The following is a 55,490-nucleotide window of genomic DNA, read 5'->3' on the forward strand; positions in this document are numbered from 1 at the left end:
GCCGTCATCAACAAGCGATTCGTGTGTCATCGCAGTGTAGAATCACACCCGATTCCGCAAGGCAATACCTATCTTAGCGCCTATGCCCGGTCGGTGGGGCTCACATGCCCTGATAGACCGGGCCTTCGCCGCCTTGTGGCGGCACCCAGTTGATGTTCTGGTTGGGATCCTTGATGTCGCAGGTCTTGCAGTGCACGCAGTTCTGCGCGTTGATGACGAAGCGCACATCCTTGGCAGACGGATCGGCGGCGGCGTTGCCGTCCTTGTCGACCCATTCGTAAACACCGGCCGGGCAATAGCGGGTCGAAGGCCCGGCAAAGACATCATGCTCGGAACGCTTCTGCAACTCCATGTCGCCGACGATGAGATGCACCGGCTCGTTTTCCTCGTGATTGGTGTTGGACAGGAACACCGAGGACAGGCGGTCGAAGGTCAGCACGCCGTCCGCTTTGGGATAGGCGATCTTCTTGTGCTTGGCCGCGGGCTCAAGCGTGGCATAATCGGCCTTGCCATGTTTCAGCGTGCCGAAGGGCGAGAAGCCGAACAGCGTGTTCAGCCACATGTCGAGACCACCGAGGCCGACGCCGATAATGGTGCCGAAGCGCGACCAGAGCGGCTTGACGTTGCGGACCTTCTTCAAATCCTTGCCGATATCGGTCGCGCGCCAGGCGTCCTCATAAGACGACAGTTCGTCATTGGCGCGGCCGGAGCCGATCGCTTGCGCGACATGCTCGGCCGCCAGCATGCCGGACAGCACCGCATTGTGCGAACCCTTGATGCGCGGCACGTTGACGAAGCCCGCCGCACACCCCATCAGCGCGCCGCCGGGGAAGGAGAGTTTCGGCACCGACTGCCAGCCGCCTTCGGTAATGGCGCGCGCGCCATAGCCGATGCGCTTGGCGCCCTCGAAGGTGCGCGATATCGCCGGATGCGTCTTGAACCGTTGGAATTCCTCGAAGGGCGACAGCCAGGGGTTCTTGTAGTTGAGATGCAGGACGAAGCCGACCGCGACCTGGTTATCCTCGAGGTGGTAGAGGAAGGAGCCGCCCCCTGTCTTCAGGTCGAGCGGCCAGCCGAAGGAGTGCTGCACCAGGCCCGGCCGGTGGTTCTCGGGCTTGACCTGCCACAGCTCCTTGAGGCCGATGCCGTACTTGCCGGGCTCACGGCCGTCGGACAGTTTGTATTTTGCGATCAGCTGCTTGGACAGCGAACCGCGCGCGCCCTCGCCGATCAGCACGTATTTGCCCATCAGCGCCATGCCCGGCGCAAAGCCCGGGCCATGTGTGCCGTCTTTTTCGACGCCCATGTCGCCGGTGACGACGCCCGTGACCGCGCCGGCATCGTTGTAGACGAGGCTGGCGGCAGCAAAGCCCGGATAGATTTCGACGCCTAGCGCTTCAGCCTTGGTTGCCAGCCAGCGGCAGACATTGCCGAGCGAGACGATGTAGTTGCCGTGATTGTTCATCAGCGGCGGCATCAGGATATTGGGCAGACGGAACGAGCCGGCGGGGCCGAGCACCAGGAAATCGTCGGCCGTAACCGGCGTCTTGAAGGGGTGGCCATCTTCCTCGCGCCAGCCCGGCAACAGGCGGTCGATGCCTATGGGATCGACGACGGCGCCTGACAGAATGTGGGCACCAACCTCGCCGCCCTTTTCCAACACCACGACGGAAAGCTCGGGATTGACCTGCTTGAGACGGATCGCTGCGGCAAGGCCCGCCGGGCCGGCCCCGACGATGACCACGTCGAATTCCATGCTCTCGCGTTCGATCTCGCTCATCAACCCCTCCGCTCTGGCCAACCGTTTCCGGCATTTTGCTGGCTCCTGCGCTGCATAGCGCATCAATCCGCGACAGGAAACCGGCGCTGACGTGACAATGCCGATTTCGACAAAAAGTCGCGGATGACAACTCTGCCGCAAGCGTTTTGCGCGCGGCCGCGCTCAGCGTCCCATATTTTAATTGTTCGACGGCTCTCTTATCGGTCATACTTATTTCCATGCGCACGCCGTCCGGCTATTCATTGACGCGCTTCCCCCTTCCGCCCGGCCGGACCTGCCGAGCGATCCTTCTCGCCCTTTCAATGCTTACGCCGGTTCGCGCTCAGGCCGAGCCGGTGAAGGTGTGGGCGACCGGCGCCTATTCCTTTTCCGACGAGCTTGGCGGTTTCCACATCACCGGCGCCTCGGGCACCGGCACCAAGGAAGATCCGTTGGTCATCTCCGAGGAGCTGAATTCGTCGACGCCGGTGACGCTCACCATCCGCACCACCAAACCGATCCAGCCGTTCAGCACCAACGGCGAATTCGCCAACGGCATCCTGTACATGCGTATCGAGGTGCTCAACAACAGCGGCCAGGCCTGGGTCGAATTCCAGTTCGAGCTGCAGGAGATACTCAACCAGCCGAGCGTGTTCGGCGACGGCCTGTCCTTCGACCAGCGCAACAAGACGCCCGACAACATCCTGTCGAGCGCGTACGCCGATTTCGACCGCGATTTCGAACCCTATGACCGGCTCTTGTTCAAGAGTGGACAGATCGACCCGCTGAAGAGGGGACGCTTCGAGTTTCTGATAACCGACTACACGCCGCGCTGGACGTTCTATCTGGTGCAGGATCCGCGGATACCGACGGGGTAAGCGGCAGACGCCGTGAAAATCGCCACGAAATGCCCTTCGTGATTGGCGAAAGCCGACGAGCGCGTAATCTCCCTCCTTGAGGGGGAGATTACTAACCGCCCAACCTTGCAAATCGTCTCTCGGCGGACGAATGTGCCCGGCATGACTGCCGCCTCCCCCAACAACCGATCCGACCTGGCCGAGTTGCTCGCCTTCTACGCCTCTGCCGGTGTCGACGAAGCGTTGGAGGACGCGCCGGTGAACCGGTTTGCCGGGGCAGCACCGAAGCGCCCCGAGCGCACAACGGCGCCTGCCGCGCCGCCTCGCGAAAACAAGTTTCCGGAACAAGCCGCCGCCAGCCCCGGGCTGGACGCAAGCCGGGTGCCGGACGCGCCGGCGCGTTCCGTTCCGGCCATGGCGACGGTGCCCGACGAGGCACAGGCGGCCCTGGCCCGGCAAATGGCGGCAAGTGCCTCGACGCTCGACGAACTGCGCCAGCACATGGCGTCGTTCGATGGCTGCAACCTCAAATTCACCGCCAAGAACCTGGTCTTTGCCGACGGCAATCCGGAAGGTTCGGTGATGTTGGTCGGCGAGGCGCCCGGCCGCGACGAGGATATTGAGGGCCTGCCCTTCGTCGGCCGCTCGGGCCGGCTGCTCGACCGCATGCTGGCGGCGATCGGGCTTGACCGGACTTCGGTCTATATCGCCAACGTCATTCCCTGGCGGCCACCCGGCAACCGAACGCCGACGCCGCACGAGACCGAGATCTGCCGTCCGTTCGTCGAGCGGCAGATCGAGCTGGTCAATCCGAAGGTGCTGGTCAATCTCGGTGGCCCATCAGCCAAAACCTTGCTCAACACGACCGAGGGCATCCTGCGCCTGCGCGGCAATTGGCGCGTCCACACCACGGCTTCCGGTGTCGCCATTCCGGCGATGCCGACGCTGCATCCGGCCTATCTCTTGCGGACCCCTGCGCACAAGAAGCTGGCCTGGCGGGATTTTCTCGAGGTGAAGGCGAAGTTGCGGGAGGTGGGGTGAAGCGCGCCTCTTCCTTCCACCCTTGTGGGGGAAGGTGGATCGGCGCGCAGCGCCGAGACGGATGAGGGGTGTTCCAGCGGAGTGAGACGTTGGCGTTCCCTGGAACACCCCTCATCCGACCGAGCTTCGCTCGGCCACCTTCTCCCACAGGGGGAGAAGGGAGAACCGCGCAAATGACCTCCCAGGTAATTGAAATACGCCTCTCCCCGGCCTACTCATCCCCCATGACAACAGCCCAAACCTCCGCCGGCAGCCTGATCCGCGAATGGCGCACGCGCCGGCGCATGAGCCAGCTTGATCTCGCAATGGAGGCTGAGATTTCCCAGCGTCATCTCTCCTTCGTCGAAAGCGGCCGCGCCGCGCCCTCGCGCGAGATGGTGCTGCATCTGGCCGAGCAGCTTGAGATTCCGCTGCGGCAGCGTAATCAGCTGTTGCTGGCTGCCGGCTTTGCCCCGAGCTTCAGCGAGCGGCCACTCACAGATACGACGCTGGCGCCGGCGCTTGCCGCGGTCGAGAGCGTGCTCAAAGGGCATGAGCCGTTCCCCGCCCTCGCCGTCGACCGGCACTGGAACCTGATTTCCGCCAATGCCGCCATCGGCCCGTTTCTGGCCGATGTTGCCGAGCCGTCGCTGCTCCAGCCGCCGGTCAATGTGCTGCGCCTCAGCCTGCACCCGAACGGCATCGCACCGCGCATCGTCAATCTCGCGGAATGGCGGGCGCATCTGCTGGAGCGGCTGAAACACCAGAACGATGCCGCCGGCGATCCCGTCCTGGTCGAGCTGGAGCGCGAATTGCGAACCTATCCGTCCGGGCTCAAGGGTGCGCGGCCGGTGCCGGTCGAGCCCAACGGCATCGTCCATCCGCTGCGGCTGGCGCATGGCGACCAAGTGCTGTCCTTCATCAGCACCATCACCGTCTTCGGCACGCCGCTTGACGTGACGCTGTCGGAACTGGCGATCGAGTCTTTCTTCCCGGCCGACGAGCAGACGCGAGCGGTGCTGGTGCGGCTGGCGAAGGAACGTGCGGAAGCTAACTGAGCCAACCCCGCGGACCTCCTCACCCCTGTGGTGGCGCTGCCTTGCGCGTTCGGGTGCGTTCCAGGCCGAGTTGGCGCTCGCGCCAGATGATGAAGATGCCGGCGGCAACGACGATCACACCGCCGGCGAGCGTGTTGATGGTGGCGATATCGCCAAAGGCGAAATAGCCGACGACGACGCCGAGGATCATCGAGGTGTATTCGAACGGCGCCACCACCGAAGCTTCGGCATGGCGGTACGCCGCCGTCATCAAAATCTGCGCCAGCCCGCCACAGAAGCCCGCTGCGACCAGCAGACCGGCCTGCGGCGGTGTCAGCGCCTGCCAGCCGAAGGGCAGTGTAAGCAGCGCCATGACACTCGCCGTCGCCGAGAACCACAACACGATGGTCGCTGTTCGTTCAGTCTGGACAAGATTGCGCACGAGCAGGATGGCATTGGCGGAGATTGCGGCAGAAACAAGAGCAGCGATGACGCCCAGCACCTCCTGGTCGCCGAGCGCGACGCCCGACGTGAGCAGCGTCAGCTCCGGCCAGGAGATGATCAGCACGCCGACCAGACCGACCGCAACCGCGCTCCAGCGATAGACGCGAATGGCTTCGCCGAGGAATAGCGAGGAGAACACCACCACCAGCAAAGGCTGGGCATAGTTCAGCGTGATCGCCTCAGGCAGCGGCAGCCGGGTCAGCGCAAAGAAGCCGAGCCCCATGGCGCAAACGCCGACGACACCGCGCGCAATGTGGTTCAGCGGGCGTTTGGTGGCGAACGCCGTACCGAGTTTTCTCTTGAAGGCCAGGAAGGCGATGATCGGGAAGATGGCGAAGAAGGAGCGGAAGAAGACGATCTGGCCGGCCGGCAAAGTGCCGGCGGCCTTGATGCAGGTTTGCATGCCGACAAAGACCGCCACCGACATGACCTTGAGCATGATCCCAGTGAGAACATTAGAGCGCCGCGCGTCGTCTTCGACGCGCAAAGGACGCTCTGACACTTTAAATCTGCGCATCGTGCTTTCCAAAAATCGACATCGATTTTTGGGCCGATGCGCGCCGGGATGATCGGACAGTTTCCCGCCCGCTTCGTCTCCAGGCCCGGCTTTCACTGTTCTGTTGCTTCCCGGATCTCCGCTGAGATGCGCGTCGAACGACGCGGTACACAGGCGCCCATGCCGAACTTCGATGTGACGACGGTCATCAAGGCCTCACGATGATGGCGGAAGGGGAACGCCCCGAAATAGGCATTGGCGCAGTTTTGTCGAGTGGCCGTTTCGTGTAAAGAGCGCGCAACTTTAGATTAATGGGCCAGGACACGTCAGCGGCTCCGATAGCGACAGGGAAACCCAAGGGAATGCGAACCGATACCGGCCAGGTCTTCAAGCTCGAAGACTACCGCCCCAACGACTTTTCCATCCCGCAAACCGGCCTCACCTTCCGCCTTTCGCCAGACGCAACGCGTGTCACCGGAGTGCTGACGATCGAACGCCGCGATGGCGCCGCCGCCTCGACGTCGCTGGTGCTGGACGGCGACGGGCTGGTGCTCAAGCGCATTGCCATCGACGGTCGCGAGCTTGCCCCGGCCGAGTATCTCGCCACGCCGGACCAGCTGACCATTTTGAGGCCGCCGGCCCGTTTCCAGCTGCTGCTCGAGACCGAGATCGCGCCGGCCAGCAATGAGGCGCTGATGGGCCTCTACCGCTCCAGCAATGTCTATTGCACGCAATGCGAGGCCGAGGGCTTTCGCCGCATCACCTATTTCCTCGACCGCCCCGACATCCTGTCGGTCTATACCGTGCGTATCGAGGCGAGGCTGGACGAAGCGCCGCTGTTGCTTTCCAACGGCAATCCGGTCGAAAGCGGCGCGCTTGCCGACGGCTGGCACTTTGCAGTCTGGGACGACCCCTTCCCCAAGCCGTCCTATCTGTTTGCGCTCGTGGCCGGCAATCTCGGCAAGGTTGCGGACAGTTTCGTCACCATGTCCGGGCGCGAGGTCGAACTCGGCATCTATGTCGAGGCAGGCAAGGAGGGGCTTGCCGGCTACGCCATGGATGCGCTGAAGCGCTCGATGCAATGGGACGAGCAGGCCTTCGGCCGCGAATACGACCTCGACGTCTTCAACATCGTCGCCGTTTCCGACTTCAACATGGGGGCCATGGAGAACAAGGGCCTCAATATCTTCAACGACAAATATGTGCTGGCCGACCGGGAAACCGCCACCGATGCCGATTTCGCCAATATCGAGGCGATCATCGCGCATGAGTATTTCCACAACTGGACCGGCAACAGGATCACCTGCCGCGATTGGTTCCAGCTCTGCCTGAAAGAAGGGCTGACGGTTTTTCGCGACCACGAATTCTCCGCCGACCAGCGCTCGCGCGCGGTCAAGCGCATCGCCGAAGTGCGCACGCTCAGGGCACACCAGTTCCCCGAGGACCAGGGACCGCTGGCGCATCCGGTGCGGCCGCGCCGCTACCGCGAGATCAACAATTTCTACACGGCGACCGTCTACGAAAAAGGCTCGGAAGTCGTGCGCATGATCCGCACCATTCTCGGACCTGACACGTTCCGCGCCGGAATGGATCTCTATTTCGAGCGCCATGACGGCGAAGCAGCGACGATCGAGGATTTCCTCAAAGTGTTCGAGGACGCCTCCGGGCGCGATCTGTCGCAATTCGCGCTCTGGTACCACCAGGCGGGCACGCCGAACCTGACCGTCAGTTCGACGCACAATCCGGCCACGCGCGAGTTCACGCTCGAGATCGAGCAGTCGGTGCCGCCGACGCCGTCGGAAAGCCGCAAGCGGCTGATGCACATCCCGCTCGCCTTCGGGCTGGTCGGCGCCGGCGGCGAACCGGTTGCCTATGGCGGCGTCGAGGGCGCCGCCGTCGAGGACGGTGTCATCCATATTCGCAAGCGCCGTCACATGGTGCGCTTCTCAGGCGTTGCCGAGCGGCCGGCGGTGTCGCTCAACCGCGGCTTTTCGGCACCGATCACGCTTTCGGTCGAGCAGAAGGCCGACGACCAGTTCTTTCTCGCCGGCCATGACAGCGATGCCTTTGCGCGCTGGCAGGCGTTCAACACGCTTTTGACCGATGCGCTGATAGCGGCCTTCCGCCAGATCCTCGGCGGCGCAAAGCCGGCCTTCACCGCCAGGCTGACCGGACTTGCCGGCAAGATCGCCGGCGACGAGACGCTGGAACCCGCTTACCGGGCACTGGCGCTTTCGCTTCCGGGCGAGGCCGACATTGCTCGCGACATCGGCAGGAATATCGACCCCGACGCCATCTTCGCCGCCCGCGAGGCGCTGGCGCTGGCAATCGCGCGCGCCAATCAGCAAACGTTCACCGACCTATACGGCCGCCTCGCCGACGACGGGCCGTTCAGCCCCGACGCGGCAAGTGCGGGACGCCGCGCGCTGCGCAACATCCTGCTCGACTACCTCTCGCTGCTGCCGAAAGGGGCTGCGCTCGCCGCCCGGCATTTCGAGGTCGCGACGAACATGACCGACCGCGCCGCAGCGCTGACCGTCCTTGCGCACCGCCATGACGGTTCGCCGGAGGCGATCAAGGCGCTGGCCGATTTCGAGGCCCGTTATGGCGCCGATCCGCTGGTCATGGACAAATGGTTCCAGATCCAGGCCAGCGTGCCGGGACCCCGGACAGTCGACACGGTACGCGAGCTGACTGGTCACGCAGCTTTCTCGATGGCCAATCCGAACCGGGTGCGCTCGCTGGTCGGCACATTCGCCAGCGCCAACCAGACCGGCTTCCACCGCGCCGATGGCGAAGGCTACCGGTTTTTTACCCAGACCGTACTCGAGGTTGAAAAACGCAATCCGCAAGTGGCGGCCAGGCTGGCGACAGCGCTGCGCTCGTGGCGCTCGCTGGAGCCGGGCAGGCAAGCCAAGGCCAGGGAAGCGCTGCTGGCCATCGCCGGTGCCGAGAACCTGTCGGCGGATTTGCGGGACATTGTGGAGCGAACGCTGGCCTGATCCCTCCCCCTTGAGGGGACGGTGGACAGCCGCCGAAGGCGGATGGACGGGTGGGGTCGTTGCGGCAGTGCGCGACCTCGACCAACTTCGACCGTGATTGAGAGAGTCGAGCGCTTCGCCGAGGACCCCACCCGGCCCTTCGGGCCACCCTCCCCTCAAGGGGAGGGATTTCAGCGTTATTTCAATCAATTTTTAATGTTTTTCGGCCGCGCCTCTGGACAAGGCGAATCACCTTTGATTCTTTACAGACGATTCGGATGTGCGGTGTTGCCGGATCGTCAAGCGTACGGAAATTCGGGGAGTGCCATTTATGGCCAAGGCGGACGCGTGGGGCGCGCCCGAAGGGACGGCTTTTGAGCGGCGCAAGGCGCGAGGCGACGGCCTCGCCGGCAATACGCGGCTCATCGCTGAACCAGCCTACCGGCGGCTCCTGGCTGCCGAACCCCTTCTGCGCCGTTCGATACCGGCTCTCATCATCATCTTCCTGATCGTCATCGCCGCACTGCGCGTGCTGTCGCTGATGAACGAGCGCGACGAGGCCGAGCGCGACGGCAAGGCGGTGCTAGGTCTCGCCGCCGGCCAGATGGCGAACGCAATCTCGGCCGACCCGACCGCGGCATCCAGCGGTGCAATTGATCTTCTGGAAAGCACGAGCCGCCAGGGCGCCATGGGCAGAAGCCATGTGCTTGTGATCACCGACAGCGCCTTCAAGATCATTGCCGTGTCGCCGCTGTCGACCAGCTGGCAAGGGCGATCGCTGGACAGCCTGGTGCTGGACGGCCAGCCGCTGTTCATGTTCGGCGACCGCGCCGGGGTCATGGATGTCAGCATCGGCGGCCAGGACTGGTACGCGGCGGTGAGCCTGACCCGGGACCGCAAGAACGCCGCCGCCGTGCTGGTGCCGCAGGAAGCGGTGTTCGACAACTGGCGCAAGACCGTCTCGCTCAACGTCACGCTGTTTGTGCTGACAGCCGGCGTGCTGATCATCATCCTCTACGCCTATTTCGGCCAGGCATCGCGCGCCCAGACAGCCGACCGCATCTATCTCGAAGCCCATCAGCGCATCGACATGGCGCTGGTTCGCGGTCGCTGCGGCCTGTGGGACTGGGACATGGTGCGCGGCAAGATGTACTGGTCGCGCTCGATGTACGACATGCTGGGCTACGAGCCCTGCAACTCGATGCTGTCGTTCGGCGAGGTCGACGACATCATCCACCCCGAGGACGGCGACCTGTTCGAGCTGGCCAACAAAATCGTCGAGCGCGAGATCGACCATATCGACCAGGTGTTCCGGATGCGTCACGCCGACGGCCAGTGGGTGTGGATGCGCGCCAGGGCCCAGGTGATCGACCCGGAAGCGCCTGAGATCCAGCTGATCGGCATTGCCGTCGACGTCACCGAGCAGCGGCATCTGGCGCTGCGCTCGGAGGCGGCCGACCTGCGCCTGCGGACCGCGATCGAAAACATCAACGAATCCTTCGTGCTGTGGGATGCCGCCCAGCGCCTGATCATGTGCAATTCCAAATACCAGAAGGACAACGGCCTGTCGGACCGCGACGTCATGCCGGGCGCTGCGCGCGCCGTGCTTGAAGAGCGCATGCTGGCCTTCGCCTCTGAACGGCGGCTGGCCAACACCAACGGGCCGCAAGGGGGCGCAACCTTCGAGCGGCAGCTCTCCGACGGCCGCTGGCTGCAGGTCAACGAACTGAGGACCCGGGACGGCGGCACGGTCTCCGTCGGCTCCGACATCACCCAGATCAAGCTGCACCAGGAAAAGCTGGTCGACAGCGAGCGCCGGCTGATGGCGACCATCCACGACCTCAGCCTCGCCCGCCGGGCCGAGGAAGAGCGCGCCAAGGAACTGGTCGAGCTCAACCGCGAATATATGAAGGAAACCGAGCGCGCCGAGGCCGCCAATCGGGCCAAATCCGAATTCCTAGCCAACATGTCGCACGAGCTGCGCACGCCGCTCAACGCCATCATCGGGTTCTCCGAACTGATGGAACAAGGCCTGTTCGGGCCGCTCGGTTCGCCGCGCTACGAGGAATATGCCAACGACATCAACGGCAGCGGCAAATATCTGCTCGGCGTCATCAACGACATACTCGATATGTCGAAGATCGAAGCCGGCCAATTCTCGGTGGACCGCGAGGAAATCGATCTCTGCCCGCTGATCCGCGAGACGGTGCGGGTGATCTCGCTGCAGGCGGCGGAGAAATCGATCACGGTCGAAACCCGCATCGCCGATACGATGACGCTGTTCGCCGACCGCCGGGCGATCAAGCAGATCGCCATCAATCTGCTGTCGAATGCGGTGAAGTTCACCGGTCAGGGCGGCCATATCTCGGTGCGCGCCCGCAACACGTCAGGCGCGCTGGTGCTGACCATCGAGGACAATGGCTGCGGCATTCCGAAGGAGGCACTGAGCAAGCTTGGCCGCCCCTTCGAACAGGTGCAGAACCAGTTTTCGAAGAACCACGCCGGCTCCGGCCTCGGCCTTGCCATCTCGCGCTCGCTGGCCGAGCTGCAGGGCGGCGCGCTGAAAATCCGCTCGACCGAAGGCGTCGGCACGATCGTGTCGGTGCGCATTCCGGTGAAGAAGCCGGCGCTGGCGGTGAAGGCGGCGGCCTGACGGCCCGCCAATGCGAGCGGTGCTCTGCGCCGCGTTCAAGGACTGAGTAGCCCCGGTCATGTAAGGGCTCCGGCGGCTTTCGCCGCCGGAGACATATCGCCATTTCACTCCATGCTGTCGTCGCCGCCGTCCCATTGGTGGTGGCGGCCCATGCGGCCTTTCTTTGGCAGTTCGTTGCGCTCGATCTTGCCGTCATTGTTGCGGTCGAGCATGGCGAACACCTTCTTCTCGCGCCCGGTGATGTCGTCCGTGGTCAGCGTGCCGTCGCCCTTGCTGTCGTCGCGGGCAACTATGCGCTTGGCCATTTCCTCGAACCGCGCCTTCTCCAGCGCGTCAGCGAGCTGGGCGACTGTCAGCTTGCCGCCATTATCGGCGACCAGCTTCTTCAGCCGCGCGTTCATGGCGTCGGAAAACTGGTCGAAGCTGATGGTGCCGTTGGAATCCTTCATCGCCTTGTCGAGGCGCATCATCGCGCCCTCGCGCATTCTGGCGCTGGCATTGTTCTCGGCATAGGCGGTGGTGCCAACGGCGCCGGCAAGCGCGACAAAGGCAAGGGCAAGTCCGGTTGTCTTTCTCATGGGTATCTCCTGTTGCATCGTCACCCCCGATGCGATCCGAAACAGCCGCCAACGCTTCACGCCCTCACGACCGTTTCGTACGAAGCAAAAGGTTGAAATCCTTTCTGACCTTTTGCGACGTTTCCTTGAGATGTGCTTCCAGCACACCGAAATCCGGCAGGTCAGTCACCGCCAGAAGCAGATCCGACAATCCCGGCGGAACGTCATCGCGTTCGAATGCACCGGTGAGGCAAAGCCGCGTCATCTGGGTCAGCGCCAGATAGAGTTGGTAGGCTTCGCAAAGCTGCTGCCTGACGTCAGCCTCGGCGAAATCCGGCGACAGATGCGCCAGGATTTCGCCGGTCGCGGTCACCCTGCGGCCGGCTTCGACCTGCCCGGTTATAACCGCCACCTGCGCGATGAATTCGAGGTCGATGAGGCCGCCGGAGATGAGCTTGATGTCCCAGAGATCGCGCGGCGATTTTTCCTTCTCGATCAGCGCGCGCATCTCGGATGCCTCCGCCCTCACCTTGGCGGCGTCGCGCGGCAAGGCCAGAAGTGCCGCCACCTCGGCCTCGACCTCGGCGCAAAGGGCCGCGTCGCCGCCGATGGCGCGCGCCCTTGCCAAAGCCATGTGCTCCCAGGTCCAGGCCTCCTGGCGCTGGTATTTCTTGAAGGCATCGATGTGGGTGGCCACCGGCCCCTTGTTGCCGGATGGCCGCAAGCGCAGGTCGAGCTCGTAGAGAACGCCTTCGGCGGTCGGCGCCGAGACAGCCGCGATCAGCCGCTGCGTCATCCTGGTATAGTAGTGCGATGGTGCGAGCGGCTTGTCGCCGTCGGACTCGTCGGCATCCGCGTCGTGGTCGTAGAGCAGAATGAGGTCGACGTCCGAACCAGCCGTCAATTCGCGGCTGCCGAGCTTACCCATGCCGAGCAGCGACACGGTGCCGCCGGCGATGCGGCCATGACGCAGCGCGAATTCGGTGGTCACCGCCTGCAATGCGGCGTCGATGGTGAGGTCGGCGAGATCGGAAAAGGCGCGGCCGGCGCGCGCCGGGTCGATCGAGCCGGCGAGCAGCCTGACACCGATCAGGAATTTCTGCTCGGAGGCAAAGATGCGCAGCCGGTCAAGCACATCCTCGTAGGGCCTGTCGCCATCGATGAAAGCGGCCAACCGCGCTGAGAGATAGGCGCGGTTGGGCAGTTCGGTGAGCAGCGCCGGGTCGAGCAGACCGTCGAAGACATGCGGGCGCCTTGTGATGATTGCCGCCAGCCGAGGCGCGGCGCCCATGATCGTCGCCATAAGCTTCAGCAGAGCGGGATTCGACTGCAGCAGCGAAAACAGCTGGATGCCGGCGGGCAGGCCGGCGAGGAATTCATCGAAGCGAACCAGCGCCTCGTCGGCCCGGCGCGTCTGGCCGAAGGCTTTGAGCAGCGCCGGCGTCAGTTCGGTCAGCCGCTCGCGCGCTTCCGCCGACTGGGTGGCGCGATAGCGGCCGAAATGCCAGCCCCGAATGACGCGGCAGATGTCGCTTGGCCGCTGGAAGCCAAGGCCATGCAAGGTCTGCAGCGTGTCGGGATCGTCGACATCGCCGGTGAAGACCAGATTGCCGACGCCGGCCGACAATTCAGGCGCAGTCTCGAACAGCGCGGCGTAATGGCGCTCGACCTCATGCAAAGCCGCGCGAAAGGTTTCGGCAAATCTGGCGGCATCGGCAAAGCCCAGCATATGGGCGATGCGTTCCAGCCCTTCATCATCGTCGGGCAGAATATGCGTCTGCTCGTCGGCGACCATCTGGATGGCGTGTTCCACGCCGCGCAGAAACCAATATTGCTGCGTGAGCGCGTCGCGTGCATCGGCGGTGATCCAGTTGCGCGCCGCCAGCGCACCCAGCATCGGCACCGTCTCGCGGCCGCGCAGCTCCGGAAAACGGCCGCCGGCGATCAGTTGCTGGGTCTGGACGAAGAACTCGATTTCGCGAATGCCGCCGCGGCCGAGCTTGACGTTGTGTCCTTTGACCGCGATCTCGCCATGACCCTTGTGGGCATGGATCTGGCGCTTGATCGAATGAACGTCGGCGATCGCCGCATAGTCCATGTATTTGCGCCAGACATAGGGCTGCAATTCCCGCAGGAACGCGTCCCCGGCATCGAGATCGCCGGCCACGGGACGCGCCTTGATCATGGCGGCGCGCTCCCAGTTCTGGCCGCGCGCCTCATAGTAGCGAAGTGCTGCCTCGACCGGGATGGCCAGCGGCGTCGAGCCTGGATCGGGACGAAGCCTCAAATCGGTGCGGAAGACATAGCCGTGCCCGGTGCGGTCCTGCAGGATGCGGACCAGCCTGCGGGTCAGGCGCGCAAACAGCTCTGTGGCGTCGAGCGGATCGACGATTGCCGGCGCATCCGGATCGAAGAAGACGACCAGGTCGATGTCGGAGGAGAAATTCAGTTCATGCGCGCCAAGCTTGCCCATGCCGAGCACGATCCAGCCGGATTGCCGTGACGGATTTTCGGGATCGGGCAATTTGAGCTTGCCTTGGCTGTGCGCCTCGCGCAGCAGGAAGTCGACCGCCGCGCAGGTGCAGGCATCGGCGAGATTGCTGAGGCGCCTTACCGTCAGCGCTGCATCGGCCTCGCCGGAGAGGTCTGCAAGTGCGATCAGGAAGTGAGCTTCACCCTTCCACTGCCTGAGTTCCATCATCAGGCTGGATTCGGAAACGGTCTCGGAAAAGGCGGCCTTGCCGATCGCTTCGGCGATGGCGAGCAGCCGAGCCTCGACACTGCCATCGAACAGCGCGTCGAGGATTTGCGGCCGGCGGCGAGCAACATCGCGGAGGAAGGGCGAGAGATCGAAGACGGCAGCAAGAAACTCCTGTGCGGCGCCCTTGCCTTCTAGGAATTTCGCCAGCCGCGGCAGGTTCTCGTCCTTGGCATCGCCAGCGATCTCCGACAGTTCACGCCGGGCGCGGGTCTCATCCAGCGGCGCGAGCTGCGCCGCCAGTTGCAGGCGCCATTCGGTCTCGATCCGTTTCGCAGCCATCCTCACCGCCATCAATGGTCCTCCCGCGCCGGGAAGCTCATGATAACGGACAATCCGGGATTGGCAGGCAGAAGTTCAAGCCGGCCATTGTGAAAAGTCATGATCGCCTTGGCGAGGCTGAGGCCAAGACCGGATCCCGGCTGCGAGCGGCTCTTTTCCAGCCGCACGAAGCGCTCGGTCGCCCTGGCGCGGTCGGCGTCATCAGGGATGCCATGGCCGTTGTCGGCAACAGAAAGGCGGATTTCGTGACCGACGCGCTGCAGGGCTACGCGCACAGCAGGCTTTTCCGTCGCATCGGTCGAGTATTTGATGGCGTTGTCGACGATGTTCGACAGCGCCTGGCCGATCAGCTCGCGGTTGCCATTGACGGAAAAATTCCCGTCCGCGGCAGTTTCGAGCACCACGCCAGCCTCCTCCGCCACCGGCTCATAAAGCTCGACAACGTCATGCACCGCGGCGGCGAGATCGACCTTGCTGGTCCTCTCCGAGGAATAGCCGGCCTCCAGCCTGGAGATCATCAGGATGGCGTTGAAGGTTTTTATCAGCTGGTCGGATTCGGCCATGGTGCCTTCCAGCGCCTGCCGGTAGTCGGTGGTCTTGTGCTTGCCCGAAAGTGTCGCCTCAGCGCGGTTGCGCAGTCTGGTCAGCGGCGTCTTCAAATCATGGGCGATGTTGTCGGAGACCTGCTTCAGCCCTTCGTTGAGCGTCGCTATCCTGGCCAGCATGGTGTTGAGGTTTTCCGACAGGCGGTCGAACTCATCGCCGGCGCCGGTCACCGGCAGCCGTCCCGTGAGATCGCCGCCCATGATGCGGCGGCTTGCTTCCGAGACGCTATCGATGCGCTTCAGCGCGGCGCGGCCGACAAAGAACCAGATCAGCAGCCCGCCCACTCCCATCATACCCAGCGCCAGCATCAGGGCGCGGCGAACGACGGCGCGGAAGCGCTCGGGTTCGCCGAGATCGCGGCCGACAAGCATGATCATCTGGTTGGGCAGCCGCAGCACCAGCGCGATGGCGTTGTGGCCCTTCTCGCCCTCGGACTGAATTTCGGTCTCGCCGGGCTGCGCGCCATTCGGGTCAGAAGCCTGGTTGCGCTGCCGTTCGAGCTCACCTTCGCCGAAACGGCGATAGGAGAAGGGTTCGGTCGTCCAGCCATCGGTCTCGAGCACCCCCGGTGCCAGGCTCTGCACGTTGCCGGTGAGGATCTGGCCGTTGACGTCGGCAATGAGATAGAGGTTGGCGCCGGGCTGGCGCGAGCGCTGCTCGACGACGCGCACCAGCCGCGGCAGGCCGCCGCTCTGATAGGCACGGGCGAGGCCGAGCACCTCGTCATTGATGGTCTGCTGGGTCTGGCCGGTCAGCATGCGGGCCGACAACGACGTCATGTAGAAGACCAGCAACACGGCACATAGCGCGAAAAGCAGGAAATAAAGCGCTGAAAGCCGCGCCGCCGTCGTCCTCATGATGGCCGGCAGGGAAAGGGCCATCGAGTTCTAGCTCATGATGAGATTTGGCTGAAATCTCATCATGACCTACCCCTTTGTTGGAGCATGATCTTCTCCAAAAACCGGTACCCACTTTTTGGGATCATGCTCTAGCCGCTCTTCAGCATATAGCCGGCGCCGCGAACCGTATGCAGGATCGGCTTGTCGAAACCCTTCTCGATCTTGCCACGCAGGCGCGAGACGTGAACGTCGATGACGTTGGTCTGCGGATCGAAATGATAGTCCCAGACATTTTCGAGCAGCATGGTGCGCGTCACCACCTGGCCGGCATGGCGCATCAGATATTCGAGCAGGCGGAATTCGCGCGGCTGCAGCGTGATCTCGCGCGCCGCGCGCTTGACCGAATGGGACAGCCGGTCAAGCTCGAGATCGCCGACCCTGTAGACGGTTTCGGCCTCCCTGGCGCTGGCGCGGCGGTTCAGCACCTCGACGCGGGCGAGCAATTCGGAAAAGGCATAGGGCTTGGTCAGATAGTCGTCCCCGCCGGCGCGCAGACCGGTGACGCGGTCATCGACTTCGCCCAGCGCCGACAGGATCAGCACCGGCGTGGTGTTGCCGCGCGAGCGCAGGCCGGCAATGACGGAGAGCCCGTCGCGGCGTGGCATCATGCGGTCGACGACCATCACGTCATAGTCGCCGGCATCGGCCAGCGCAAAGCCGGTTTCGCCGTCGCCGGCGACATGGGCGGTGTGCCCAGCCTCGGCAAAGGCCTTCTGCATATAGTCGGCCGCCTCGCGATCGTCTTCTATGACGAGAATCTTCATAGAGCCGTTATACGCGATTTCGCCGGAAGATTGAGGGGCCGCCATGAGCGCAAAAGCTTTCGTTCAAGCATGTCGTTTTGCCAAACCGCAGTGCACTTTTGGGCGACATGCTTCGCTGTTAGAGCGGCAGCGGGCGATGGGGGCCCGCTGCCGCCGGGAGCAGAACACGATGACTGACTAACGCGTTCGGCCCCTTGCTTCCCGTGCGGCGGCTCGGGGGTGTTGAAACCGCCGCACTGGAAACTGTGTGATGTCAGCCTTTGGCGACTGGCAGCGCGACGAAGCGGTTTGAATCGTCGCGGGTGATCTGCATCAGCACCGCCTTGCGGCCGGACTTGACCGCATCGGCCATCGCCTTGGCGACGTCGTCGGTGCCGTTCACCTCCGTCGAGTTGACCGAGGTGATGACATCGCCGGGCTGGATGCCGCGGTCGGCGGCATCGCTGTCGGGATCGACATCGGTCACCACCAGGCCCTTGCCGTTTTCCGACTTGGTGACGGTGAGGCCGAGATCGGCCAGCGCGGCGGGCTTTGCCGGTGCCGCGGGCTGCTGCGGGTCGGTCGAGGCCTGCTTGTCAGTGGATGGCAACGTGCCGAGATCGACCTTGATGGTCTGGCTCTTGCCGTCGCGCCACACCGTGACGTCGACCGACTTGCCGGGTGGGTAGGCGCCGATCAGACGAGCCAGTTCCTTCGGCGATGCGACGTCCTTGCCTTCGACCTGGGTGATCACGTCACCGGCGGTGATGCCGGCCTTCTTGCCGGGGCCACCGTCCTGGGCGCCCGAAACCAGAGCCCCGTTCTGCGACTTCAGGCCCAGCGATTCGGCGATGTCCGATGTAACCGGCTGGATTTCGACGCCGAGCCAGCCACGCTGCACCGAGCCGCTCTTCATCAGATCCTGCACCACCTGCTTGGCGGTCGAGGCCGGAATGTCGAAGGCGATGCCGACGCTTCCGCCCGACGGCGAGAAGATCGCGGTGTTGATGCCGACGACCTGGCCGTTAAGGTTGAAGGTCGGGCCGCCCGAATTGCCGCGGTTGACCGAAGCGTCTATCTGGATGAAGTCATCATAGGGACCGGCGCCGATATCACGGCCACGGGCCGAGACGATGCCGGCGGTGACGGTGCCGCCGAGGCCGAACGGATTGCCGACGGCCACCACCCAGTCGCCGACGCGAACCTTGGAATCGTCGGCGAAATCGACATAGGTGAACTTGCCGACGCCATCGACCTTGAGCACCGCCAGATCGGTGCGCGGATCGGTGCCGATCAGCTTGGCGTCAAGCTCCTTGCCGTCATTCATCACCACTGTGAAGGCGGAGCCTTCCTCGACGACATGGTTGTTGGTGACGAGATAGCCGTCATCGGAGATGAAGAAGCCAGAACCCTGCGCCACCGGACGCGGCTGGTCGTTGTTATGGTCGCGGTGGCTGAAGCGACGATTGCCGCCGTCATGGCCGTTCTGATCACCAAAGCCGCGGAATTGCTTGAAGAACTGGCGCAGCTGCGGATTGTCGGGCAGGTTGTTCATGCCGTCCGGATCGTCGGACTGGTCGGAGCCGTCATCGGCGGCAGGCTCGATCTTGGCCTTGACCTTGACGCTGACCACGGCCGGCGAAACGCGCTCGACGACATCGGCAAAGCCCGGCACCTGGGGCGCTTCGACCCGCACGGCGTCGGCCAGAACGGGAGCTGTACCAGTGGCAACGGCGCCGAAACCGATGCCGCCGGCAATGGCCAGCGAAGCGGCGGCGGCCAACAGGCGTTTGCGGGTGCGGGAATATGGGTTGGGGGCGATAGTCATGGGTCTCGTATCCTCTTTTCACTGGATGCGGCTCAGGCAGAGCATCCTCGGACAAGAGAAATAGAGAGGCGCACATTACGGCGCCATTTCCGGTGCATGAAAGTTTTGTAATGTTGGGCGGTCGCACAAATCGCTTGGTTGCGCTCGCCTGCTGCCCTATGGTGTACACAACTCAGCACAAGGCTTTCACAATGACAGCAAGCACCACCATGACCATTCGAGTCTCGTCCGAGACCAAGCTGAAGCTGGAGCAGATCGCTACCGATACCAGGCGTAGTAAATCGTTCCTCGCCGCCGAGGCGGTCTCAGCCTATGTCGATCGCGAGCTGGATATCATCGAAGGCATAAAACGTGGCATGGCCGACGCAGAGGCTGGCCGTGTCGTGCCCCACGACGACGCCATGGCGGAGCTCGACGCGGTGATCGAAGCAGCGAAAGCCAGGCGCGCAGGCAAGGCGTGAAGCGGTTCGTCACCTGGTCGCGAGAAGCGCTGGACGATCTCACGCAGCAAGTTGCCTTTATCGCTCAGGACAATCCTGCCGCCGCCCGACGCCTCGCGGACCGTATCCGTGAAATGGGCCGGGGCCTTGGTGATATGGCGAAGATCGGAAGAGCACACGTCTGNTTGTTATCCTGCGCGCCATCCACACGTCGCGGGACTGGCCTTTGGAGGAATGGCCGAGCTAGTCGCTCAGCATCTTGTCCAGCGCCGCCTGTTCCTCGGCGCTCAGCGCCTTGGTTGCCAACGAGCGGCGGGAGCGTGTGGTCAGCACAATGAAAATGCCGCCGACTAGAAGCAGAAGCACCGGCGTGCCCCAAAGCAAGGCGTTGCGCGGGCTGAAGCGCGGCTTCAACAGCACGAACTCGCCGTAGCGCGACACGATATAGTCCATCACCTGCTGGTCGGTATCGCCGGCAACCAGGCGCTGGCGCACCAGGATGCGCAGGTCGCGGGCGAGGTCTGCATCGGATTCGTCGATGGACTGGTTCTGGCAGACCATGCAGCGCAGGCCTTCCGACAGGAGCCGCGCCCTCGCCTCGAGCGCCGGATCGGTGAGAACCTCGTCCGGTTTCACCGCTTGCGCGGCGCCGGCAAACAGCAGCGCCAGAAGCAGGGTGAGCGAGGCCAACGAGAACCTGGTGCTCACGGCGCGCCTGCCGACGGCATGGAGGCTGCCTGCTTGCGGCGGCGCGAGGGTGCGCCAACCCGCAGGCGACGGTCGAGCAGCGACATTGCGGCTCCCGCCATCATCACCAGAGCTCCGCCCCAGATCAGCGTCACCAGCGGCTTCCACCACAGGCGCACCACGACGGATCCATCGGTGCCTTCATCGCCCAGCGACAGATAGAGCTGGTTGAAGCCGATCGTCTCGATGCCGGATTCGGTCGTCGTCGTCTGCCGCACCGGAAAGAAGCGCTTGGCCGAGGTGATTTCGGCTGAAACGCCGCCATCGGCGCCGATCAGGGAAAAGCGGCCGCGCTGCTCGCTGTAGTTCGGACCCTGCGCCGGGAAGAGGCCGTCGAAACGCAGCGTGTGGCCGGAGAGTTCGACGCTCTCGCCGGCATGCATCGACAGTATCCTTTCGGTGCCGAAGCACAGCGTGCCGACAATGCCGAGCGTCGTCAGCCCGAGGCCGAGATGGGCAAGTGCAGTGCCGAACACCGAACGCGGCAGGCCGGCGAAACGGCGCAGCATGATGGCGTGCGACACATTGCCAAAGCCGGACTTGACGGCGAGGTCGGTGAGCGCGCCGCAGACCAGCCAGCAGGCGAGGCCGACACCAAGGGCGGCGAACACCGACGCGCCGTCGATGAACAGCCCGGTGACCAGCATCGCCAGGAGAGCGGCGCCGAAAGCCGCCATCAAGCGCTGGGCGACGGCATAGAGGTCACCGCGCTTCCAGGCGAGCAATGGTCCGAAAGGAACCACGACCAGCAGCGGCACCATCAGCGGGCCGAATGTCAGGTTGAAGAAGGGGGCGCCGACTGAGATCTTGCCGGCCGAAAGCGCTTCGACCGCCAGCGGATAGAGCGTGCCGACCAGCACGGTGGCCGTGGCCGTGGTCAGGAACAGATTGTTGAGGACGAGTGCGCCTTCGCGCGAGATCGGGTGGAACAGGCCGCCGGCCGTCAGCCGCGAGGCGCGCAGCGCAAACAGGGCCAGCGAGCCGCCGATGAACAGCGTCAAAATGCACAGGATGAAGATGCCGCGGGTCGGATCGGTGGCGAAAGCATGCACCGAGGTCAGCACGCCGGAGCGCACCAGGAAGGTGCCGAGCAGCGACAGCGAGAAGGTGAGGATGGCAAGCAGCAGCGTCCAGATCTTGAGCGCCGAACGCTTCTCCATGACGATCGCCGAATGCAGAAGAGCCGTGCCGGCCAGCCACGGCATAAAGGAGGCGTTTTCGACCGGATCCCAGAACCAGAAGCCGCCCCAGCCGAGCTCGTAGTAGGCCCAGTAGGAGCCCATCGCGATGCCGCCGGTGAGGAACATCCAGGCGACCAGCGTCCACGGCCGCACCCAGCGCGCCCAGGAGGCATCGATGCGGCCTTCGATGAGGGCGGCGACCGAGAAGGAAAAGCAGATAGAGAACCCGACATAGCCGAGATAGAGCAGCGGCGGATGGATGGCGAGGCCAAGATCCTGCAGGACCGGGTTGAGATCGCGGCCCTCGATCGGCGCCGGATTGAGCCGGGTGAACGGATTGGATGTCGCCAGGATGAACAGGAAGAAGGTGGCGCCGATCGCCCCCTGCACGGCCAGCACATTGGCGCGCAGCGTCGCCGGAAGGTTGGAGCCGAAGACAGCGACCAGCGCACCGAAGAAGGTCAGGATCAGCACCCAGAGCAGCATCGAGCCTTCGTGATTGCCCCAGGTTCCGGTGATCTTGTAGATCAGCGGCTGCAGCGAATGCGAGTTTTCCCACACGCTCGCCACCGAGAAATCGGAACTTGCATAGGCGCCGGCGAGTGCTGCGAACGATAGCGCCGTGAGAGCGAAGCCTGTGACCGTGACGGGACCGCCGACAGCCATCAGCCTCTGGTTGCCGGTACGGGCGCCGATCAGCGGCACCAGCGTCTGCACCAGCGACAGCACAAAGGCGAGGACGAGCGCGAAGTGTCCGGTCTCAACCATTACTGGCTCTTGCTCTCTTGCCACACGCCCTTGGCCTTCAGCCCGTCAGCGACTTCCTTGGGCATGTAGCGCTCGTCATGCTTGGCCAGCACGCTGTCGGCGACGAAAACGCCGTCGGCGCCAAAGCTGCCTTCGGTGATGACGCCCTGCTCCTCGCGGAACAGATCGGGCAGGATGCCGGTATAGCTGACCTTGACCGATTTGTGCGTGTCGGTGACCGAGAACGCAACCGTCGCGCCCTGCCCGCGCACGACCGTGCCCTTTTCGACGAGGCCGCCGAGCCTGATGCGCTGTCCCGGCTGCAAGCTGGCGGTGGTCAGATCGGCGGGCATATAGAAATAGGAGGCCTTCTGGCCCAACGCATAGAAGGTCAGCCCGGTGGCGGCGCCGAGGAAGGCAAGACCTCCGACAATCACCGACAATCGCTTCTGCTTGCGCGTCATGTCCTACTCCGTCGCCGTCAGGCCGAGCGAGGCGGCAAAGGCGGTGAATTTCTTCGCTTCCTCACTGTCGGCGCCAAACACGGCAATACCGCGATGCAGCGCGTCCCGCGCCTGGTCGGCCTTGCCCAGCACAACATAGGAACGAATGAGCCGCATCCATCCTTCCGTGTCGCGCGGATTTTGCCGCAATTTTTCGTCGAGGCCGGCGACCATGGTTTCGATCATGGCCTGCCTGTCCCGCGGCGCCATCGACGAGGCGGCATCGACGGCTGCGGCGTCGGGGCCTTTGGCGGGCTCTCCTGACGCGACGCTGCGGTTGGCGGCCTCGGCCAGTGCCTGTTGGACAGCTCCGCGCCATGGCGAATCCTGCGGCAGGGAATCGAGCATTTTCTGCCAAGCCGTGGTTGCCTCGGGTATGCGGCCTTCCTGGGCCAGCGCCATCGCCAAATAGAACGAGGCTTTCGCGTTTGCCGGGTCGAGTTTTAGCGCCTGTTCGAAAGCGGATTGCGCATCGGCCGAAACGATGCCGCCGGCCGCATTGGCAATCGCTTCGCCGAGACCGGCCTCGCGGGCAGCCGTGTCGCCATCGAGGCGGATGGCATTGCGATAGGCGGTCACGGCATCGGGAAAGCGCTGCAGGCGCAGATAGATCGGGGCGAGCACGTCCCAGCCGCGTCCATCGCCAGGGTTGGCGGCAAGATGGGCCTCGGCGCGCGCCACCAACTCATCGACCGAACTATCGGCCGGATTCTTGGCCAGCCGTTCGGCAAGCGGCTGCGACGGCAGATCGGGCGAGCCGAGCTGGCTGTACATGCCCCAGCTGAGCAGCGGGACCATCAGCACCGCTGATGTCGCCACCAGCCTGGCCGCCTTTGACGGCTGCTGAAGCGTCGCGGCATCGGCCTGGCCGGCATTTCCCAGCCGAAGGATGCGGCGGGCGATTTCGGCGCGCGCCTCCTCGGCTTCCGCCGGCTGGATCAGGCCGCGCGCGGCGTCACGCTCGAGCTCGGCCAATTGATCGCGATAGACTTCGAGGTCATGGTCGCTGCTGGTCGGAGCGTCCGTGCCGCCGGTCAGCGGCAGCAGCACCGCCAGGCTTGCGCCCAGCGTGAGGAGTGCGGCTATGACCCAGAACAGCATGGTTCTTCCAATAGAGCGAGAGCCCTGCTCTCACAACATGAGGTCGCTGCGACGCTTTGACGGGATTCCGACCCCGGCCCAATGTTCAGGTCAGCGGCGTCCAGCTGCCGTCGGCGTTGCGGCATGCGGTGCCCCGCGCGGTCTGGCCGCCCGTGCCGGTAAACACCGTATGGGTGTACTGGCGGCAATCCTGCGAGCCGACGCGGTAGGGCTGGGCCGCGACGACTTCGCCGGAATGGGCCGAACTGTCGCCCTTCCAGGTCACCTTCTGGCCGCTCGCGGTATATTCGAGCGCCTTGTACTCCGCCTCGAGCGCCTTGCGCTTCTCGGTGCTGGTCAGGCCGCTGCCGATCGACCCGCCGACGAGCCCGCCAGCCATGGCCGAGATGATCGTCGTCGCGACCTTGGCACCCGAGGGAGGTGACGCGGGCGGATTGGTGATGGAGATATCCGGGCCACTGCCCTTGCCCAGCGTTCCGCAGCCGGAAAGAGCGAGCAGTGCGGAAACGAGCGCAACGCGAATCTTCATGCCAACAACCGGTTTTCTTGAACGGGATGCGCTGGGGGCCGCGTCATCGGGGGCGTCAGGACGTCATACTATTGACATTTGTCGGAAATTTGGCCGTTTTTAACGGCTTTTGTGCAATCGAGGGGCCGCCATAACACAGGCATTCGGCCGTGTCGATTGGCCCTGGGCAGTACATCATTGCAAGCTCCGCAAGCGCACAACCGCCTTCAGCCCGCCCATCGTGGAGCGTTCCAGCGCCAGCGCCCCGCCATACTCGTTGACGAGGTCGGCAACGATGGCAAGTCCGAGCCCGGTTCCCGGCTTTGTCTCGTCGAGGCGCCGGCCGCGTTTCAAGACATCGCGGGCCTTGTCCTCGGGGATGCCGGGACCGTCATCCTCGATCGATAGCTCGAACAGGCCGGCTGCGGCCGGCGTGACGGATACGGCAACAGTGCTCTTCGCCCATTTCATCGCATTGTCGAGAAGGTTGCCGAGCAGTTCCTCCAAATCCTCGCGCTCGCCAGCAAAGACGATGTCGGCCGCCAGCAGCGTAAGCGACAGGCTGACATCAGGCTTGAGTTTTTGCAGCACGCGCACCATGCGCTGCACCAGCGGCGTCACCGGCGTGCGGTAGACGACGCTGTCGCGCTGCGCCGCGACCCGTGCCCGCTGCAGGTAGTGGTCGACCTGTTTCTGCATCGACGCCGCCTGGTCGGCGATGAGCTGGCCCTTGGCGCCGCCTAGAGCCCGGCCCTCATTGATCAGCACGGCGAGCGGCGTCTTCAGCGAATGGGCAAGGTTGCCGACCTGCGTACGCGAGCGCTCGACGATGCGCTTGTTGTTTTCGATCAGCGCATTGGTTTCGTTGGCGAGCGGCTCGATCTCGGCGGGAAACCGGCCATCGAGCCGCTGCGCCGTGCCTTCGCGCACCTGGGCAAGCGCGTTGCGAACCCGGCGCAAGGGCTGGAGGCCGAGCAGGATAGCGATCGCATTGATGGCGATCATGCCGACGCCGAACAGGCTGAGATAGGTCAACAGGCGGCCCTGGAAGGTGGCGATCTCGTGCTCGAGCTCGGTCTTGTTGCCCATCACGCGGAAGCGCGCGGCGCGGTTCTTGGCATCGAGGACGAATTCGCTTTCGAACACTTGCAGTTCCTCGTCACCGATGCCGTCGGTGGAATAGCTGCGCTGGAAACTGGAATTGAAAGGCACCTCGGCAACGGTCGGCGACGGGATCGTCGTGGTCATCGAGGACGAATGAAGGTTGCCGTGCACGCCTTCGGAAGCCGGCTCCACCGACCAGTACCAGCCCGAATTCGGCTCCGAGAAGCGCAGGTCGCCAAGGTCGGGAGCGCCGGTGAGCTGGCCGGTTTCGGAAACGCCGACGGAGCCGATCAAATTGAACAGATGCGCCGACAGCAGGCTGTCGAAGCCGCGCTCGCTGGCCTGGCGGTAGAGCGTGGTGATCAGAGTGAAGATGACGATCAGGGTGAGGATCGCCCAGATCGTGGAAAAGCCGATGACGCGGAAGGCCAGCGAGCGAGGCCAGAGCCGCGCCGAAAAAGGCTTCCTTGCTGGTATGGGGAGCGGTTCCGCCTTACGCCTCCGGCTCACGCATGCGATAGCCCATGCCGCGCACGGTTTCGATCATGTCGATGCCCATCTTCTTGCGCAGCCGGCCGACAAAGACCTCGATGGTGTTGGAATCGCGGTCGAAATCCTGGTCGTAGAGATGCTCGACCAGCTCGGTGCGCGACACCACCTCGCCCATATGGTGCATCAGATACGCCAGCAGGCGGAACTCATGCGAGGTCAGCTTCAGCGGCACGCCGTTGACATCGGCCTTGGAGGCCTTGGTGTCGAGGCGCAGCGGCCCGCAAGTGAGCTCGGACGAGGCATGGCCGGCGGCGCGGCGGATCAGCGCCCTCACCCTGGCCAGCACCTCCTCGATGTGGAACGGCTTGGTGACATAGTCGTCGGCGCCGGCATCGATGCCCGACACCTTGTCGCTCCAGCGGTCGCGCGCTGTCAGGATCAGCACCGGCATCTTGCGGCCGTTGCGGCGCCAGCGCTCGACGACGCTGATGCCGTCCATCTGCGGCAGGCCTATGTCGAGCACGACGGCATCGTAGGGCTCGGTGTCGCCGAGGAAATGCCCCTCCTCGCCGTCATAGGAGCGGTCGACCACATAGCCGGCATCGACCAGCGCGTCGGCCAGCTGCCGGTTGAGATCCTTGTCATCTTCGACGACGAGTACGCGCATGATCGGTCAGGCCTGTTGATGTGTCAGCTATAGGCCGATTCCGGTGGTCTGGGAAACGAGCCCTGCAAGGGGGAAGATTGGATCAGTTCGCCGGGACGACGATCTCGGAGCGGCGCGGACGCTGGCCGTCCTTGCCCGGCACAAGCACGACGATGACGCAGACCTCCTGGCCGCCACGCGTCGTCTGCGAAGCCTTGGCCAGCGTGCCGCCATTCTGCTCGGCAACCTGCTGGCCGATCGCGTAGCAATCCGCCGCGGCTGCCGGCGTCGCTTGCGACGCCAACAGGCCGGCCGCTGTGAGCGCCAGTATCGCGGTTCTGACATGAGAGCGAAGCGTTTTCATGGTCGGCGTTGTAACGCAACTGTGCTGAACGTGAAATGAACGGTGAACGGGTGAAAATCCATCCCCGCAATACCCCCTGCGCGCGCAACGAATGAATGCGATCCTACCGCCCAGTCCCTCAGACCGGGCAATGGATTCATAACCGGAAAACCGGCTGCGCGGCTATGGTGTTTGCGCGCAGGTTCTCAATTCGCAGCCAGATTGGGAACAGGTCAAGGCGAGACCATTCTGAAGGGCCGCCCTAAATAGCGCGGGAAACGCCAAATCATCGGAGTGCGCCATGACGGATAAAGACCTTGCCGACCTTTACCGGGGCTATATCGCTTGCCTGAATGCCCAGGACTGGGCGAAACTTGGAGACTTTGTCGGCGACGAGGTGCAGCACAATGGCGAAATGCTCGGCCTGTCGGGTTATCGCCGTATGCTCGAAGGCGATTTCGAGGCGATTCCCGACCTCCGCTTCAACATCGAACTGCTGGTCTGCCAGCCGCCGCGCGTGGCGGCGCGCCTGCATTTCGACTGTCATCCCAAGGGCGTGCTGTTCGGCCTGCCGGTGAACGGCAAGCGCGTGTCGTTCGCTGAGAATGTTTTCTACGAATTCGGAGAGGGTCGCATCCGCGAGGTGTGGTCAGTCATCGACAAGGCCGAGATCCAGGCGCAAATCTAGGTTGCTTCAATCACTTTGCTCGGTGAGGGCGCGTATCCGCAGCACCCCGTGGTAGAGCGCCAGGTCCTCGTCGTAGCGGGCCTCGGCGAACTCCAAGGACAGGCGGGTCTGGTCGCGCGAGCCGGTGGCGAAAGCGGCGCCGTCAAGGCGCGCCCGGATGCTGTCCATGATCAGACGCGTCTCGGCCTCGCCTTGCGCCTTCGACCAGACATGCAGCGTGATGAGCTGGTCGTCATCATTGTCGGCGCCGGTGTCCAGATCGAATGCGCTGGTCCTGCCATAGGTCACATAAGGGAAGGCGGCACTGTCGGCCGCCTGCTCGCGCAACCCGGCGCCGCCGAGCAGCGCCGTCAGCGAGGCATCGCTCTTCAATCTCATGAACAAGGCTTGCAGCAAATCGCCGGGCGCCGTCATCGTCGTCTCCGTTCGCCTGTCACGCTTTGAACAACCTCAGTTTCGCGCGCAACCTAACCGCGTTGCACGGATTTCGCCAGATGACGATCCGCCTGATGGAAGGCGGCGAATCGGGCGGCATGGCCCTTTCACGGACCGGGTTCTATTTGGCATGCGGGGAGTTTCAAGAAGGGTGTTATGAGGAGCCCTGTTTTCTCCGGCAATTCGAGGTCATTTCATGCGAACGCCACCGCTGCTGCCGGCTTTTGGAAAGCTCGGCGTCAAGCCCCCGGTCGCGATTGCGGCAGCACCCGCCCTGTCGAAGAGGACCGTGGCCCTGCGCATGCGCGAGATACTTTCAATGCATGGCGGCCTGGCCTTGAAGCTGTCGGTGGTGGCCTGGACAATCCTGATCCTGGCGGCGGCATTTTTCATGTCAAAGGCCTGATGCCGATATGACAAACCGCTACGCGTTGCGCATGGACGAGCCCGAGAGCTGGACTATCTTCGACATCTTCACCGGCCAGCCTGTCGAGCTTAAGCAACAGGTGATGGTGGCCATGAATTTGCGCGATGCGGAAGCGATGGCCGACCGCCTGAACAGCCGGGACGTCAAGCGGCGGGCAAAAGCCGACCGCAAGTCCTGACGCACGCTGATCTCAGCCGCTCTGATTGCAAGACGAACGCGCGCTAACCGAAATCCGCGGCTGTGAGCACATATATGCTCTTGCGGGTGCGGGCGTAGGCCTTGCTGGCAACGTCATGGATGGAGCTGGACGCGGTGTCGAAAGCCGCCAGATAGGTGGCTTCCGCGGTCGCCGTCCCTGATGGCGCCTTCGAGAGGGCATCGGCTGCGACAGAGAAGGAAATCTGGAACATGCCGTCGTGGCCGACAAAGCGGATGCGCTTGCCGGCCTCGTCATAGAAGCGACTTGGATTGGGGAATGTCAGGCTCATGACGTGCCCCCCTTCGGCGCGGCGGCGGCTTTCTTGACTGTCGCCCGCTTCTTCTTCGGTGTCGGGTTCAAGGCTTCCGCGACGCGGTCGGCCTCTTCCTTGGCCAGGCGCAATTCCCTGAGCCTTGCTGTCTTGATCTCCCTGGCCCTCGCTTCGGACATGTAGTCGGAGGTTGCCTTGTTGCGCTCGGCCGTCTTCTTCTGCTTGTCCATGAAGCGGGCTTCAGCTTTTTCCATGATGCTCTGATTGCCTTCGGCCATCGCCTAAATCTCCTTCGTGCCTGAAATTGTGAAATCGAACTTACGATATAAATAGCCACTTTTGCCTCGAAATTCAATTTTTTGAAATATCTAGGCGCCTCGCGACGTTTCGAACCCTGCAGACATCATAATACTTTTTAATATTTAATTTTGGCCACGAATAATTTTTGGCACTCCTATCTATCGAGTGCCAACACACCTATAAGAACGGCGCGGTCGCCTATGCCGGCCCCAGAAAGAAGTTCTCATGAAGTTTCGGCCACTCCACGACCGCGTCGTCATCCGGCGCGCCGAAGGCGATGTCAAATCCAAGGGCGGCATCATCATTCCCGACAATGCCAAGGAAAAGCCGCAGGAAGGCGAAGTCATCGCCGTTGGGCCGGGCGCACGCGACGAAAACGGCGCGCTTGTTCCGCTCGACGTCAAGGCCGGCGACTTCATCCTGTTCGGCAAATGGTCGGGCACCGAGGTCAAGATCGACGGCGAGGACCTGCTGATCATGAAGGAAGCCGACATTATGGGCGTCATCGGCAAGAGCGAGACGGCCGCTATCGGCAAGAGCGGGACGGTCGTCACCGAGAAGAGCGTCAAAGCCAAGAAGGCTGCCTGACCGGCCTGGCTTTGCCAGGCTCCGGCGAGCCGCTTGCTTCACCACACCAACGGGATTGAAAAAAATGTCTGCCAAGGAAATCAAATTCGCCACCGACGCGCGCGACCGCATGCTGCGCGGCGTCGAGATCCTCACCAATGCGGTGAAGGTCACGCTCGGCCCCAAGGGCCGCAACGTCATCATCGACAAGGCCTATGGCGCGCCGCGCATCACCAAGGACGGTGTGACGGTGGCCAAGGAAATCGAGCTTGCTGACAAGTTCGAGAACATGGGCGCGCAGATGGTGCGCGAAGTGGCTTCGAAGACCAACGACCTCGCCGGTGACGGCACCACCACCGCCACGGTGCTGGCCGCATCGATCCTGCGCGAAGGCGCCAAGCTGGTTGCCGCGGGCATGAACCCGATGGACCTCAAGCGTGGCATCGACCAGGCTGTCGCCGCCGTGGTCAAGGACATCAAGGCGAAGGCCAAGAAGGTCAAGTCGTCGGCCGAGATCGCGCAGGTCGGCACCATCGCCGCCAATGGCGATGCCAGCGTCGGCGCCATGATCGCCAAGGCGATGGACAAGGTCGGCAATGACGGCGTCATCACCGTCGAGGAGGCCAAGACCGCCGACACCGAACTCGACGTCGTCGAAGGCATGCAGTTCGACCGCGGCTATCTCTCACCCTATTTCGTCACCAATGCCGACAAGATGCGCGTCGAACTGGAAGAGCCTTACGTGCTCATCCACGAGAAGAAGCTCGGCAATCTGCAGGCGATGCTGCCGATCCTCGAAGCAGTGGTGCAGAGCGGCAGGCCGTTGCTGATCATCTCGGAAGACGTCGAAGGCGAAGCACTGGCGACGCTGGTCGTCAACAAGCTGCGCGGCGGCCTCAAGGTCGCGGCCGTCAAGGCGCCGGGCTTCGGCGATCGCCGCAAGGCGATGCTGGAAGACATCGCCGTGCTGACATCGGGCCAGATGATTTCCGAGGATCTCGGCATCAAGCTCGAAAACGTCACCATCGAGATGCTTGGCCGCGCCAAGCGCGTACTGATCGAGAAGGACACCACCACGATCATCGACGGCGCCGGCACCAAGGCGACCATCCAGGCGCGCATCGCGCAGATCAAGGGCCAGATCGAGGAGACCACGTCCGACTACGACAAGGAGAAGCTGCAGGAGCGGCTGGCCAAGCTCGCCGGCGGCGTCGCCGTGATCCGCGTCGGCGGCGTCACCGAGTCTGAAGTGAAGGAAAAGAAGGACCGCATCGACGACGCGCTGAATGCGACGCGCGCGGCGGTGGAAGAAGGCATCGTGCCCGGCGGTGGCGTGGCGCTTCTGCGCGCAAGATCGGCTCTGGCCGGCCTGACCGGCGCCAATGACGATGTGACCGCCGGCATTTCGATCGTGCTCAGGGCGCTGGAAGCGCCGATCCGCCAGATCGCCGAGAATTCCGGCGTCGAAGGCTCGATCGTCGTCGGCAAGCTGTCCGACAGCAAGGACCAGAATCAGGGCTTTGACGCCCAGAACGAGGTCTATGTCGACATGATCAAGGCCGGCATCGTCGACCCGGCGAAAGTGGTGCGCACCGCGTTGCAGGACGCCGGCTCGATCGCCGCCCTTCTGATCACCGCCGAAGCGATGATCACCGACGTTCCGGCCAAGGATGCGGCGCCTGCGGGCGGCGGTGGCGGCATGGGCGGCTACTGACCATCGCCCGAAAATTGCCCGCTGGGAATCTGGGCGGGCATAAATCAAAACAGGCTGCCGGGGACATTTCCCCGGCGAGCCAGGAATTTCCGTCAGTCAGTCAAGACCAGTCATCAACGACAGGGAGATCGACAGATGATCACATTCGCCCCGAAGCCAAACGCTGTATCCGCGACCAAGCCGGCGGAGGAGAGCCGCTTCGATCGCATCCGCCGGATTGCCGCCGACAAGCACAGGCAGGCCGATGCCGGGCCGATTCGCCGCGAGCCGTCGAAGACCGGCGACAAGCGGCCGACGTGACGGCTGCCAACCTCACGACACCGGCAACGCTCCGCCCTCTTCGGTGCGGCGGGCAATGTACTCGTCGAGCACATCGGATGTGGCAACGGCCGACGCCGGCGGCTGGAAGTCGGCCAGCGTCCGCTTCCAGATGCCGGTGGCGCGCTCGGTGGCCGACTTCGAACCGGACTGCGTCCAGCTGCCGAAATTCGACCAATCGGCGACCAGCGGCTCGTAGAAGGCGGTGCGGTAGCGCGTCATGGTGTGGCCGGCGGAGAAGAAATGCCCGCCCGGCTGGACTTCAGCGATCGCCTCGAAGCCGATCGAATCCTCGTCGCCGGGGGTCGTAGCGCAGAGTTCGGCAACCGTCTGCAATGCCTCGATATCGGTGATCAGCTTCTCGTAGGAGACGCTGAGGCCACCCTCCAGCCAGCCCGCGGCATGGATGCAGACGGTGGCGCCGGCAAGCACCGAGCCCCACAGCGCGAACTGCGTCTCGTGCGCCGCCTGCACATCGGAAATGTTGGCCGCACTGCCGCCGCCGGACCGCCAAGGCAGGCCGGTGAAGCGCGCCAGCTGGCCGGCGCCCAGCGTCGCCTTGACGTGCTCGGGCGTGCCGAAGGCCGGTGCGCCGGACTTCATGTCGACATTGGAGGAGAAGGATCCGTAGACCACCGGTGCGCCCGGCCGCACCATCTGCGCCAGCGCGAGACCAGCCAGCGCCTCGGCATGCTGCAGCGTCAATGCGCCGGCGACGGTGATCGGCGCCATGGCGCCGGCCAGGCAGAAGGGCGTGATGACAGAGACCTGGCCGGCCCTGGCGAAGTCGATGATGCCTTGCGCCATCGGGATATCGAGCTGGCGCGGCGAATTGGTGTTGATCACGGTGTAGCAATGGACGCCGGCCAGGAACTCGTCCTGCGAGAGCCCGCGCGCCAGCCTGATCATCTCGAACCCATCCTCGACCTGCGGCGTGCCGCGGGCGAAGACGAAGGGGAACTTGTCCGACAGGGTCAGCTGCGCACGGTTGACGGCATAGTGGCGCAAATGGTTGTCGACATCCTGCGGCTCGATCCAGGGGCCGAGCATATGCAGCACGTCGAAATTCTGAACAAGCTTGGTCAGTTCTTCGAAAGCGGCGAGCGTGCCCGGACGCCGTCCGCGTTCGAGATCGGTGACGTTGGGCGCCCCGGCTCCGGCCAGGAACGTCATCGAGCCGAGCTCCAGCATGAGATCGCGGCTACGGTTGCCCGCCAGCGCCCGGATGGATTTCGGCGCCGAGGCCAGTGCCGCAGTGACAATATCGCGGCCGATGCGCACCATCTGGCTGTCCTCGTCGACCAGCGCACCGGCTTTGGCGTAGATCGCCCGTGCCTCCGGCAGCAGCACCTTGATGCCGAGCTCTTCCAGCACGCGCAACGCCGTGTCGTGGATGGCCGCGACCTGGTCGTCCGAAAACACCGGCTGCGGCAGGAACGGGTTCTTGAGCGAGCGATAGTTCGGGTGGCGGCTTGACCCGCTGCCGGCCTCACCGGTGTGCCCGCGCCGGCGCTCGCGCCTGGTCTCCCTTATAATGTCATCGACCATGGCCAAAACTCCTCATTGCCGCATCGCCTGCCCTCGGGGTCGTATGGCGAGGCCGGAATAATTCGCGCCGGCCGCTCGACGCCGACAATGTGCACCCAAAGCGCGGTCCCCTCCCCGGCGAATTCGTCGCCCAGCAACGTCAGCGCGACGCTTTTGCCTATTGTGTAGCCATAGCCGGCTGAGGCGACGAAGCCGACGCGCCGGCCCTTGTGCCAGACTGGCTCGAAGCCACTGGCGTCGGCATCGACGGCGTCGACCTCCAGCGTCACGATCCGGGCGGCGCTCAACAAACCGTGCGGTGTGGCCTGGCTGCCCTTGTGAGCCGGGCTGAAATGGAAGAATAGTCTTCGCCGGGTATGCCCGCCCTGAAATTGCCCGCTTGCGGTTCTCAGGTGGGTGGGGTGAGTTTCGGGAATGGCCAGTCCTTTAGAACGACGTCCAAGACGAAGAGGTCCGATCGCCGCCGCACTGCTGGCGGTGGACGCGTGGATCGATTCCTCGCTCTACGAAATCGGCTTCAAGGCCGGCCAGTTCTGGGAATCGGCGACCATTTTTTCGCGGCGCTTCCGAGTCACCGGCTGGCGACGCGGCATCATCGAGGTGCTGAGCGAAGGTTTTACGATGGGCGCCGGCGGCGTCGTCGTGCTGCTCGCACTCGCGATGCCGGCCTTCCAGATCACCACCGGCGACTGGCGCAGTCAGGGCGATTTCGCCGTCACCTTCCTCGACCGCTACGGCAACGAGATTGGCCAGCGCGGCATCATCCAGCGCGATTCCGTGCCTGTCGACGAGATGCCGGACCATGTCATCAAAGCAGTGCTGGCGACCGAGGACCGGCGCTTCTTCGAGCACTACGGCATCGACGTGCTCGGCCTGTCGCGCGCCATCTTCGAGAATGTGCGGGCCAATTCCGTCGTCCAGGGCGGCTCCAGCATCACCCAGCAGCTGGCCAAGAACCTGTTCCTGTCGAATGAGCGGACCTTCCAACGCAAGATCAAGGAAGCCTTCCTGTCGCTGTGGCTGGAGGCCAATCTGTCGAAGAAGGAGATCCTGCAGCTTTATCTCGACCGCGCCTATATGGGCGGCGGCACGTTCGGCATCGAGGCGGCGGCGGATTTCTATTTCGGCAAGAGCGTCAAGGATCTGAACCTCGCCGAGGCGGCGATGCTGGCCGGCCTGTTCAAGGCGCCGACCAAATACGCCCCGCACATCAACCTGCCCGCTGCCCGCGCTCGCGCCAATGTGGTGCTGTCGAACCTCGTCGATTCCGGTTTCATGACCGAAGGCCAGGTGCTGCAGGCAAGGCTGCATCCAGCCGAGATCGTCGACCGCGGCGAGCAGAAGAGCCCGGATTATTACCTCGACTGGGCCTTCGATGAGGTCAAGAAAATCGCCAAGCCCGGCCAGCATTCGCTGGTCGCCCACACCACTTTCGACGCCAACATCCAGAAAGCGGCGGAGGAATCCGTCGAATTCCATCTCCGCCAGTTCGGCAAGGAATACAACGTCACCGAGGGCGCCGTTGTAGTGATCGAGACCAATGGCGCGGTACGCGCCATTGTCGGCGGCCGCGACTATGGCGCAAGCCAGTTCAACCGCGCCACCAAGGCGCTGCGCCAGACCGGCTCCTCGTTCAAACCTTACGTCTACGCCACCGCCATGGAGCACGGGTTCACCCCGGACTCCGTCGTCTCAGGCGGGCCGATCAGCTGGGGCGGCTGGTCACCGCACAATTACAATGGCGGCTCGGCCGGCAATGTGACGCTGATCACGGCGATCGCCAAATCGATCAACACCGTGCCGGTACGGCTGGCCAAGGACTATCTCGGCATCGGCCCGATCAAGGCGATGGCCGAATCATTCGGCGTGGAATCGCCGCTGGAGTCGCACAAGACCATGGTGCTCGGCACATCGGGCATGACGGTCATGGACCAGGCGACGGGCTACAGCGTGTTCGCGCAGAACGGCTTCGCCGGCTCGCGGCACGGCATCACCCAGCTCGTCACCCGCACCGGCGATGTCGTCTACGACTTTGCCAAGGATGCGCCGGCGCCGCATCGGGTTCTGTCGGAACAGGCTTTGAAATACATGAACACCATGCTGGCTGCGGTGCCGGCGATCGGCACCGCGCGGCGCGCGCAGCTGCCCAACATCGTCGTCGCTGGCAAGACGGGGACGACGCAATCCTACCGCGACGCCTGGTTCGTCGGCTTCACCGGCAATTACACGGCTGCCGTCTGGCTCGGCAATGACGACTTCACCCCGACCCGCAACATGACCGGCGGCACGCTGCCGGCGATGGTGTGGCAGCGGCTGATGGTCTACGCGCACCAGAATATCGACCTGAAGCCGATCCCCGGCCTAGACAAGCCCTTCGTCGACGAAGAGATCGCGGCCAAAGCCGAGGAAGCGGAGAAGAAAAACGCCGATCAGGCAGCCGCCGATGCCGCGGCCGAGCGCCCGGCGGTGTTGTCCAGCCGCACGACACAGACGCTGCGCGAGATGACCAAGGTGTTCCAGACAGCGCCCGTGCTCGGCTCGCCGCAGACACCGGAGACCCTGTCGGCGCTTTGATTCCACAGCGCTGCTTGCTCTGTGGCCTGCCCCGCTATATCCCCGAACGATAATTCTCTCGTCCCGGTTCTTCATGCTCAAGACCGCCTTTTTCACGCTGCTTTCGCTTGCCATAGCCATCGGCCTCGGCGGCGGCAGCGTCTGGTATGCGCTGCAGGCGCAGAGCGGCGTCGGCGCGATCAGCATCGGCCAATGGACCGCCTTCCCCGAGATCGGCACGCAAGATGCCGACCCCTATTCGAAGGCGCGCGTGGCGCGCGAGGGCGTGCTGGCGCTCGGCAAGGCGGAAGGCTTGTCCTTCATCGCCGAACGCGATGCGGCCGGCGATGAGCTTCAGCGGCAATGCGACTACAGGATCGAAGGCAGTTTCCCGACCGCCCGGTTCTGGACGCTCTATGCCGCGGATCAATCGCTCGGCGTGGTCGACACCGGCAAGCCGAGGCTGGCGGCGCTGCAATCCTACCAGGTGCTGCGTCAACCCGACAATTCGGTGATCATCGCCGTCGGCAACCGTCCGGCCCCCGGCAACTGGCTTCTGACCGAAGGTTTTGGCCGGATGTATTTCGTGCTCACCTTCTACGACACGCCGATTGCCTCAAGCACCGGCCTTTCCGACGTGTCGCTGCCCCGGATCGTCAAGGCTGGCTGCAATGCGTAGGTTGCTGCACGCCATCCTGCTCGGCCTGCTCGGCGCCGGCATCGTCCACATCGTGGTGCTTTTGCTGGTGCCGGAATTTACCGAGCGCGATGCCTGGTCACGGCTGGCGATGGCGTCCGACCTCTACAAGATGACCAGGCTGGATGCCGAGGCGGGCGGCGCGCCGGTGGTGAAGTCGGTGGATCCGCTGTTTTACGCCGCCGCCTGCCGCTTCGACCTTGCCGAAGGCGTGGTGCGGATCAAGGCGCCGGGCAGCGTGCCGTTCTGGTCGGTGTCGGTCTATGACCGCAACGGCCACAATTTCTATTCATTCAACGACCGCACGGCGACCGGCAACAAGCTGGACACCGTGGTGCTGACGCCGGCACAGATGATCGACGTGCGCAGGGAGCTTCCCGAAGACCTGCAAGGGGCGATCTTCGTCGAGGCGCCGATCGAGGAAGGCATCTTCGTCATCCGCGCCTTCGTGCCTGACGACAGCTGGAAGCCGGTTGTGTCGCAGTTCCTGGACCAGAGCTCCTGCGAACTGCAGGACTACTGACCTCACCCCGACGACCAGCAAATTCAGTGGTGCGGAACAGGCGTCCGTGGTGTGCCCGGCTGGTCCGCCGGTCGCGCCTGGCCCGCCAATGGCGGATGCTCGTAGCGGACGCCGGGAAAAATGATCACCGCCGCCGGCGTACCGGTGTCCTGAACTGCTCGATTGACTGGTGCCGATCGCGGCACGAAAGACAGTACCATGCCCATGGTTCGCGTATTCCTCTCGGTTGCCCCGGAGCACAACGCAACGCCTCCAAATGTGATTAAGGCCGGCAGAGGGTTAACGGAGCGCTAACGGATCGCGGCTAATTTGATGTTTGTTCCAGGCCTTGCGCGAAACCGACACAGTTGCGGTTGAGCATGGTCCGGGTTGTGTCGAGTGTCGGGCGTATCTTCCGTGTCAGCTTCGGATTTCAGGCAAATCGCCATACGGACGGAATCGGGAAAAGCCGAAAGGCTGTTTCGCGCCGCCGTGTCGGCGTTCTGCTCGCTGACCCGCCCGTCGCGCCGCGAGATCGCCCAGCTCGAGGATCTGACGCTGCCGCTGTTCGACAGCGTGCCGGTCGAATCGCGCCGCTATGTCGCCGCCGCCCTGTCCGAATGCGAATATGCGCCGGCCGCCCTGGTGCGGCGGCTTTGCGAGGAGCCGGTCGATGTCTGCGCGCCCTTGCTCGTCCGTTCGCGGGCGCTGGGCGACATCGACCTGATCGCGTTGATCGGCCGCCACGGCCTGCCGCATGCGCGCGCCATTGCCCGCCGCAAGGATTTGAACCCGACCATCGCGCAGTTGATCAAGGCGCTGGAAAAGCCGACCCTGGTGCGCGTGCGGCAGCCCGAGCCGATCGCCGACGTGGCGGGCGCCGACGCCGAAGCCGCTGCCGCCGCTCCCAGCGCACCAAAACTGCCCGGCAGCGCCGCCGAAACCGCCAGGCGCCGCCTGCGCTCGATGATGCTCGCCGAGGGCGAGGCGACATCGGTCAATCCCTTCGTCGGCTCAGCAACTTACAGCAAGCTGCGCGAGACGGCGCTGACCGGCAACGCCGCCTTCTTCCAGACCGCGCTTGCCGACGCGCTCGATATCGACTTCTCGACGGCGCGGTCGCTGACCGAGCATTCGAGCTATGTCTCGCTGCTCGCCGCGCTGCGGGCGCTCGACCTCAGTGAGGACAGGGCATTCCTGATCGTGGTCGCGGTTTACCCCCGGGAGTTTCCGCACCCGCAGGCGATCCGCATCTTCCTCGACCGCTACCGGCTGCTGCACCACGAGGCGGCGCTCGACAAGGTGCGCGGCTGGAAGGCCGAAACATTGTCGCGAGCGGTGCGCGGCAACACCCCTGTCGCCGCGAATGGCGACCAAGCGCCGGACGTCGACAAAGCCAGCCTAGGGGCCAGCCTCAAGGCGTCTTGACGGAGAGAAGCTCCTCGACGGAAACCGTTCCGGCCTCGATCTCGACCACCCAGATGTCGGGATCGAATTTTTTCTCCCGCTCAAGCCTGGCGTCAAGCGCGGCGGCATCGTCGCCGGCGCCGAGCAGCGTGAAAAAGCGATCATCCGGTTTGTCCGAATCGTAGCTCGTCTGCGGCGCCGGGCCGAACAGGGAGACGTCGCCCAGCCTGCCGCGGGAGAGCACGAAGACAGCGCCGGCCTCGGTCGCGCCGCGCTTGACGACGGCCGCAAAGCCGCCGGCGCCGAAAACACGGCGCAGCAGGGCCGACACCCAAAACTCGGTGGTTACGCGCATGACGAGGCTCCGGAGGACATGCGCGGCGTCTTAGCCGGATTTTCGGCTATCCGCGAGCGGTCGTCTTGACCACTCAATTGGTCAGGCCGATCTCGCGCATCTTGACGTAGACGACCTCGTCGGGCTCGCCCGTTTCCGGCAGGCCGAACAGCGACTGGAATTCCTTGATCGCCGCCTTGGTGCGGGCGCCGACGACGCCGTCGAGTTGCATGTCGTCATTGCCGAATGCCTTCAGGCCGGCCTGGATCTTGACGATGCGGGCATCGGGCGCCTGGGCGGATACCGGCGCGGAAACCGGGATGGGCGCAGGCGCGGCCTCGGGCGCGGCAACTCGAGCGGCGGCCATATCCACGGGCCGCGGCAGCGGATGCGGGATGCCAGCCGTGGTCTGCTTGGCGCCGAGCTGGTCGAGCAGCACGGCGTCGATCTCACCGGAGGCCGGCAGGCCAACTTTCTGCTGGTAGGCCTGGATCGCCTTTTGGGTATTCGGCCCGGAAATGCCGTCGACCGTTCCCGTGTAGAAATCGAGATCCTTCAGGATGCCCTGGACCTGCTCGACGGTCGGGTCGCTTTTGACCGGTGCCGGGCCGGGCCGCAGGATGTTGATGGTGGTTTCGGGTTCGTCCGCGCCGGGGTGCGGAAAACCCTCGATGCTGCGGGTGGCGAAGAAGGCGCCGGCATGCGGAAACGGCTGGTACCACAGCGCGTTGGCGGAAACGTAGAACAGCGTCACCAGGAAGGCGGTCGACCCGCCGACCAGGACCGGATTGCGCGAGATCGCGCCGCCGAGCGCAATCGCGCCGGCCTCGAACGCGCCGCTGCGGCGCTTGACCGCCTTAGGCTGTTTTGCGGAGCGAGCCATTCCTGTCCCCTTTCGCGTCGCCTTTCGTCCTGGTCGCAGGCATCGGCAGCACGCCGTTCCTGTCGGTCGCGCTCCTCTTCGGCCCGTTCACCGGCAGGCTGATCGTGACCGTCGTCCCCTCGCCCGGCATGCTTTCGATCGACATCGTGCCGTCGTGCAGCGCCACCAGGCCCTTGACCAGCGACAGGCCGAGCCCGGTGCCCTCGAAGCGGCGCGTATAGTCGTTCTGGATCTGCATGAACGGCTTGCCGAGATTGACAAAATCTTCCTCGGCGATGCCGATGCCGGTGTCCCTGACCCAGAAATGCAGCCGCGAGCCGATCCGCTTGGCGCCGACGACGACATTGCCGCCATCGGGCGTGAACTTGACCGCATTGGAGACGAGGTTGATCAGGATCTGCTGCACGGCACGACGGTCGGCATTGATCTCCCCGGCGTCCGGCGCAATCTGCGCCTGGAGACCGATGTTCTTGGCATTCGCCTGCAGCTGCATCATCGACTGGCACATCTCGACCGCTTCGATGAATCGGAACGGTTCGGGCTCGGTCGCGTAGGCGCCGGCCTCGATCCTCGAGACATCAAGGATGGAGGTGACGACGGCAAGCAGATGCTGGCCCGACTCCTTCACCAGGCTGACATACTCCTTCTGGCGCGGGTCCTTGAAGCCGCCGAACATCTCATGCAGCAGCATGTCGGAAAAACCGATGATGGCGTTGAGCGGCGTCCGAAGCTCATGGCTGACGACCGCCAGGAAGCGGCCCTTTGCCACCTCGGCCGACGCTGCGGCCTCATTGGCGGCAGCAAGCTCGTCGCGCAATTCGGCAGTCTCGTCGTTCTCGCGCAGCAGCAGAGTGAAGGTCTCCTGCTGCTCTTCGGCGCGCATCAGTTCGAGCTGAAATGGCCGGTAATTGTCGGCCGTCGAGGCGCTGCCGTCCTGCGGCAGCCTAACCCGAAGATCGAGCCGGCGCGCCAGGGCGCCATCGCGCATGTCGGCAAGCGCGCTGAGATAAGCAACGCGATCGGACAGGTGGATGCGGTCGAACATGCCGGCGCCGAAAAGCAGTTCCGGCGGCAGCTTCAGGATGGTGCGCGCCTTGGCCGAGGCATCCAGGACCTCGCCATGCCGGGCGACATGCAGGACAACGGCGTCGATCATATCTTCAAGGCGGTCGTTTGGAAGGAGCGCGGGCTGCGCGCGTGCGGCATCGCCGAGGGCTGCGAGCCGGGGAACCAGCGTCAGGCCCCAGGCGAGCGGCAGCAGCCAGTGCCACGCCGCGACTTGCGCCCCTCCGAGCGGGACGACAGAGCCGACAAAGGGCTGCAGCAGCATTGCGGCCAAGGTTGAGAGGCCGCCCCAAAGTGCCGCGCGCTTTGAACCGCCGATCCACCAGGCCTCGAATGGCAGTGCCAGGGCCAGCAGCGCAACCGGCGACGCCAGGCCGCCTGCTGCCGCGACGGCGCCGGCAAGGGCAAGACCGCCGGCGGCAAGGGCAACCTGGGCTGCCAGCGTCATCTTGCCCGACGCCGCCACCAGCAAGGCGGCGAACCAGCAAAGACCGAAGGCGGCGAAAATGGTTGCGATGGTGACGGCGGCGCCCATGCCCGAGGTGACCAGTGTCACCGCCGCACCGGCGGCGAAGAACGGAGCGGCAAGCATGATGCCGATGAACCGGCGCTGGCGCAGGCGATCGCCCTGGCCGATGATGGCCGGATGGACCATGCGTTCGCAACCGGCCGCCAGCGCGCCAGGCAGTTCAATATATCTGGCAGTTGTCAAACTCAACGCACTCGCACCCGGTCGTGACTGCCCCTGCTTTGCAGGTCGCTTTTGCTTGTTTGAAACTCGCATCCAGCGTTTAAGGAATGAATAAGGCTGACCGGAACAACGAGCGCGCTGCGGCAAAAATTGGAGCGCCGGCACCGGAATGCACCGCCATTTGTAGCCATAGTAAACGGAGCGTTATGTGCAAAGGGCGTGCCCGTGGCTGCGAAACCCTGAGCCGGCATGCCTGCTCTTCTGAAGATATCCATGCGCAACAATCGCTTAGATGGTTACTGCAAGGTTAAGAAAATTGCCGGCATTTGAGGCTAATGCACTGCAAAACGCCTCGCTTCGAATTTGCCTGAAATTTGAGGAAAATTTTCGCTGAGCAAGAAAGCCGTCCTTTGCGCCTCATGTGCCATTGTCGCTGATATAAAGAGGTCATTGCGCATGGACGCATGATCCGGTCATTGGACGAGAGGGCAGATCGATGGGCTTTTTGATAAGAATGGCGTTCTGGTTTTCGCTGGTGTTGCTGGCGCTGCCGCTGACCGTCGGCCCCGACGAGGATGGCCGCGAAAGCGTCGGGCCGTTCCAGGCGCTTTTTGCGGCGCGCGAAGCGGTCGGCGACATCGCCGGCATTTGCGAGCGTAAGCCGGACGTCTGCGAAACCGGCAAGTCGGCGATGCATACGATCAGCGCCCGGGCCAAGGAAACCGCCAAGATCGCCGCCGCCATGCTGGACGACAAGAGCGCCGAGACCTCGCCCGATACATCGCTGGCCACCGGCAGCGTCGCCAAGGACATCGTGCTGCCGGCGACAGTCAACATACCTGCCAAGCTGGTGGCGAAGAACTAAACACCGTTTCAGCTGTATCTACAGCGACACCGCAGGCCGGTCGGACCTCTCGATGCCTGCGGTGCTTTTCTTCTTTTTCCGTGACGCCGCAGCCGCGGATGACTATATCCTGAGCAATGGCCACGACGATCCAGACGATCCGCGACGACTTCTCCCTGCTCGACGAGTGGGAAGACCGCTATCGCTATGTGATCGAGCTCGGCGAAGCGCTGCCGCCATTTCCCGACGCCGAACGCAACGCCGCCAACAAGGTGCCGGGCTGCGTCAGCCAGGTCTGGCTGACCACGAGCCGAGCGCCGGGCGCCGATCCGGTCATCACCTTCACAGGCGATTCAGACGCTCATATCGTGCGCGGTCTGGTCGCCATCATGCTGGCGCTGTTTTCGGGACGGACTGCCAGCCAGATCCTTGAAACGGACGCAGAGGCGACGCTGAGGTCGCTTGGCCTCGACGAACATCTGTCGCCGCAGCGGGCCAATGGCCTGCGCTCGATGGTCAAGCGCGTCAAGCGGGACGCCGAGATGGCTCTCAAGCAGACTGCTTGATTGCTCTATCTTCTCTTCTTTCGACGCAATTCCAAGGGAAAGCGCTCGGCAGTTTTCCTGGAATTGTTCTAGGAACAAAAACGGCGCCGTAAGGGGCGCCGTTGATCTTGTCCATTGGAGCCGGTGTTACCGCCCCTTGCGCTTGCGGCCGAGGCCCATCTTCTTGGCCAGCTGCGAACGGGCAGCGGCATAGTTGGGGGCAACCATCGGATAGCTGGCGTCGAGATTCCACTTCTCGCGGTATTCATCGGGCGTCAGACCGTAATGGGTCATCAGGTGGCGCTTCAGCGACTTGAACTTCTTGCCATCTTCAAGGCAGACGATGTAATCGTCATGAACAGAGCGCTTCGGGTTTACCGCAGGCTTCTGCTTGTCGGCCAGAGGCTGTTCGCTTGCTCCGCCCACGCGCCCGAGAGCGGCATGGACATCAGCGATAAGGTTCGGCAATTCGCCGACCGGCACGGGATTGTTGCTGACATAGGCTGCCACCACATCGGCGGTCAGCTCGATCAGCGCATCGCTATTTCTGGAAGGTGTTTCGACGATATCCATGGTTTAGGCCCCAACGAAGGATGTTTCTGTTTGCGCCCTTTTTGGAAGATCGGGCATGGCGCGAATTTCACGCGGAAAGAGCTTCATGGATTCGCGTCCGGGCATCTTAATGAGCCCACAGACAAAGTAAGTCAATTCGCATCTTGCGCTATATTCAACGATATTCATCGAATAGTCGCTCTTCAGCTTCAATCTTTCGTGCACTCTGTAACTTCGCGATATTTTCTGGTCGGACCAGGACTAGCATGACGTAAGGTCACACCACCGCTAAATCAGCAAGGACTCATAAAGTGGGCAGCGATGCTTGGTCTATGCTTCGAGGTTTGGGCGGCTGATTGTCGGATTCGTACCAAACCGCAAGTTGCAAAGCGTTGGCGAAACACGCCGAAGAAGATCTTCGGTCTGACCGGATTCAATACGGCGTGAGGTATTTTCCATAGACCCAGCCACTAACAAAACCACCATTTTGCGCCGGGTCGTGCCAAACTTGACACCATTGATAGCGAATTGCCTGTTTCTGTTTCCAGTGCGGCTGGCCGGCGATCTCCAGAAGATTCAAGCCGCCGGTGCACTTGCCGGTCATCTGCAGGATCGTCCCGTTGGGATAGGCGGCCTGCTTCTGCGAGGTGCCGGACGGATATTTGCGAACGTTGAGCGTGTCGCCGAACGGCACGCCAGCCACTTGCCAAGCGGCGAACGCGGTTGCATGAGACTGGCCGGTGAAAGCCAGAACGGTCGAAGCGACGACGGCGAGAGCCGCAGCGGTGTTGATATGGAAATTCATCATCCTCTCCTTTTGGCTCATCTCCCGAGCCCGCCGCAACCAATACATCCCGGCCCTTGAACCCGCGCTGATCGGCGTGTTCATTTGCCATTCAAGTAATTTCTTCAGTGAGACGCAATGACCAAGACCTCAGCTTTTCCGACCGCCAGCCCGCCGAGCCCCGAGAAACACCCCGTCTTCGACACGCACCACGGCATTACCCGCACAGATGACTATGCCTGGCTGAGGGCCGAGAACTGGCAGGCGATGTTCAGGGACCCTTCCCTGCTTGAGGGCCGCATCCGCGCCCATCTCGAAGCCGAAAACGCCTATCAAGCAGTGCTTATGGCCGATACGCTAGAGCTTCGGAAGCAGCTGTTCGGCGAGATGAAGGGGCGCATCAAGGAAGATGATTCGACGGTGCCGATGAAGGATGGCCCCTATGCTTACGGCTCATCCTTCAAGCTTGGCGGCGAACAGCCCCGCTATTTCCGCATGCCGCGCGATGGCGGCGATGAGCAGATCCTGCTCGATGGCGACGCGGAAGCCGAGGGCAAGCCCTATTTCCGCCTCGGCGGCGTCGACCATTCGGCCGATCACCGCAAGCTGTTGTGGGCGTTCGACGACAAGGGCTCTGAATTCTTCACACTTCGCGTGCGCGATCTCACCAGCGGCAAGGAACTGAGCGACCAGATCGAGGCCACCAGTGGTGGCGGCGTCTGGAATGCCGCCGATGACGGCTTCTTCTACACAAGGCTCGACGACAATCATCGCCCGTCCAAGGTGCTGTTCCACGCGCTCGGCGGCAGCCCCCTTAATGACCGGCTGATTTATGAGGAAACCGATCCCGGCTTCTTCATGGATGTCGGCGGCACGCGCTCCAACGAATGGATCATGATCGGGATCAACGATCACGAAACCTCGGAATATCACCTGATGCGCGCCGATGAGCCTTTCGCCGAGCCAAAGCTGGTGGCAAAGCGCGAGACTGGCCTGCAATATGATCTGGAAGAAGGCGGCGACATCTTCTTCGTCCTCACCAATGCCGACGGCGCCAAGGACTTCAAGATCATGACGGCGCCGGCTAATGACCCGGTTCGCGCCAATTGGGAAGAGCTGGTGGCGCACGAGCCAGGCCGGCTGATCCTGTCGGTGGTCGGCTTCAGGGATCATATGGTCAGGCTCGAGCGCAAGGAAGGGCTGCCGCGCATCGTCGTTCGCGATCGCCGCAGCGGCGAGGAGCATCTGATCTCGTTCGACGAAGAGGCGTTCTCGCTCGGCCTGTCGGGGTCCTATGAATACGACACCGAGATCATGCGCTTCACCTATTCGTCGATGACGACCCCGGCGCAGGTCTTCGACTACAATATGCGCAGCCGCGAGCGTGTGCTGCTGAAGACCCAGGAAGTGCCGTCCGGTCACAATCCGGATCATTATGTCACGCGCCGGCTGATGGCGCCGGCCGCCGATGGCGAACTGGTGCCGGTCTCGCTGCTGCACCACCGCGACACGCCGCTCGATGGCTCCGCACCGTGCCTGCTTTACGGCTACGGCTCTTACGGCATTGCCATTCCGGCGGCGTTCAACACCAACTGGTTCTCGCTGGTCGACCGTGGCTTTGTCTTTGCCATCGCCCATGTCCGCGGCGGCAAGGACAAGGGCTATGGCTGGTATGACGACGGCAAGCGGGCGCACAAGATGAACACGTTCACCGATTTCATCGCCGTCGCGCAGCATCTCGTCGCCGAGCGTTACACCCAACACGACCGCATCGTCGCGCAAGGCGGCTCGGCCGGCGGCATGTTGATGGGTGCGATCGCCAACATGGCGCCGCATAGTTTCGGCGCCATCGTTGCCGAGGTTCCCTTTGTCGACGTGCTGACCACGATGCTCGACGCAAGCTTGCCGCTGACGCCGCCGGAGTGGCCGGAATGGGGCAACCCGATCGCGTCGGCGGAAGATTACCAAACGATCGCCGCCTACTCACCCTATGACAATGTCGCCGATCACGACTACCCGCCGATACTGGCGCTGGCCGGCCTCACCGATCCGCGCGTCACCTATTGGGAGCCGGCCAAATGGGTGGCGCGGCTGCGCGAGCGCAAGAGCGGCGACAATCCGGTGCTGTTCAAGATCAACATGGATTCCGGCCATGCCGGCGCCTCCGGCCGCTTTTCAAGGCTGGAGGAGATCGCCTATACCTACTCCTTCGCGCTCAAGGTTACGGCCAAGCCCGAACCCGAGGTTACGGGCAAGGCTGAGAATGCAACGGAGGCGTCGCAATGATCGATCTATCCACCTTGACGGCTTACATAGCGGTTGTGCTTGGCTTTGTGTTTATTCCAGGCCCAGCCACGCTTTTGACGGTCGCGCGAGCGACGAGTTCCGGAACCAGGGTTGGCGTCGCGACGGGCGCGGGCGTCGCGGCTGGCGATGTGTTCCATACCATCATGGCGATGGTCGGCATTTCGGCGATCATCGCCACTTCGGCAACGCTGTTCAGCGTCGTAAAATACATCGGCGCGGCGTATCTCGTTTACCTCGGCATTCGCGCAATCATCGAGAAAATACCGGCCGATCCTACTGCCGGTGCACTCGCGATCTCCGCCAGCAAGGCGTTTCGTCAAGCTGTCCTGACCGAAGTGCTTAATCCAAAGACGGCGCTTTTCTTCCTTGCCTTCCTGCCCCAGTTCGTGCGGCCTGAAAACGGATCGGTGATGCTCCAGCTGATGACGCTGGGCATAATCTTTGTTCTGCTCGGCCTTTTCAGCACAGTCGTCTTTGCCGTGAGTGCGGGCCGGCTCGGCACGTTCCTGCGCCGCAATCCGTCGGTGGTGAAATGGCAAGGCAAGGTGGTTGGCGGCATCTACTGCGCGTTAGGCGTTCGTCTGGCCTTGCAGCAGCGCTGATGTCGAAGCGAAAAGCGCGCCCGTCGAGGCGCGCCGGTCGTCACTTTTTGAATTCCGGGCTGCTCATTTTCACTCGCATTTGCAATGGCTGCGCGCTACCCATGCGCGCCACCTTCCAGACCATGACATACGCAAAGGGGCCACTATGTTGCTCGTCGACACCTATCTCGAGAAATCACCGATCCAGGGCATCGGGGTTTTCGCCAGGAACCACATTGCCAAGGGCACGCTGGTCTGGAAGCTCGACCCCAGATTCGACCGGATCATCGACGTCGAGACCTATGAAGGCGAGAGCGGCCCGGTGAAGAACTATCTCGACCGTTATTCCTATCCAGACCGCCGGGATCCGAACTACATCGTCTTCGAAGCCGACGACGCCCGCTACATGAACCATGACGACGAACCGAATTGCGATGTCTCCTCGCCCGAGGAAACCTATGCCTTGCGCGACATCGCACCCGGCGAGGAACTGACCTGCAATTACAGCCATTTCTTCGAGACGGGCTTCGACTTCCTCGGCGATCGCCACCTGTAGATGGCCACCTGTAGCCGGGATCACTTGGCCGGCTTGCTGCGCACCGGGTAGCCGTTGGGATGCGGCGGCACCGCCTTGAGATAGGCGGCTATTGCCGCGCGATCTCCCGGCGGCAGTTCGGCCATGTTGCGCTGCACGTCGACCATGGCGCCGCCTACCGAGTCGAAATCGGGGGTAAAACCGGTTTCGAGATAGTTGGCGATGTCGGCTTCCGACCAGTCACCGAGCCCGCCCTCGCCCGATGTGATGTTCGGCACGACGCCGCTGCCTTCGGCTGCCGACGCGCCAGCCAGCCACTGGCTCTTCCTGGTGGCGCCGGTGAAGTCGCGCGGCGTGTGGCATTCGCCGCAATGGCCAGGCCCCTCGACCAGATAGCGGCCGGCGAGTACCGGATCAGGCGTGCCATCGGCAAAGGCAATCACCGGCTCTTTGCTGAGATAGAGCCGCTTCCACAGGCCGAGGCCGCGGCGGATGTTGAAGGGGAAACTCAGGGAATTGTCCGGCGCCTTGCCGGCGACCGCCGGCAGCGTCTTCAGGAACGCATAGAGATCGGCAATATCAGCCGGCTTCATGCGGGCGTAGGATGTGTAGGGGAAGGCCGGATAGAAATGCTCGCCCGACGGCGACACGCCCTTCAGCATGGCGTTGGCAAGGTCCTCGACCGTCCAGGCGCCGATGCCGTCCTTGGGATCCTGCGAGATGTTGGGCGGCACGAAGGTGCCGAACGGCGTCTTGAGCTCGAGGCCGCCGACCAGTTGCAAACGGGCGTCACCCTGCGAGCCTGGCTTGGCGTGACAGGAGGTGCAGCCGCCGGCATTGAAAATGCGCTTGCCCCTGGCGGCGCCGCCGGGGCCGAGCTGCGCCAGGGTGTCAGTGTCGAGCTTGACCGGCGCCGACAACAGCCAGCCGGCGCCGGCACCGACGACACCCAGGACAAGGGCGGCGCCGACAAATTTTTTCCACAAGGGCATTGCCCGGGATCAGCTCTTCTTCACCCGATAGGTCTTGTGGCAGGTGCCGCAATCACTGCCGAGCGTATCGATCTGCGCCTTCAACGCATCGACATCGGCGGGTGCGGCGGCGACTGCGGCCTTGACGTCGGCGAGGTACTTGTCTTCGGTCGATTTGAAGCCCGCCATGTCTTTCCAGATTTTGGGCGAGGCGGTGGTATCACCGCTGTCGCTGCCGGCCGGGAACAGCGTGTCGACATCGAACTTCTCGGCATTGACTTGCAGCGCCTGCAGCGCCGTCAGCACGGCGGCGGCATCGAAGTCTGCCTCGCCCTTGGCGATTTTTGACAGGCCGCCGACGATCTTGCCTCGTTCCTTCATCAGTCCCTGTCGGTCGAGGATCGGGTCGGCAAAAGCCGCCGAGGCGGCGAGGCTGAGCATAGAGATGGCGATAACAAGCTTTCTCATTCAATTGGCTCCAGGATGATGAGGGGTCGCGACCTACCGTTAACGGAGGGCGGGCCGGGATTATTCCCTGTCCGCCGGCCGGATTCCGCCGAATTTTGTGTGCCTGCTGCTTCAGCTGAGAAAGAAAAGCCCCGGAGTACCGGGGCTTCTCTGGGTCGATCAGGCTTTCGCCTCTTCGTACATTTCAAGGACATGGTCCCAGTTGATGAGGCTGTCGACGAAGGCCTCGAGATATTTCGGCCGCGCGTTGCGGTAGTCGATGTAATAGGAATGTTCCCAGACATCGACGCCGAGGATCGGCGATGCGCCAAGGACGAGCGGGTTCTCGCCGTTCGGCGTCTTGGATATCGCCAGCTTGCCGTCCTTGACCGAGACCCAGGCCCAGCCCGAACCGAACTGCGTGGTGCCGGCGGCGATGAAGTCGGCCTTGAACTTGTCGTAGCCGCCGAGGTCGGCGTCGAAAGCCTTCTGCAGGGCGCCCGGAAGCTTGTTGCCGCCGCCGCCCTTCTTCATCCACTTCCAGAAATGGATGTGGTTGTAGTGCTGGGCTGCGTTGTTGAAGAGGCCGGCATTCTTGCCGAACGACTGTTTGACCACCTCTTCGACCGACAGATCGCCAAGGCCCGCTTCGGCGGCCAGCTTGTTGCCGTTGTCGACATAAGCCTTGTGGTGCTTGTCGTGGTGATACTCCAGCGTCTCCTTCGACATGTAAGGCTGCAAGGCCTCGTAGTCGTAGGGCAAGGCGGGCAATTCAAAAGCCATCGGTCATACTCCTCATGGAAAAATCCGGTGCGGATACCGGATTAAGATAGGGCTGCATTGATCTGGAACAACTCCGGAATGAAGCGCCAATTGCCTTTTAGCGGCTCAACCGGCGGAAGTCGAATGCGCCCATTCCCAATAAAGGTCGCGCGCTTTCTTGGCCACCGGCCCGGGCTGCAGATCGCGGTCCTCGATGCGGGTGATCGGCACGACCTTGGAATGATTTCCGGTCGAAAATATCTCGTCGGCTTCAAGAAAGTCGCGCACCGAGAGCATCTTCTCCGTGGTCTTGAAGCCGTAATCGCCAAGCAGCGTCATGGTGCGCGAGCGGGTGATGCCGGACAGGAAGGTGCCGTTGGGCGCCGGCGTCAACACGTGGCTGTCCTTGACCAGGAAGATGTTCGAGGTTCCGGTCTCGGCGACATTGCCCAGCATGTCCAGCACCAGCGCATTGTCGAAGCCGCGTCCCTTGGCTTCGAGAATGGCGCGGCCATTGTTGGGATAGAGGCAGCCGGCCTTGGCATTGGTCGGCATGGTCTCGATGGTCGGCCGCCGGAACGGCGACACGGTGATCGAAAAGCCGGTCGGCGAGATCATCGGCGATTCGTAAAGGCAGAGGCAGAAACGGGTCGAGGCCGGATCGGCCGGCACGCCCATATAGCCGCCATGCTCGGCCCAGTACATCGGCCTGATGTAGACCGCTGTCTTGCCGTCGAACTTCTTCAGCCCGTCCCAGGTCAGGCCGACGATCTGGTCGACGTTCATCGATGGCGTGAGGCCGAGCGCGATCGCCGAGGCGTTCACTCTGGCGGCATGCAGTTCGAGATCGGGGGCGACGCCTTCGAACCAGCGGGCGCCGTCGAAGACGCTGGTGCCGAGCCACATGGCATGGCTNAGCCAGCAAGACTTCGTCGGCCAGCGTCTTGGGATCGGGTATTTCGAGATCGGGGGCGACGCCTTCGAACCAGCGGGCGCCGTCGAAGACGCTGGTGCCGAGCCACATGGCATGGCTGCGCGGCCCAAGGATGGCGACGTTGCCTTCGTACCAGTCGCCGTCGACGAAGGTCCATGTCGCCGATAGCGCCGCAGTCGCCAGTGTCATTGTTCGGTTCCGCTTCAAAGCTGCCTGTGCCAAGCATTGGAAGATGCTTTGACCGGCGCCGTCAACCGGCATGGAGCGGTTTTTGTTGAGGCCAGAGCGCCCCAAGAAAGCGATCAAGACTACAATCGATGCTTGCACCTTGCGCCGCCTGCCCTCAAAACTGTCGCCATGCATTACGCGGCTTACGTTTTCGACGCCTATGGCACGTTGTTCGACGTGCACGCAGCCGTGCGCCGTCATGACGGCGAGATCGGCCCCGACGGCCCGCTGCTTTCGGAAATCTGGCGCGCCAAGCAGCTGGAATATTCCTGGGTGCGCACGCTGATGGGCGGCTATGCCGATTTCTGGCAGCTCACCGAACAGGCGCTCGATTTCGCCCTGCTCAAGGTTCCCTCCGCCGACATGGGACTGAAGGCCAAGCTGCTCGAAGCCTATTGGCGGCTCGACTGCTATCCGGAAGTGCCGGCCGTGCTCAAGGCGCTGAAAGCATCCGGCGCCAAGCTCGCAATCCTGTCCAACGGCTCGCCCGAGATGCTGGAAGCGGCGGTCAAGTCGGCCGCCCTCGACCAGGTGCTGGACGATATCTTTTCGGTCGACGCCGTCAGGCGCTTCAAGACCGACCCGTCGACCTACGACATGGTGGCGACGGGCTGGCGACTCTATCCGGGCGCCGTCTCATTCCAGTCGTCCAACCGCTGGGACGTCGCCGGCGCCACGAAATTCGGCTTTCGCACCGTATGGATCAACCGCGCCAACCAGCCCGAGGAATACCGGGATTTCCCGCCGGCGCTGATCCTGCCGTCGCTTGAAGGCCTGCTGACCGGCGGCTGATCACTCTGTTGCCTTCGAGCAACAGTGGCAGGGCGGTCACAGCTTCGCCTTTGTTTGTCCACCCTCAGGCCAGAATCGGAACCGCCTATCGCGTTAGGCATTGGGGGAGGCCGACCACTGCGCCGCTTGAAGGCATTCACGCTTTCTTGCGATTCGAGACTTAAAAAAGGCAACCATGTTGAAGACCGAAATCGACCCCTATCGCCTGAGCCGTCGCGGCTTTCTGAATGCTGCAGCCCTTGGCGCCGCTTCGATTGCGGTCTCCGCCTGCACCACCACCGGACCGGCGCCGGCGCCGGTCGAACCGCCACCGCCGACCTATGACGAGCCGCCGCTCGGCGACTATGCGACGATGTACGGCCCGATTTCCGACAGCGGGTTCGAACTCCCGGCCATCCCGATCAAGAAGATGGACCCGCAGTTCCTGCGCCAGATCGTTCCCGATCCGACCGGCCAGCGGCCAGGCACCATCATCGTCGATACGACCAACCATTTCCTCTATCTGGTGCGCGAAGGCGGCCAGGCGATCCGTTACGGCGTCGGCCTCGGCCGCGCCGGCTTCGAATGGTCGGGAGACGCCGTCGTCCAGTGGAAGCAGAAATGGCCGAAATGGACGCCGCCCGATGAGATGGTTGCCCGCCAGCCTGAACTGGAAGAATACAGCGCCAAGAACGGCGGCATGCCCGGCGGCCTCAAGAACCCGCTCGGCGCCCGCGCGCTCTACCTGTTCCACGACAACGTCGACACGCTCTACCGCCTGCATGGCTCGCCGGAATGGAACTCGATCGGCAAATCCGTCTCGTCAGGCTGCGTGCGCCTGATAAATCAGGACATCATCGACCTCTACGACCGCGTGCCGTCGAAGAGCCCGGTCATCGTGACGTCCGACATCGGCCAGCCGATGGCGGCGAGCGCAAACCGCAGAGCCATCCCGATCGATGGCGGGGTGCCGGATGGCTCGGTCCTGCTCGGCCCGGTGACCTGATCGACTTCATCGATGCCATGAAGCGGCAGGTTCCGCTCCATGCGGCAAAGCTCGCCAGGATCCCGATAGCTTTACGCAAATGCCTGGGGTTCGCATCCAAGATATGCAATGCCGGCAGCAGGAGGCCAAAAAGACGTCCAGACGAACCATCGACCGGGTGCAGTCTGGCGTCCATGCCGGTCAATCTCGACGCTGCTGTGTTTCGTCACCGATTGATGTATATTAGACGGGAGTATGATTGCAGAGACATACATTTCATTAGATCATTGATGGCGGGGGAACGCCGATGGTGGGATTTGATTTCGATAGTCCGCCTGCCGACGGCGCCGAGGCCAATCTGTCGGCCGAATGCGAGCGCCAATTGCTGCCGCTCGTCCGTGGAATTGTCGAGGCGGCGGTTGCCGCCGGGTGGAGCCAGGAAGACGTTCTTCTGGCCATGGTCGAGCTGTCCTGGGATCTGTACGAGAAACGCCGAGGCGATCTTTAGCAGGCCTGCGTGAGCCGGATAATTCCGTAGCGCCGGCCAAGCCAGGCCATGTTTTTCTCGCGCGAACTTTTTTCTTCACTTACAATGTTTTTTCTATCCGCGGGATGCGCTACGCTGCCTTTGGGCAGGACTATGGGGGATACAAATTACCGTCCGGATTTCCGGGTTGGCTGTTTGCACGGCACGGAATTTCGATGGGCTGGCAAAGCGGCTGAGGCAAGGCTGAATGAAAAATGCGGGCGAGGTTCAGGAACGCAGCGCAGGCGCCGATCGGGTCGATCGGCACGCCCTCGACACAATCCCCGAAAATGCCAATCCCAGAAGAGCAACCATGCGGGGGAGCGGGATATGCTCTGTCCGCAGCCCTGGATCGCTCCTGGAGGGTCGCCATCGCCGAAGTCGCCTACCTCGCGGGATTTTCGGATCAAGGCCATTTGGCCACCGCCATGAAGAAGCACAAGGGAATGAAGCCATGGTTCGGGCGATAACTGCTGCTGGATCGTCCGTGGCGATGACAGATAGTCGACCAGCTCTGTCAATGGCCGCGCGATCTATATTCAGGATACAACGCTGGATTGTGACGGCGCACTATGCACAATAACTAGGCTAAAAATGGTAAGATAAGATCGGAAAATAGTCAGGTAGCCTTGGCTAAAAATTCAAACCTGTAAATTTATAGTCAAAATCCTGGTAAAATTTTCGCTTGAGCTCAAATTCTTCTTTGCAATATAAAGCAGCATCTGTAGGATTCGAAGGAACGCCCAGGAGCAAACGTGAATTCTGGGCTCCTCGATACAGCACAGGATTGGATTGATCGGCGCAGCAGTGGCAGAGACGAAGATGCAACATAGAGGCAACGTCCAGGAAAGCGCCGGGACAGAGCGGCGGCGCGCGGATCGTCGCATCTTCGACGGAATTCCGGAAAGCGCGGGGCGCTACCTGGTCACGTTTCGAGGCGGCGCGGCACATGTCGTTCATGGGCCGGGATCACACACATTCAAAGCGGCGGAACATTTCGCTTCGGTTCTGCTTACACCCTCACCAGGGATTGCGGCATCGCTGGGCAGCGACAAAGTCCACGAATACGACGGCGACGTCGGCATGATCATGATCGTCCCAGCCGACCTCGGCGGCAAGGTGACTCGGTCATCCACCACGGAAAGCGTAATCGTGGCGCTCACCCCCGAGAGTCTCTTCGAGCTGGCAACGCGTGAATTCGACACCGGCCATGCCGAGCTTCAGCCGCCGCCGTACGGGACCGTCGACTTCCAAGCGCTGCAACTCGCGCAGTTGCTGAAGGCGGAACTGACGGATCGGGAAACTCCAAACGAGTTCTATATCGATTCGTTGGTCACCATGTTCGGCGTCCATTTGCTTCGGAACTACGCAGGAGCGCGAAAGTTGCCACAAGCCCCAAAGGGCGGTCTGTCGAACCGCAGCGCCCGGCGGGTGCGCGAATTCCTGGAGGTAAATTTTTCCAGCAAAATCGCGGTGGCCGAGCTGGCCGCACTCTGTGGCCTTTCGCCGAGCCATTTCATCCTGGCATTCACCAAGACCTTTGGCGAGCCGCCGCACAAATACCTGCTGCGGCTGCGTCTCGATTTCGCCGAAAAACTTCTCATCGAGAGCGACCTGTCGATTGCGGAAGTCGCTCATCTCAGTGGATTCTCGGACCAGAGCCACTTGACAGTCACCATGTCCAGATACCGGAACAGAACCCCCAGGCAGGTGAAGCTGCAACGTTAACGACTGTTGCGGCGCGCATGATTGTCCGCGGCGATACCTCGATTGATCTTCAGTATAGTCGAAGGTTGTGTGGCAGAGCAGTCACAGTTGTGGCGCAGGGACCAAATACCGGATTTTCCTACAAAGATTCCGGATTATTCCAAAATACCTGCACCGCGAATGTGCTCATGGTCGCGATTGAAGTCATTTGGGGCGGGGGAGCAACCAGATGATACAGCATGTCGGATTGTCCCATGGACATTCAATTCGCGGAAATCGAGGTCTTCGCGCCTAAGGCCGAAGCGGCCTGGGCTGCACTGCAACGCCAATACGCCAGCCGGATCAGCGCTGCGGAACTCGACCATCTCCTGGCCTGTTTCGTGCTTGGACTGACCTCTCCGGCTTGTGGTGAAGGCGATCCGGGATTTCATTTCGATCTCTGCCGCGCGCTGGTGGCGGTAAACCTACCGCCGGAACGGACGGAGGCTGCACTGCATGCGGTTCCAGAACCGACGCAGCCATGGGTCGCGAGCGCCTATCAGCTGATTGAAAAACAAGGCGCGAAGGTCGGTCTCTCGTTGCGGGAGAAGACGCGCAATTTCGAAGATTTTTTGGCCACC

55 protein-coding genes and 2 pseudogenes (1 of these 57 running past the window's edge) are annotated in these 55,490 nt (G+C 63.1%); 27 read left to right on the forward strand and 30 right to left on the reverse strand.

Annotated features, from left to right (window positions below; all coding sequences use genetic code 11):
* Positions 1–100 precede the first annotated feature (100 nt).
* Positions 101–1,780 (reverse strand): electron transfer flavoprotein-ubiquinone oxidoreductase, encoded by a 1,680-nt coding sequence (locus tag X757_RS139110; protein ID WP_023727629.1) that lies wholly within the window; start codon positions 1,778–1,780, stop codon positions 101–103.
* 302 nt (positions 1,781–2,082) lie between these two features.
* Here X757_RS139110 and X757_RS139105 point away from each other — a divergent pair, with 302 nt between their 5' ends.
* The 3 genes from X757_RS139105 (at position 2,083) to X757_RS139095 (ending at position 4,694) form a co-directional block, all read left to right on the forward strand.
* Positions 2,083–2,637: a hypothetical protein gene (locus tag X757_RS139105; protein ID WP_023698594.1), complete on the forward strand. Its 555-nt coding sequence runs from the start codon at positions 2,083–2,085 to the stop codon at positions 2,635–2,637.
* A 141-nt stretch (positions 2,638–2,778) separates the two neighbouring features.
* Positions 2,779–3,657 (forward strand): uracil-DNA glycosylase family protein, encoded by an 879-nt coding sequence (locus tag X757_RS139100; RefSeq protein ID WP_023727630.1) that lies wholly within the window; start codon positions 2,779–2,781, stop codon positions 3,655–3,657.
* A gap of 224 nt (positions 3,658–3,881) precedes the next feature.
* The gene (locus tag X757_RS139095; RefSeq protein WP_023687252.1) at positions 3,882–4,694 is read left to right on the forward strand and encodes a helix-turn-helix domain-containing protein; all 813 of its coding nucleotides are present in this window, start codon (positions 3,882–3,884) and stop codon (positions 4,692–4,694) included.
* A gap of 19 nt (positions 4,695–4,713) precedes the next feature.
* Here X757_RS139095 and X757_RS139090 read toward each other — a convergent pair whose 3' ends face one another.
* Positions 4,714–5,616, reverse strand: a complete 903-nt coding sequence (locus X757_RS139090) for a DMT family transporter (RefSeq protein WP_023727631.1) — start codon at positions 5,614–5,616, stop codon at positions 4,714–4,716.
* 419 nt (positions 5,617–6,035) lie between these two features.
* Here X757_RS139090 and pepN point away from each other — a divergent pair, with 419 nt between their 5' ends.
* Positions 6,036–8,675, forward strand: coding sequence for an aminopeptidase N (gene pepN, locus X757_RS139085; RefSeq protein WP_023727632.1), 2,640 nt, complete (start codon positions 6,036–6,038; stop codon positions 8,673–8,675).
* Between the two features lie 310 nt (positions 8,676–8,985).
* On the forward strand, positions 8,986–11,307 hold the full coding sequence (locus X757_RS139080; protein ID WP_023727633.1) for a PAS domain-containing sensor histidine kinase: 2,322 nt from the start codon (positions 8,986–8,988) through the stop codon (positions 11,305–11,307).
* 104 nt (positions 11,308–11,411) lie between these two features.
* Here the strand turns inward: X757_RS139080 and X757_RS139075 are convergent, their stop codons facing one another.
* From X757_RS139075 to X757_RS139055, 5 genes are all read right to left on the reverse strand, one after another.
* On the reverse strand, positions 11,412–11,885 hold the full coding sequence (locus X757_RS139075) for a hypothetical protein (RefSeq protein WP_023727634.1): 474 nt from the start codon (positions 11,883–11,885) through the stop codon (positions 11,412–11,414).
* Between the two features lie 64 nt (positions 11,886–11,949).
* Positions 11,950–14,916: a bifunctional [glutamine synthetase] adenylyltransferase/[glutamine synthetase]-adenylyl-L-tyrosine phosphorylase gene (locus X757_RS139070; RefSeq protein WP_023727635.1), complete on the reverse strand. Its 2,967-nt coding sequence runs from the start codon at positions 14,914–14,916 to the stop codon at positions 11,950–11,952.
* Entirely contained in the window at positions 14,916–16,391 is a 1,476-nt protein-coding gene (locus X757_RS139065; protein WP_023727636.1) for a HAMP domain-containing sensor histidine kinase, read from the reverse strand. Before X757_RS139065 ends, X757_RS139070 begins: the two co-directional genes overlap by 1 nt.
* A gap of 107 nt (positions 16,392–16,498) precedes the next feature.
* Positions 16,499–17,173 (reverse strand): response regulator transcription factor, encoded by a 675-nt coding sequence (locus X757_RS139060; protein ID WP_023670185.1) that lies wholly within the window; start codon positions 17,171–17,173, stop codon positions 16,499–16,501.
* Between the two features lie 253 nt (positions 17,174–17,426).
* Positions 17,427–18,980, reverse strand: a complete 1,554-nt coding sequence (locus X757_RS139055) for a Do family serine endopeptidase (protein ID WP_023727637.1) — start codon at positions 18,978–18,980, stop codon at positions 17,427–17,429.
* Positions 18,981–19,171: 191 nt separating this feature from the next.
* On the opposite strand from X757_RS139055, the gene X757_RS0135015 reads away from it, so the two are divergent.
* Positions 19,172–19,441 (forward strand): CopG family ribbon-helix-helix protein, encoded by a 270-nt coding sequence (locus X757_RS0135015; RefSeq protein WP_023684527.1) that lies wholly within the window; start codon positions 19,172–19,174, stop codon positions 19,439–19,441.
* Positions 19,438–19,758 carry a type II toxin-antitoxin system RelE/ParE family toxin gene (locus X757_RS1000000167240; protein WP_245275128.1) on the forward strand — a complete coding sequence of 107 codons (321 nt, stop codon included), beginning with the start codon at positions 19,438–19,440 and terminating at the stop codon, positions 19,756–19,758. Before X757_RS0135015 ends, X757_RS1000000167240 begins: the two co-directional genes overlap by 4 nt.
* On the opposite strand, the gene X757_RS139050 is transcribed toward X757_RS1000000167240, so the two are convergent.
* From X757_RS139050 to X757_RS139015, 8 genes are all read right to left on the reverse strand, one after another.
* Positions 19,664–20,128, reverse strand: coding sequence for a cytochrome c-type biogenesis protein (locus X757_RS139050; RefSeq protein ID WP_023670181.1), 465 nt, complete (start codon positions 20,126–20,128; stop codon positions 19,664–19,666). The genes X757_RS1000000167240 and X757_RS139050 overlap by 95 nt on opposite strands.
* Complete coding sequence (locus X757_RS139045) at positions 20,125–22,116, reverse strand: heme lyase CcmF/NrfE family subunit (RefSeq protein WP_023684529.1); 1,992 nt, start codon at positions 22,114–22,116, stop codon at positions 20,125–20,127. Before X757_RS139045 ends, X757_RS139050 begins: the two co-directional genes overlap by 4 nt.
* A complete protein-coding gene (gene ccmE / locus X757_RS139040; RefSeq protein WP_023670179.1) occupies positions 22,116–22,559 on the reverse strand; it encodes a cytochrome c maturation protein CcmE in 444 nt (147 codons plus the stop codon). Before ccmE ends, X757_RS139045 begins: the two co-directional genes overlap by 1 nt.
* A gap of 3 nt (positions 22,560–22,562) precedes the next feature.
* On the reverse strand, positions 22,563–23,699 hold the full coding sequence (ccmI, locus tag X757_RS139035) for a c-type cytochrome biogenesis protein CcmI (protein WP_023727639.1): 1,137 nt from the start codon (positions 23,697–23,699) through the stop codon (positions 22,563–22,565).
* Between the two features lie 85 nt (positions 23,700–23,784).
* Positions 23,785–24,228 carry a hypothetical protein gene (locus X757_RS139030; RefSeq protein WP_023670177.1) on the reverse strand — a complete coding sequence of 148 codons (444 nt, stop codon included), beginning with the start codon at positions 24,226–24,228 and terminating at the stop codon, positions 23,785–23,787.
* Between the two features lie 174 nt (positions 24,229–24,402).
* On the reverse strand, positions 24,403–25,821 hold the full coding sequence (locus X757_RS139025) for an ATP-binding protein (protein WP_023692813.1): 1,419 nt from the start codon (positions 25,819–25,821) through the stop codon (positions 24,403–24,405).
* Entirely contained in the window at positions 25,805–26,470 is a 666-nt protein-coding gene (locus X757_RS139020; RefSeq protein WP_023670175.1) for a response regulator transcription factor, read from the reverse strand. The genes X757_RS139025 and X757_RS139020 overlap by 17 nt, the downstream gene beginning before the upstream one ends.
* Positions 26,471–26,552: 82 nt before the next feature.
* A complete protein-coding gene (locus tag X757_RS139015; RefSeq protein WP_023670174.1) occupies positions 26,553–26,813 on the reverse strand; it encodes a hypothetical protein in 261 nt (86 codons plus the stop codon).
* A gap of 280 nt (positions 26,814–27,093) precedes the next feature.
* Between X757_RS139015 and X757_RS139010 the strand changes: the two genes are divergently transcribed.
* Positions 27,094–27,480, forward strand: a complete 387-nt coding sequence (locus X757_RS139010) for an ester cyclase (protein WP_023684533.1) — start codon at positions 27,094–27,096, stop codon at positions 27,478–27,480.
* A gap of 6 nt (positions 27,481–27,486) precedes the next feature.
* Here the strand turns inward: X757_RS139010 and X757_RS139005 are convergent, their stop codons facing one another.
* Entirely contained in the window at positions 27,487–27,894 is a 408-nt protein-coding gene (locus X757_RS139005; RefSeq protein ID WP_023670173.1) for a DUF3168 domain-containing protein, read from the reverse strand.
* 217 nt (positions 27,895–28,111) lie between these two features.
* Here X757_RS139005 and X757_RS139000 point away from each other — a divergent pair, with 217 nt between their 5' ends.
* Positions 28,112–28,321 (forward strand): hypothetical protein, encoded by a 210-nt coding sequence (locus X757_RS139000; RefSeq protein WP_023727640.1) that lies wholly within the window; start codon positions 28,112–28,114, stop codon positions 28,319–28,321.
* A gap of 7 nt (positions 28,322–28,328) precedes the next feature.
* On the forward strand, positions 28,329–28,520 hold the full coding sequence (locus X757_RS138995; protein ID WP_023684535.1) for a hypothetical protein: 192 nt from the start codon (positions 28,329–28,331) through the stop codon (positions 28,518–28,520).
* Positions 28,521–28,563: 43 nt separating this feature from the next.
* On the opposite strand, the gene X757_RS138990 is transcribed toward X757_RS138995, so the two are convergent.
* Both X757_RS138990 and X757_RS138985 read right to left on the reverse strand, forming a co-directional pair.
* A complete protein-coding gene (locus tag X757_RS138990; protein WP_023727641.1) occupies positions 28,564–28,830 on the reverse strand; it encodes a DUF1488 domain-containing protein in 267 nt (88 codons plus the stop codon).
* On the reverse strand, positions 28,827–29,090 hold the full coding sequence (locus tag X757_RS138985) for a hypothetical protein (protein WP_023670169.1): 264 nt from the start codon (positions 29,088–29,090) through the stop codon (positions 28,827–28,829). Before X757_RS138985 ends, X757_RS138990 begins: the two co-directional genes overlap by 4 nt.
* A gap of 247 nt (positions 29,091–29,337) precedes the next feature.
* Between X757_RS138985 and groES the strand changes: the two genes are divergently transcribed.
* The 3 genes from groES (at position 29,338) to X757_RS1000000168690 (ending at position 31,693) form a co-directional block, all read left to right on the forward strand.
* A complete protein-coding gene (groES, locus tag X757_RS0135020; RefSeq protein ID WP_023727642.1) occupies positions 29,338–29,700 on the forward strand; it encodes a co-chaperone GroES in 363 nt (120 codons plus the stop codon).
* A gap of 64 nt (positions 29,701–29,764) precedes the next feature.
* The gene (gene groL, locus X757_RS138980; protein WP_023687238.1) at positions 29,765–31,393 is read left to right on the forward strand and encodes a chaperonin GroEL; all 1,629 of its coding nucleotides are present in this window, start codon (positions 29,765–29,767) and stop codon (positions 31,391–31,393) included.
* Positions 31,394–31,528: 135 nt separating this feature from the next.
* Positions 31,529–31,693, forward strand: a complete 165-nt coding sequence (locus tag X757_RS1000000168690) for a hypothetical protein (RefSeq protein ID WP_023687237.1) — start codon at positions 31,529–31,531, stop codon at positions 31,691–31,693.
* Positions 31,694–31,705: 12 nt separating this feature from the next.
* On the opposite strand, the gene X757_RS138975 is transcribed toward X757_RS1000000168690, so the two are convergent.
* Complete coding sequence (locus tag X757_RS138975; RefSeq protein ID WP_023727643.1) at positions 31,706–33,259, reverse strand: trimethylamine methyltransferase family protein; 1,554 nt, start codon at positions 33,257–33,259, stop codon at positions 31,706–31,708.
* Positions 33,241–33,546: a glycine cleavage T C-terminal barrel domain-containing protein gene (locus tag X757_RS1000000169185; protein ID WP_023727644.1), complete on the reverse strand. Its 306-nt coding sequence runs from the start codon at positions 33,544–33,546 to the stop codon at positions 33,241–33,243. The genes X757_RS138975 and X757_RS1000000169185 overlap by 19 nt, the downstream gene beginning before the upstream one ends.
* 127 nt (positions 33,547–33,673) lie before the next feature.
* Between X757_RS1000000169185 and X757_RS138965 the strand changes: the two genes are divergently transcribed.
* From X757_RS138965 to X757_RS138950, 4 genes are all read left to right on the forward strand, one after another.
* On the forward strand, positions 33,674–35,833 hold the full coding sequence (locus X757_RS138965; protein ID WP_023687235.1) for a transglycosylase domain-containing protein: 2,160 nt from the start codon (positions 33,674–33,676) through the stop codon (positions 35,831–35,833).
* A 73-nt stretch (positions 35,834–35,906) separates the two neighbouring features.
* Positions 35,907–36,491, forward strand: a complete 585-nt coding sequence (locus tag X757_RS138960; RefSeq protein WP_023670163.1) for a DUF1214 domain-containing protein — start codon at positions 35,907–35,909, stop codon at positions 36,489–36,491.
* Positions 36,484–37,032: a DUF1254 domain-containing protein gene (locus X757_RS138955; protein ID WP_023735535.1), complete on the forward strand. Its 549-nt coding sequence runs from the start codon at positions 36,484–36,486 to the stop codon at positions 37,030–37,032. The genes X757_RS138960 and X757_RS138955 overlap by 8 nt, the downstream gene beginning before the upstream one ends.
* Before the next feature lie 396 nt (positions 37,033–37,428).
* Positions 37,429–38,439, forward strand: a complete 1,011-nt coding sequence (locus X757_RS138950) for a DUF2336 domain-containing protein (protein WP_023708427.1) — start codon at positions 37,429–37,431, stop codon at positions 38,437–38,439.
* On the opposite strand, the gene X757_RS138945 is transcribed toward X757_RS138950, so the two are convergent.
* The 3 genes from X757_RS138945 to X757_RS138935 form a co-directional block, all read right to left on the reverse strand.
* Complete coding sequence (locus X757_RS138945) at positions 38,426–38,773, reverse strand: DUF1491 family protein (protein WP_023698568.1); 348 nt, start codon at positions 38,771–38,773, stop codon at positions 38,426–38,428. The genes X757_RS138950 and X757_RS138945 overlap by 14 nt on opposite strands.
* Before the next feature lie 73 nt (positions 38,774–38,846).
* Complete coding sequence (locus X757_RS138940; RefSeq protein WP_023727647.1) at positions 38,847–39,635, reverse strand: peptidoglycan-binding protein; 789 nt, start codon at positions 39,633–39,635, stop codon at positions 38,847–38,849.
* Complete coding sequence (locus X757_RS138935; RefSeq protein WP_023727648.1) at positions 39,610–41,355, reverse strand: HAMP domain-containing sensor histidine kinase; 1,746 nt, start codon at positions 41,353–41,355, stop codon at positions 39,610–39,612. Before X757_RS138935 ends, X757_RS138940 begins: the two co-directional genes overlap by 26 nt.
* Before the next feature lie 532 nt (positions 41,356–41,887).
* On the opposite strand from X757_RS138935, the gene X757_RS138930 reads away from it, so the two are divergent.
* Together X757_RS138930 and X757_RS138925 are read left to right on the forward strand one after the other, a co-directional pair.
* The gene (locus tag X757_RS138930; protein ID WP_023684546.1) at positions 41,888–42,256 is read left to right on the forward strand and encodes a DUF5330 domain-containing protein; all 369 of its coding nucleotides are present in this window, start codon (positions 41,888–41,890) and stop codon (positions 42,254–42,256) included.
* Positions 42,257–42,372: 116 nt separating this feature from the next.
* On the forward strand, positions 42,373–42,801 hold the full coding sequence (locus X757_RS138925; protein ID WP_023673679.1) for a SufE family protein: 429 nt from the start codon (positions 42,373–42,375) through the stop codon (positions 42,799–42,801).
* 126 nt (positions 42,802–42,927) lie between these two features.
* On the opposite strand, the gene X757_RS138920 is transcribed toward X757_RS138925, so the two are convergent.
* Both X757_RS138920 and X757_RS138915 read right to left on the reverse strand, forming a co-directional pair.
* Positions 42,928–43,353, reverse strand: a complete 426-nt coding sequence (locus tag X757_RS138920; RefSeq protein ID WP_023727649.1) for a MucR family transcriptional regulator — start codon at positions 43,351–43,353, stop codon at positions 42,928–42,930.
* Between the two features lie 412 nt (positions 43,354–43,765).
* Positions 43,766–44,140, reverse strand: a complete 375-nt coding sequence (locus X757_RS138915; RefSeq protein ID WP_023702200.1) for an SH3 domain-containing protein — start codon at positions 44,138–44,140, stop codon at positions 43,766–43,768.
* A 114-nt stretch (positions 44,141–44,254) separates the two neighbouring features.
* On the opposite strand from X757_RS138915, the gene X757_RS138910 reads away from it, so the two are divergent.
* The 3 genes from X757_RS138910 (at position 44,255) to X757_RS138900 (ending at position 47,560) form a co-directional block, all read left to right on the forward strand.
* The gene (locus X757_RS138910) at positions 44,255–46,402 is read left to right on the forward strand and encodes a S9 family peptidase (protein WP_023727651.1); all 2,148 of its coding nucleotides are present in this window, start codon (positions 44,255–44,257) and stop codon (positions 46,400–46,402) included.
* Positions 46,399–47,025 carry a LysE family translocator gene (locus tag X757_RS138905; protein WP_023687228.1) on the forward strand — a complete coding sequence of 209 codons (627 nt, stop codon included), beginning with the start codon at positions 46,399–46,401 and terminating at the stop codon, positions 47,023–47,025. The genes X757_RS138910 and X757_RS138905 overlap by 4 nt, the downstream gene beginning before the upstream one ends.
* 145 nt (positions 47,026–47,170) lie before the next feature.
* Positions 47,171–47,560, forward strand: a complete 390-nt coding sequence (locus tag X757_RS138900) for an SET domain-containing protein (protein ID WP_023673684.1) — start codon at positions 47,171–47,173, stop codon at positions 47,558–47,560.
* A gap of 20 nt (positions 47,561–47,580) precedes the next feature.
* Here the strand turns inward: X757_RS138900 and X757_RS138895 are convergent, their stop codons facing one another.
* The 5 genes and pseudogenes from X757_RS138895 to X757_RS1000000169815 form a co-directional block, all read right to left on the reverse strand.
* Positions 47,581–48,531 (reverse strand): cytochrome c, encoded by a 951-nt coding sequence (locus tag X757_RS138895; RefSeq protein ID WP_023727652.1) that lies wholly within the window; start codon positions 48,529–48,531, stop codon positions 47,581–47,583.
* A gap of 9 nt (positions 48,532–48,540) precedes the next feature.
* Positions 48,541–48,978: a cytochrome c gene (locus X757_RS138890; protein ID WP_023684552.1), complete on the reverse strand. Its 438-nt coding sequence runs from the start codon at positions 48,976–48,978 to the stop codon at positions 48,541–48,543.
* A gap of 159 nt (positions 48,979–49,137) precedes the next feature.
* The gene (locus tag X757_RS138885) at positions 49,138–49,740 is read right to left on the reverse strand and encodes a superoxide dismutase (RefSeq protein WP_023727653.1); all 603 of its coding nucleotides are present in this window, start codon (positions 49,738–49,740) and stop codon (positions 49,138–49,140) included.
* 105 nt (positions 49,741–49,845) lie between these two features.
* A pseudogene (locus tag X757_RS138880) lies at positions 49,846–50,634 on the reverse strand (branched-chain amino acid aminotransferase); the annotation flags it as partial.
* Between the two features lie 118 nt (positions 50,635–50,752).
* Positions 50,753–50,842 (reverse strand): annotated as a pseudogene (locus tag X757_RS1000000169815) (branched chain amino acid aminotransferase); the annotation flags it as partial.
* A gap of 168 nt (positions 50,843–51,010) precedes the next feature.
* Between X757_RS1000000169815 and X757_RS138875 the strand changes: the two are divergent.
* The 5 genes from X757_RS138875 to X757_RS138855 form a co-directional block, all read left to right on the forward strand.
* Entirely contained in the window at positions 51,011–51,673 is a 663-nt protein-coding gene (locus X757_RS138875; protein WP_023727656.1) for a haloacid dehalogenase type II, read from the forward strand.
* Positions 51,674–51,848: 175 nt separating this feature from the next.
* Positions 51,849–52,658, forward strand: a complete 810-nt coding sequence (locus X757_RS138870; protein WP_023692792.1) for a L,D-transpeptidase — start codon at positions 51,849–51,851, stop codon at positions 52,656–52,658.
* 286 nt (positions 52,659–52,944) lie between these two features.
* Positions 52,945–53,145: a hypothetical protein gene (locus tag X757_RS138865; protein WP_023684556.1), complete on the forward strand. Its 201-nt coding sequence runs from the start codon at positions 52,945–52,947 to the stop codon at positions 53,143–53,145.
* Between the two features lie 810 nt (positions 53,146–53,955).
* Positions 53,956–54,891 (forward strand): helix-turn-helix domain-containing protein, encoded by a 936-nt coding sequence (locus X757_RS01000000165360; protein ID WP_306413643.1) that lies wholly within the window; start codon positions 53,956–53,958, stop codon positions 54,889–54,891.
* Positions 54,892–55,124: 233 nt separating this feature from the next.
* Positions 55,125–55,490 carry the 5' portion of a hypothetical protein gene (locus X757_RS138855; protein ID WP_023673694.1) on the forward strand. Its footprint extends 54 nt past the window's final position, so the window shows 366 of its 420 coding nt (coding positions 1–366); the start codon lies at positions 55,125–55,127; its stop codon lies off the right edge, out of view.

The sequence above is a fragment of the Mesorhizobium sp. LSHC412B00 genome (assembly GCF_000503035.1).
Lineage (GTDB): Bacteria > Pseudomonadota > Alphaproteobacteria > Rhizobiales > Rhizobiaceae > Mesorhizobium.

What these genes read in the sequence shown, in the direction of transcription:
- X757_RS139110 (WP_023727629.1), bottom strand. Translation starts at nt 1,780, where the DNA reads ATGAGCGAGATCGAACGCGAGAGCATGGAATTCGACGTGGTCATCGTC.
- X757_RS139105 (WP_023698594.1), top strand. Translation starts at nt 2,083, where the DNA reads ATGCTTACGCCGGTTCGCGCTCAGGCCGAGCCGGTGAAGGTGTGGGCG.
- X757_RS139100 (WP_023727630.1), top strand. Translation starts at nt 2,779, where the DNA reads ATGACTGCCGCCTCCCCCAACAACCGATCCGACCTGGCCGAGTTGCTC.
- X757_RS139095 (WP_023687252.1), top strand. Translation starts at nt 3,882, where the DNA reads ATGACAACAGCCCAAACCTCCGCCGGCAGCCTGATCCGCGAATGGCGC.
- X757_RS139090 (WP_023727631.1), bottom strand. Translation starts at nt 5,616, where the DNA reads ATGCTCAAGGTCATGTCGGTGGCGGTCTTTGTCGGCATGCAAACCTGC.
- pepN (WP_023727632.1), top strand. Translation starts at nt 6,036, where the DNA reads ATGCGAACCGATACCGGCCAGGTCTTCAAGCTCGAAGACTACCGCCCC.
- X757_RS139080 (WP_023727633.1), top strand. Translation starts at nt 8,986, where the DNA reads ATGGCCAAGGCGGACGCGTGGGGCGCGCCCGAAGGGACGGCTTTTGAG.
- X757_RS139075 (WP_023727634.1), bottom strand. Translation starts at nt 11,885, where the DNA reads ATGAGAAAGACAACCGGACTTGCCCTTGCCTTTGTCGCGCTTGCCGGC.
- X757_RS139070 (WP_023727635.1), bottom strand. Translation starts at nt 14,916, where the DNA reads ATGGCGGTGAGGATGGCTGCGAAACGGATCGAGACCGAATGGCGCCTG.
- X757_RS139065 (WP_023727636.1), bottom strand. Translation starts at nt 16,391, where the DNA reads ATGGCCCTTTCCCTGCCGGCCATCATGAGGACGACGGCGGCGCGGCTT.
- X757_RS139060 (WP_023670185.1), bottom strand. Translation starts at nt 17,173, where the DNA reads ATGAAGATTCTCGTCATAGAAGACGATCGCGAGGCGGCCGACTATATG.
- X757_RS139055 (WP_023727637.1), bottom strand. Translation starts at nt 18,980, where the DNA reads ATGACTATCGCCCCCAACCCATATTCCCGCACCCGCAAACGCCTGTTG.
- X757_RS0135015 (WP_023684527.1), top strand. Translation starts at nt 19,172, where the DNA reads ATGACAGCAAGCACCACCATGACCATTCGAGTCTCGTCCGAGACCAAG.
- X757_RS139045 (WP_023684529.1), bottom strand. Translation starts at nt 22,116, where the DNA reads ATGGTTGAGACCGGACACTTCGCGCTCGTCCTCGCCTTTGTGCTGTCG.
- ccmE (WP_023670179.1), bottom strand. Translation starts at nt 22,559, where the DNA reads ATGACGCGCAAGCAGAAGCGATTGTCGGTGATTGTCGGAGGTCTTGCC.
- ccmI (WP_023727639.1), bottom strand. Translation starts at nt 23,699, where the DNA reads ATGCTGTTCTGGGTCATAGCCGCACTCCTCACGCTGGGCGCAAGCCTG.
- X757_RS139030 (WP_023670177.1), bottom strand. Translation starts at nt 24,228, where the DNA reads ATGAAGATTCGCGTTGCGCTCGTTTCCGCACTGCTCGCTCTTTCCGGC.
- X757_RS139020 (WP_023670175.1), bottom strand. Translation starts at nt 26,470, where the DNA reads ATGCGCGTACTCGTCGTCGAAGATGACAAGGATCTCAACCGGCAGCTG.
- X757_RS139015 (WP_023670174.1), bottom strand. Translation starts at nt 26,813, where the DNA reads ATGAAAACGCTTCGCTCTCATGTCAGAACCGCGATACTGGCGCTCACA.
- X757_RS139010 (WP_023684533.1), top strand. Translation starts at nt 27,094, where the DNA reads ATGACGGATAAAGACCTTGCCGACCTTTACCGGGGCTATATCGCTTGC.
- X757_RS139005 (WP_023670173.1), bottom strand. Translation starts at nt 27,894, where the DNA reads ATGACGGCGCCCGGCGATTTGCTGCAAGCCTTGTTCATGAGATTGAAG.
- X757_RS139000 (WP_023727640.1), top strand. Translation starts at nt 28,112, where the DNA reads ATGCGAACGCCACCGCTGCTGCCGGCTTTTGGAAAGCTCGGCGTCAAG.
- X757_RS138995 (WP_023684535.1), top strand. Translation starts at nt 28,329, where the DNA reads ATGACAAACCGCTACGCGTTGCGCATGGACGAGCCCGAGAGCTGGACT.
- X757_RS138990 (WP_023727641.1), bottom strand. Translation starts at nt 28,830, where the DNA reads ATGAGCCTGACATTCCCCAATCCAAGTCGCTTCTATGACGAGGCCGGC.
- X757_RS138985 (WP_023670169.1), bottom strand. Translation starts at nt 29,090, where the DNA reads ATGGCCGAAGGCAATCAGAGCATCATGGAAAAAGCTGAAGCCCGCTTC.
- groES (WP_023727642.1), top strand. Translation starts at nt 29,338, where the DNA reads ATGAAGTTTCGGCCACTCCACGACCGCGTCGTCATCCGGCGCGCCGAA.
- groL (WP_023687238.1), top strand. Translation starts at nt 29,765, where the DNA reads ATGTCTGCCAAGGAAATCAAATTCGCCACCGACGCGCGCGACCGCATG.
- X757_RS1000000168690 (WP_023687237.1), top strand. Translation starts at nt 31,529, where the DNA reads ATGATCACATTCGCCCCGAAGCCAAACGCTGTATCCGCGACCAAGCCG.
- X757_RS138975 (WP_023727643.1), bottom strand. Translation starts at nt 33,259, where the DNA reads ATGGTCGATGACATTATAAGGGAGACCAGGCGCGAGCGCCGGCGCGGG.
- X757_RS138965 (WP_023687235.1), top strand. Translation starts at nt 33,674, where the DNA reads ATGGCCAGTCCTTTAGAACGACGTCCAAGACGAAGAGGTCCGATCGCC.
- X757_RS138960 (WP_023670163.1), top strand. Translation starts at nt 35,907, where the DNA reads ATGCTCAAGACCGCCTTTTTCACGCTGCTTTCGCTTGCCATAGCCATC.
- X757_RS138955 (WP_023735535.1), top strand. Translation starts at nt 36,484, where the DNA reads ATGCGTAGGTTGCTGCACGCCATCCTGCTCGGCCTGCTCGGCGCCGGC.
- X757_RS138945 (WP_023698568.1), bottom strand. Translation starts at nt 38,773, where the DNA reads ATGCGCGTAACCACCGAGTTTTGGGTGTCGGCCCTGCTGCGCCGTGTT.
- X757_RS138940 (WP_023727647.1), bottom strand. Translation starts at nt 39,635, where the DNA reads ATGGCTCGCTCCGCAAAACAGCCTAAGGCGGTCAAGCGCCGCAGCGGC.
- X757_RS138935 (WP_023727648.1), bottom strand. Translation starts at nt 41,355, where the DNA reads ATGGTCCATCCGGCCATCATCGGCCAGGGCGATCGCCTGCGCCAGCGC.
- X757_RS138930 (WP_023684546.1), top strand. Translation starts at nt 41,888, where the DNA reads ATGGGCTTTTTGATAAGAATGGCGTTCTGGTTTTCGCTGGTGTTGCTG.
- X757_RS138925 (WP_023673679.1), top strand. Translation starts at nt 42,373, where the DNA reads ATGGCCACGACGATCCAGACGATCCGCGACGACTTCTCCCTGCTCGAC.
- X757_RS138920 (WP_023727649.1), bottom strand. Translation starts at nt 43,353, where the DNA reads ATGGATATCGTCGAAACACCTTCCAGAAATAGCGATGCGCTGATCGAG.
- X757_RS138915 (WP_023702200.1), bottom strand. Translation starts at nt 44,140, where the DNA reads ATGATGAATTTCCATATCAACACCGCTGCGGCTCTCGCCGTCGTCGCT.
- X757_RS138910 (WP_023727651.1), top strand. Translation starts at nt 44,255, where the DNA reads ATGACCAAGACCTCAGCTTTTCCGACCGCCAGCCCGCCGAGCCCCGAG.
- X757_RS138905 (WP_023687228.1), top strand. Translation starts at nt 46,399, where the DNA reads ATGATCGATCTATCCACCTTGACGGCTTACATAGCGGTTGTGCTTGGC.
- X757_RS138900 (WP_023673684.1), top strand. Translation starts at nt 47,171, where the DNA reads ATGTTGCTCGTCGACACCTATCTCGAGAAATCACCGATCCAGGGCATC.
- X757_RS138895 (WP_023727652.1), bottom strand. Translation starts at nt 48,531, where the DNA reads ATGCCCTTGTGGAAAAAATTTGTCGGCGCCGCCCTTGTCCTGGGTGTC.
- X757_RS138890 (WP_023684552.1), bottom strand. Translation starts at nt 48,978, where the DNA reads ATGAGAAAGCTTGTTATCGCCATCTCTATGCTCAGCCTCGCCGCCTCG.
- X757_RS138885 (WP_023727653.1), bottom strand. Translation starts at nt 49,740, where the DNA reads ATGGCTTTTGAATTGCCCGCCTTGCCCTACGACTACGAGGCCTTGCAG.
- X757_RS138875 (WP_023727656.1), top strand. Translation starts at nt 51,011, where the DNA reads ATGCATTACGCGGCTTACGTTTTCGACGCCTATGGCACGTTGTTCGAC.
- X757_RS138870 (WP_023692792.1), top strand. Translation starts at nt 51,849, where the DNA reads ATGTTGAAGACCGAAATCGACCCCTATCGCCTGAGCCGTCGCGGCTTT.
- X757_RS138865 (WP_023684556.1), top strand. Translation starts at nt 52,945, where the DNA reads ATGGTGGGATTTGATTTCGATAGTCCGCCTGCCGACGGCGCCGAGGCC.